This is a genomic window from Dolichospermum sp. DET69 (assembly GCA_017355425.1).
Classification (GTDB): domain Bacteria; phylum Cyanobacteriota; class Cyanobacteriia; order Cyanobacteriales; family Nostocaceae; genus Dolichospermum.
Genome location: CP070233.1, coordinates 5,765,825 through 5,823,495 on the forward strand (window position 1 = coordinate 5,765,825; position 57,671 = coordinate 5,823,495).

43 protein-coding genes and 2 pseudogenes (2 of these 45 running past the window's edge) are annotated in these 57,671 nt (G+C 39.1%); 21 read left to right on the plus strand and 24 right to left on the minus strand.

Annotated elements, in window-relative coordinates; genetic code table 11:
• Both tnpA (EZY12_26435) and rsmH read right to left on the minus strand, forming a co-directional pair.
• A protein-coding gene (tnpA, locus tag EZY12_26435) for an IS200/IS605 family transposase (GenBank protein QSX68105.1) crosses the window boundary here: on the minus strand, positions 1 to 299 show its 5' portion. It extends 163 nt beyond the left edge of the window; 299 of the gene's 462 nt are visible here — the first part of the coding sequence; the start codon lies at positions 297 to 299; its stop codon lies off the left edge, out of view.
• Positions 300 to 589: 290 nt separating this feature from the next.
• Positions 590 to 1,525, minus strand: a complete 936-nt coding sequence (gene rsmH, locus EZY12_26440; GenBank protein QSX68106.1) for a 16S rRNA (cytosine(1402)-N(4))-methyltransferase RsmH — start codon at positions 1,523 to 1,525, stop codon at positions 590 to 592.
• 343 nt (positions 1,526 to 1,868) lie between these two features.
• On the opposite strand from rsmH, the gene EZY12_26445 reads away from it, so the two are divergent.
• Entirely contained in the window at positions 1,869 to 3,146 is a 1,278-nt protein-coding gene (locus EZY12_26445; GenBank protein QSX68107.1) for an insulinase family protein, read from the plus strand.
• A gap of 102 nt (positions 3,147 to 3,248) precedes the next feature.
• On the plus strand, positions 3,249 to 4,124 hold the full coding sequence (locus tag EZY12_26450) for a fructosamine kinase family protein (protein QSX68108.1): 876 nt from the start codon (positions 3,249 to 3,251) through the stop codon (positions 4,122 to 4,124).
• A 416-nt stretch (positions 4,125 to 4,540) separates the two neighbouring features.
• On the opposite strand, the gene EZY12_26455 is transcribed toward EZY12_26450, so the two are convergent.
• The 8 genes and pseudogenes from EZY12_26455 to metH form a co-directional block, all read right to left on the minus strand.
• On the minus strand, positions 4,541 to 8,659 hold the full coding sequence (locus EZY12_26455) for a DNA-directed RNA polymerase subunit beta'' (protein ID QSX70846.1): 4,119 nt from the start codon (positions 8,657 to 8,659) through the stop codon (positions 4,541 to 4,543).
• A gap of 121 nt (positions 8,660 to 8,780) precedes the next feature.
• On the minus strand, positions 8,781 to 10,673 hold the full coding sequence (locus EZY12_26460; GenBank protein ID QSX68109.1) for a DNA-directed RNA polymerase subunit gamma: 1,893 nt from the start codon (positions 10,671 to 10,673) through the stop codon (positions 8,781 to 8,783).
• Positions 10,674 to 10,926: 253 nt separating this feature from the next.
• On the minus strand, positions 10,927 to 14,265 hold the full coding sequence (rpoB, locus tag EZY12_26465; protein QSX68110.1) for a DNA-directed RNA polymerase subunit beta: 3,339 nt from the start codon (positions 14,263 to 14,265) through the stop codon (positions 10,927 to 10,929).
• A gap of 1,033 nt (positions 14,266 to 15,298) precedes the next feature.
• Positions 15,299 to 16,084, minus strand: a complete 786-nt coding sequence (locus tag EZY12_26470) for a TatD family hydrolase (GenBank protein ID QSX68111.1) — start codon at positions 16,082 to 16,084, stop codon at positions 15,299 to 15,301.
• Positions 16,085 to 16,140: 56 nt separating this feature from the next.
• Positions 16,141 to 16,428 (minus strand): 30S ribosomal protein S20, encoded by a 288-nt coding sequence (locus EZY12_26475; GenBank protein ID QSX68112.1) that lies wholly within the window; start codon positions 16,426 to 16,428, stop codon positions 16,141 to 16,143.
• Between the two features lie 1,249 nt (positions 16,429 to 17,677).
• Positions 17,678 to 17,845, minus strand: a pseudogene (locus tag EZY12_26480) (DUF4351 domain-containing protein).
• Positions 17,846 to 17,961: 116 nt separating this feature from the next.
• On the minus strand, positions 17,962 to 19,692 hold the full coding sequence (locus EZY12_26485; GenBank protein ID QSX68113.1) for a WG repeat-containing protein: 1,731 nt from the start codon (positions 19,690 to 19,692) through the stop codon (positions 17,962 to 17,964).
• A 127-nt stretch (positions 19,693 to 19,819) separates the two neighbouring features.
• Positions 19,820 to 23,341, minus strand: a complete 3,522-nt coding sequence (gene metH / locus EZY12_26490) for a methionine synthase (protein QSX68114.1) — start codon at positions 23,339 to 23,341, stop codon at positions 19,820 to 19,822.
• 316 nt (positions 23,342 to 23,657) lie between these two features.
• On the opposite strand from metH, the gene EZY12_26495 reads away from it, so the two are divergent.
• From EZY12_26495 to fabZ, 4 genes are all read left to right on the plus strand, one after another.
• The gene (locus tag EZY12_26495; GenBank protein ID QSX68115.1) at positions 23,658 to 24,401 is read left to right on the plus strand and encodes a phosphoribosylaminoimidazolesuccinocarboxamide synthase; all 744 of its coding nucleotides are present in this window, start codon (positions 23,658 to 23,660) and stop codon (positions 24,399 to 24,401) included.
• Positions 24,402 to 24,451: 50 nt separating this feature from the next.
• A complete protein-coding gene (locus EZY12_26500) occupies positions 24,452 to 26,866 on the plus strand; it encodes a BamA/TamA family outer membrane protein (protein ID QSX68116.1) in 2,415 nt (804 codons plus the stop codon).
• A 189-nt stretch (positions 26,867 to 27,055) separates the two neighbouring features.
• Positions 27,056 to 27,904, plus strand: coding sequence for a UDP-3-O-acyl-N-acetylglucosamine deacetylase (locus tag EZY12_26505; protein QSX68117.1), 849 nt, complete (start codon positions 27,056 to 27,058; stop codon positions 27,902 to 27,904).
• A 49-nt stretch (positions 27,905 to 27,953) separates the two neighbouring features.
• Entirely contained in the window at positions 27,954 to 28,463 is a 510-nt protein-coding gene (gene fabZ, locus EZY12_26510; GenBank protein ID QSX70847.1) for a 3-hydroxyacyl-ACP dehydratase FabZ, read from the plus strand.
• Here fabZ and EZY12_26515 read toward each other — a convergent pair.
• Positions 28,452 to 29,207 (minus strand): hypothetical protein, encoded by a 756-nt coding sequence (locus EZY12_26515; protein ID QSX68118.1) that lies wholly within the window; start codon positions 29,205 to 29,207, stop codon positions 28,452 to 28,454. The two genes, fabZ and EZY12_26515, sit on opposite strands and share 12 nt — an antisense overlap.
• A 129-nt stretch (positions 29,208 to 29,336) precedes the next feature.
• On the opposite strand from EZY12_26515, the gene lpxA reads away from it, so the two are divergent.
• Positions 29,337 to 30,152, plus strand: coding sequence for an acyl-ACP--UDP-N-acetylglucosamine O-acyltransferase (gene lpxA, locus EZY12_26520; protein QSX70848.1), 816 nt, complete (start codon positions 29,337 to 29,339; stop codon positions 30,150 to 30,152).
• Between the two features lie 150 nt (positions 30,153 to 30,302).
• On the opposite strand, the gene EZY12_26525 is transcribed toward lpxA, so the two are convergent.
• Positions 30,303 to 30,467 (minus strand): hypothetical protein, encoded by a 165-nt coding sequence (locus EZY12_26525; protein QSX68119.1) that lies wholly within the window; start codon positions 30,465 to 30,467, stop codon positions 30,303 to 30,305.
• A 379-nt stretch (positions 30,468 to 30,846) separates the two neighbouring features.
• Between EZY12_26525 and lpxB the strand changes: the two genes are divergently transcribed.
• The 3 genes from lpxB to EZY12_26540 all read left to right on the plus strand — a co-directional run bounded on the left by lpxB (position 30,847) and on the right by EZY12_26540 (position 33,830).
• Positions 30,847 to 32,004 (plus strand): lipid-A-disaccharide synthase, encoded by a 1,158-nt coding sequence (lpxB, locus tag EZY12_26530; protein ID QSX68120.1) that lies wholly within the window; start codon positions 30,847 to 30,849, stop codon positions 32,002 to 32,004.
• A 12-nt stretch (positions 32,005 to 32,016) separates the two neighbouring features.
• Positions 32,017 to 33,264 carry a DNA cytosine methyltransferase gene (locus EZY12_26535; GenBank protein ID QSX68121.1) on the plus strand — a complete coding sequence of 416 codons (1,248 nt, stop codon included), beginning with the start codon at positions 32,017 to 32,019 and terminating at the stop codon, positions 33,262 to 33,264.
• Between the two features lie 284 nt (positions 33,265 to 33,548).
• Positions 33,549 to 33,830: a hypothetical protein gene (locus tag EZY12_26540; protein ID QSX68122.1), complete on the plus strand. Its 282-nt coding sequence runs from the start codon at positions 33,549 to 33,551 to the stop codon at positions 33,828 to 33,830.
• Between the two features lie 474 nt (positions 33,831 to 34,304).
• Here EZY12_26540 and EZY12_26545 read toward each other — a convergent pair whose 3' ends face one another.
• Positions 34,305 to 34,646, minus strand: a complete 342-nt coding sequence (locus EZY12_26545; protein ID QSX68123.1) for a hypothetical protein — start codon at positions 34,644 to 34,646, stop codon at positions 34,305 to 34,307.
• 326 nt (positions 34,647 to 34,972) lie between these two features.
• On the opposite strand from EZY12_26545, the gene EZY12_26550 reads away from it, so the two are divergent.
• From EZY12_26550 to EZY12_26560, 3 genes and pseudogenes are all read left to right on the plus strand, one after another.
• Entirely contained in the window at positions 34,973 to 37,768 is a 2,796-nt protein-coding gene (locus EZY12_26550; GenBank protein ID QSX68124.1) for a cation-transporting P-type ATPase, read from the plus strand.
• A gap of 173 nt (positions 37,769 to 37,941) precedes the next feature.
• Positions 37,942 to 38,340, plus strand: a pseudogene (locus tag EZY12_26555) (transcriptional regulator).
• Positions 38,341 to 38,989: 649 nt separating this feature from the next.
• Positions 38,990 to 39,781, plus strand: coding sequence for an SDR family NAD(P)-dependent oxidoreductase (locus EZY12_26560; GenBank protein ID QSX68125.1), 792 nt, complete (start codon positions 38,990 to 38,992; stop codon positions 39,779 to 39,781).
• 670 nt (positions 39,782 to 40,451) lie between these two features.
• Here the strand turns inward: EZY12_26560 and EZY12_26565 are convergent.
• The 4 genes from EZY12_26565 to EZY12_26580 all read right to left on the minus strand — a co-directional run bounded on the left by EZY12_26565 (position 40,452) and on the right by EZY12_26580 (position 45,029).
• Positions 40,452 to 42,080, minus strand: a complete 1,629-nt coding sequence (locus EZY12_26565) for a tetratricopeptide repeat protein (GenBank protein ID QSX68126.1) — start codon at positions 42,078 to 42,080, stop codon at positions 40,452 to 40,454.
• Positions 42,081 to 42,603: 523 nt separating this feature from the next.
• On the minus strand, positions 42,604 to 44,013 hold the full coding sequence (locus EZY12_26570; protein ID QSX68127.1) for a Rieske 2Fe-2S domain-containing protein: 1,410 nt from the start codon (positions 44,011 to 44,013) through the stop codon (positions 42,604 to 42,606).
• A 42-nt stretch (positions 44,014 to 44,055) separates the two neighbouring features.
• Entirely contained in the window at positions 44,056 to 44,454 is a 399-nt protein-coding gene (gene crcB / locus EZY12_26575; protein ID QSX68128.1) for a fluoride efflux transporter CrcB, read from the minus strand.
• Between the two features lie 2 nt (positions 44,455 to 44,456).
• Positions 44,457 to 45,029: a Uma2 family endonuclease gene (locus EZY12_26580; GenBank protein QSX70849.1), complete on the minus strand. Its 573-nt coding sequence runs from the start codon at positions 45,027 to 45,029 to the stop codon at positions 44,457 to 44,459.
• Positions 45,030 to 45,666: 637 nt separating this feature from the next.
• On the opposite strand from EZY12_26580, the gene EZY12_26585 reads away from it, so the two are divergent.
• Entirely contained in the window at positions 45,667 to 46,047 is a 381-nt protein-coding gene (locus EZY12_26585) for a hypothetical protein (protein QSX68129.1), read from the plus strand.
• Between the two features lie 168 nt (positions 46,048 to 46,215).
• On the opposite strand, the gene EZY12_26590 is transcribed toward EZY12_26585, so the two are convergent.
• A complete protein-coding gene (locus EZY12_26590; protein QSX68130.1) occupies positions 46,216 to 47,124 on the minus strand; it encodes a carotenoid biosynthesis protein in 909 nt (302 codons plus the stop codon).
• 278 nt (positions 47,125 to 47,402) lie between these two features.
• On the opposite strand from EZY12_26590, the gene EZY12_26595 reads away from it, so the two are divergent.
• Positions 47,403 to 47,828 carry a hypothetical protein gene (locus EZY12_26595; GenBank protein ID QSX68131.1) on the plus strand — a complete coding sequence of 142 codons (426 nt, stop codon included), beginning with the start codon at positions 47,403 to 47,405 and terminating at the stop codon, positions 47,826 to 47,828.
• Between the two features lie 284 nt (positions 47,829 to 48,112).
• Here EZY12_26595 and rpmA read toward each other — a convergent pair whose 3' ends face one another.
• The 3 genes from rpmA to tnpA (EZY12_26610) form a co-directional block, all read right to left on the minus strand.
• Positions 48,113 to 48,397 carry a 50S ribosomal protein L27 gene (gene rpmA / locus EZY12_26600; GenBank protein ID QSX68132.1) on the minus strand — a complete coding sequence of 95 codons (285 nt, stop codon included), beginning with the start codon at positions 48,395 to 48,397 and terminating at the stop codon, positions 48,113 to 48,115.
• A 123-nt stretch (positions 48,398 to 48,520) separates the two neighbouring features.
• Positions 48,521 to 48,949, minus strand: coding sequence for a 50S ribosomal protein L21 (gene rplU, locus EZY12_26605; protein QSX68133.1), 429 nt, complete (start codon positions 48,947 to 48,949; stop codon positions 48,521 to 48,523).
• Positions 48,950 to 49,220: 271 nt separating this feature from the next.
• Positions 49,221 to 49,622 (minus strand): IS200/IS605 family transposase, encoded by a 402-nt coding sequence (gene tnpA / locus EZY12_26610; GenBank protein ID QSX68134.1) that lies wholly within the window; start codon positions 49,620 to 49,622, stop codon positions 49,221 to 49,223.
• A 109-nt stretch (positions 49,623 to 49,731) separates the two neighbouring features.
• On the opposite strand from tnpA (EZY12_26610), the gene EZY12_26615 reads away from it, so the two are divergent.
• The 4 genes from EZY12_26615 (at position 49,732) to EZY12_26630 (ending at position 53,122) form a co-directional block, all read left to right on the plus strand.
• Positions 49,732 to 50,991 (plus strand): transposase, encoded by a 1,260-nt coding sequence (locus tag EZY12_26615; protein ID QSX70850.1) that lies wholly within the window; start codon positions 49,732 to 49,734, stop codon positions 50,989 to 50,991.
• A 214-nt stretch (positions 50,992 to 51,205) separates the two neighbouring features.
• Entirely contained in the window at positions 51,206 to 52,294 is a 1,089-nt protein-coding gene (locus EZY12_26620; GenBank protein QSX70851.1) for a nucleotidyltransferase domain-containing protein, read from the plus strand.
• A gap of 206 nt (positions 52,295 to 52,500) precedes the next feature.
• Complete coding sequence (locus EZY12_26625) at positions 52,501 to 52,770, plus strand: hypothetical protein (GenBank protein ID QSX68135.1); 270 nt, start codon at positions 52,501 to 52,503, stop codon at positions 52,768 to 52,770.
• Positions 52,771 to 52,834: 64 nt separating this feature from the next.
• Positions 52,835 to 53,122 carry a hypothetical protein gene (locus EZY12_26630; GenBank protein QSX68136.1) on the plus strand — a complete coding sequence of 96 codons (288 nt, stop codon included), beginning with the start codon at positions 52,835 to 52,837 and terminating at the stop codon, positions 53,120 to 53,122.
• Positions 53,123 to 53,294: 172 nt separating this feature from the next.
• Here the strand turns inward: EZY12_26630 and EZY12_26635 are convergent, their stop codons facing one another.
• Both EZY12_26635 and EZY12_26640 read right to left on the minus strand, forming a co-directional pair.
• Positions 53,295 to 53,771 carry a zf-HC2 domain-containing protein gene (locus EZY12_26635; protein ID QSX68137.1) on the minus strand — a complete coding sequence of 159 codons (477 nt, stop codon included), beginning with the start codon at positions 53,769 to 53,771 and terminating at the stop codon, positions 53,295 to 53,297.
• 193 nt (positions 53,772 to 53,964) lie between these two features.
• A complete protein-coding gene (locus tag EZY12_26640; protein QSX68138.1) occupies positions 53,965 to 54,621 on the minus strand; it encodes a sigma-70 family RNA polymerase sigma factor in 657 nt (218 codons plus the stop codon).
• 257 nt (positions 54,622 to 54,878) lie between these two features.
• Here EZY12_26640 and EZY12_26645 point away from each other — a divergent pair, with 257 nt between their 5' ends.
• Positions 54,879 to 55,562 carry a L,D-transpeptidase family protein gene (locus tag EZY12_26645; protein ID QSX70852.1) on the plus strand — a complete coding sequence of 228 codons (684 nt, stop codon included), beginning with the start codon at positions 54,879 to 54,881 and terminating at the stop codon, positions 55,560 to 55,562.
• A gap of 207 nt (positions 55,563 to 55,769) precedes the next feature.
• On the opposite strand, the gene EZY12_26650 is transcribed toward EZY12_26645, so the two are convergent.
• Positions 55,770 to 56,306 (minus strand): late competence development ComFB family protein, encoded by a 537-nt coding sequence (locus EZY12_26650; GenBank protein ID QSX68139.1) that lies wholly within the window; start codon positions 56,304 to 56,306, stop codon positions 55,770 to 55,772.
• Between the two features lie 1,057 nt (positions 56,307 to 57,363).
• Between EZY12_26650 and EZY12_26655 the strand changes: the two genes are divergently transcribed.
• Positions 57,364 to 57,671: the start of an SBBP repeat-containing protein gene (locus EZY12_26655; GenBank protein ID QSX68140.1), read on the plus strand. It continues 2,950 nt past the right edge of the window; only the first 308 of its 3,258 coding nucleotides appear in the window; the start codon lies at positions 57,364 to 57,366; its stop codon lies off the right edge, out of view.

Here is a 57,671-nt window from a genome sequence, read left to right on the forward strand (position 1 = left end):
ATACCATATCCTTCTTGCCAAGCAAATTGTTGTTTTACATTATCTAAAGAATGATTATAATGATAGGCACTACTACCTTTTAAAGTTTTGACAAATTCAGCAATAGACAATTTAGGAGGGATAGATACCACAAAATGAATATGATCTTCAATTCCACCGATAGCATGAATTATACAATCTAAATTATCCGCTTTCCCAATTAAATAACCATATAACTTATCTTCTATATCATTAGTAATTAAAGGCTCGCGTTTTTTCGTAGCCCAAACAATATGATAATACAATCGCCATAAAGCCATAATTGATGAAAAAAACTAATAAATGTTTGATATTAAGCCAGTCTAGCCAGGGAATAAATTCCCTGTCTTAAAGCTAAAGTCCGTTAAAACGGACTAAAATTAAATTGTCAGACCTAATGACTATTATTACCTAAAAATTCATCAAAACAGTATAACATAAAAACCTCATTTAGTCGGTTTTAACCGACTTCAGCTATTAGACAGGGAATTTATTCCCTGGCATTCTGGCTGGCATTCTGGCTAACCTCAGCTTTTGTAAGAACATACATTCCATTACCTCTTGAAAGAAGTTAAAAATAATCAAATTCAAAAAATCCAGAGTCTTCTACATTTTTCTTTTCTGCTATTCTCAATTTAGCAGAACGAGAACGAGGGTTTTCTTTAATTTCATCTTCTTTAGCAATAATTGGTTTTTTTGTCAACACTCGCAAGGAGGGTAAATTTCTTAACCCATGTTTTATTAATCTGTCTTCTAAACTATGAAAACTAATTAGGGCTATTCTTCCTTCAATAATAAGCGCGTTTGGGGCTTTTTCTATTAAGGTTTCTAAGACTTTTAACTCGTCATTAACTGCTATTCGTAAGGCTTGAAAAACACGGGTCGCAGGGTGAATTCTTCCATGACGATATTTAGGAGGTACGGAATAGGCGATCGCATTTGCTAATTCTGTAGTAGTGTTAAATGGGCGGTTTTCCACAATTCTTCGGGCTATTTTGCGAGAAAGTCTCTCTTCACCATATTTAAAGAAAATATCTGCTAATTCTTTTTCATCCCATTCATTAATTATATCTCCAGCATTCAGGGATTGTTGTTGGTTCATTCGCATATCTAAATTTGCAGTATTGCGAAAACTAAAACCCCGTTCGGGATTATCTAAATGATAGGAACTTACTCCCAAATCTGCTAAAATACCATGATAATGATTTTCGATAAATTGGTAATTTGCAAAGTTGCTATGAATAAATTTAACTCTATCCCCAAATTCTGCTAAATTTTGTCTTGCTGCGTTTAAAGCATCTTCATCTTGATCAACAGCAGTTACGTTTACATCTTCCGCAGCTTCTAATATTAAGCGACTGTGACCACCACCACCAACTGTTAAATCTAAATAATTTCCACCAGGTTGGATATTTAAACCCGTAATCACTTCTTGTCCGAGAACAGGAGTATGGGAGAATGTAATTTCTTCTAACTCAATTGATGTTTGTAAATCTGATTTGCTCATTAATTTATTAATTTATTTAATTTGTCAGGTTGTCTCATACTATTTCCCAAAAAACCCGTTGTCACCCCTAATTATTTGGACAGAAGTGAAAACCAGTTTTAAAGAAAGAAAAAATATCCCAAATACCCAAAAACCTCATCTGCTATTTGTTTAGAATGTGAAAGTAGTTCTAATGATACCAACTACCACACAATTTTTCAATTGTTGCTAAATCTTCCTTTGTTGCCTTGCATTAACATTAACGTTCTACTGAATACTAACAGTTTAGAGATGACAAGGGTTACACCACCTCTGAAAGTTGTAAGATAGAACAAGTAACATAGCTCTTCACTCACCACAAGCGATGACATCAACTCTGCTGAAATTTCCCCGCCTTAATGCACCCATGCTTCACCACTTACCCAATGGTTTAACTATTATCGCCGAACAAATGCCAATAGATGCGGTTAATCTTAACTTATGGGTAAAAACTGGTTCAGCAATGGAGTCAGATGCTATTAATGGCATGGCTCACTTTTTAGAACACATGATTTTTAAGGGGACAGAGAAACTAATTAGTGGTGAATTTGAACGCCGTATTGAAGAGCGCGGGGCTGTAACTAATGCTGCCACTAGCCAAGATTATACTCATTACTATACCACAACCGCCCCTAAAGATTTTGCAGAATTAGCACCTTTGCAAATAGATGTTGTCTGCAATCCTAGTATTCCTGATGATGCTTTTGAGAGAGAACGTTTAGTAGTTTTAGAAGAAATTAGACGCTCTGAAGATAATCCCAGACGACGGATTTATCGTCATGTTATGGAAACTGCTTTTGATTTTTTACCCTATCGTCGTCCCGTACTCGGACCTGAAGCAGTTGTTTCTCAAGTGAAACCGCAACAAATGCGAGATTTTCATGCTCATTGGTATCAACCCCAGTCCATTACAGCAGTCGCTGTGGGGAATTTACCAGTAGAAGAATTAGTAGAAATTATCGCTGAGGAATTTAATCAAAATTATCAACAAACAACCAACAAACTGACACAAACAGCAGTAATTCCTGAACCTGCATTTACAGAAATAGTCCGCAGGGAAGTTGTTGATGAAACTCTCCAACAAGCAAGATTAGTAATGATTTGGCGAGTACCTGGATTAATGGAATTAGATAAAACTTATGCACTTGATATTTTAGCAGGAATTTTAGGGCATGGGAGAACATCTAGATTAGTACAGGATTTACGGGAAGAACGGGGATTGGTATCTTCAATTTCTGCGAGTAATATGAATAATTTATTGCAAGGTGTGTTTTCAATTTCTGCTAAATGTGATGTAGATAATTTAGCGGTTGTGGAAGCAGGGATAATTCAACATCTTCGCAGATTACAAACAGAATTTGTCAAAGAATCAGAAATTGCTCGGATCCAACAAGGTGTCTCCAATCGGTTTATTTTTGGGAATGAAACACCAAGCGATCGCGCTGGGTTGTATGGTTATTATCAGTCATTAATTGGTGACTTAGAACCAGCTTTTAATTACCCCCAATATATTCAATCACAGACAGCAACTGATTTAATGCAAGCTGCAAAAGATTATATTTCCCCAGATGCTTATGGTGTCGTTGTCATCAAACCTATTTAGTCAGTGGTCAGTGGTCATTGGTCAGTGGTCAGTGGCAAAAACAGGAACTATTGACAACTAACAACTGACAACTAACAACTGACAACTGACAACTAACAAACTATGATTTGGACTGAAATTGATACGCATATTAGCCAAGTTACTGGCAAAAAATTTGTAAGTCAGCAGCATTTATCTATCAGTGGTGGATGTATTAATCAAGGTTTTGCTGTCAGTGATAGTAAATTGACTTACTTTATTAAACAAAATCTTGCTTCTCAAGTGTCAATGTTTGCAGCCGAGATGCTTGGTTTACAGCAAATGTGTAGCACGGGAACTATCCGCGTTCCCAAACCACTCTGTTGGGGAATTACAGGCAATTCTAGCTATATTGTCATGGAATGGCTAGAAATGACAACTGGTAACAATAAATCTTGGCAAGAAATGGGACGCAAATTAGCAGCAATGCACAAAACTACTAGTAATCAAGGTTTTGGCTGGGATATTAATAATACCATCGGTTCTACACCCCAAATCAATAACTTCTCTAATTCTTGGATTGAATTTTATACTCAAAACCGCTTAGGTTGTCAATTTAAGTTAGCAAAAAAACGCGGTGGGAGTTTTCCATTAGCAGATAAGTTATTAGCAGCTATTCCCGAATTATTAGCCAATCATCTAGTTCAACCCTCTTTAGTACATGGAGATTTATGGGGAGGAAATGCAGGTTTTACTATTGAAGATGAACCAGTAATATTTGATCCTGCAACTTATTTTGGAGATAGAGAAGTTGATATTGCTATGACAGAACTATTTGGAGGTTTCCCACTAGCTTTTTATCAAGGTTATGAAGAAGTATATCCTTTAGAGAAAGGATATGAACAAAGGAAAACATTATATAATCTGTATCATGTTTTAAATCATTTTAATTTATTTGGTGGTGGTTATTGTTCTCAAGCTAATCGGATGATTGAGAAAATTTTAAAGTCGGAACTATGATTTATGTGATTTATTTGATGAAGATGATTAATGAATCACACAAATCACACAAATCATAAAAATCATAGTTCAGATGGTAATTGATGTGATTTATTTGATGAAGATGATGAATTCATCACACAAATCACACAAATCATAAAAATCATAGTTCAGATGGTAATTGATGTGATTTATTTGATGAAGATGATGAATTCATCAAATAAATCACACAAATCATAAAAATCATAAAAATCATAGTTCAGATGGTAATTGATGTGATTTATTTGATGAAGATGATGAATTCATCATCCAAATCATACAAATCACACAAATCATAAAAATCATAGTTCAGATGGTGATTCATTAATCACACATGATTTTTGATAATTGACAATTGATAAGGAATAATTATCAATTGTCAATTGTTTGACTAGATTTTATTCATCATCAAAATCATCATCATCATTATCATCGTCTTCTTCTTCTTCCTCAAAATCATCATCTTCTTCGATCACAAGGTCGCTAATTTCATCAGCAATCAGATCATCATCATCATCTAAAATCAGTCGTTCTCCTATTTTGCTACCAAAACCACCTTCTACTATTCCCGGTGCATCCAGATTATAGAGTTTTGCTGTGCGGTCATCTAACACCATATCTAATGGGTCATCAACTTCATCCAGCACACCAATACCCATATCTGTCACGTAGTCATCAATCACCCCTACTTCCTCGTAGGTATTGTAACCAGTACCAGCGGGAATCAAGCGACCAATGATCACGTTTTCCTTCAAGCCTCGCAGCCAATCAGATTTACCCTCAATAGCAGCTTCAGTTAAGACCCTGGTGGTTTCTTGGAACGATGCCGCAGAGATAAAGCTGTCGGTGTTCAAAGATGCCTTAGTAATACCCAACAGCATGGGCGTGTATTCCGCTCTAGCTCCACCTGTGATGGACATAGCTTCATTCACCTGCTCCACCTGCCGTAGTTCCACCAACTCACCCGGTAACATCGTCGTATCTCCACCGTCATCAATCCGCACCTTGTTTGTCATCTGCCGGACGATAACTTCGATGTGTTTATCAGAAATCTCAATTCCCTGGGACTGGTACACCATCTGTACTTCGTTCACCAAAAAGGTTTGTACCTTCTGCAAAGCGTGACTTGCACAGGCATAGATCCCATCCTCCGAGCCTAAACTGAAGAATATTTCTAAGATTTCGTGGGGATTAGAGGGTCCATCAGTTAGTGGTTGCCCAGCTACTATGTGCGCTCCGTCAGGAACAATCAGGTTTTGCCCAGGTCCAAGAGGATAGTCTGTTACCGTACCATTAGCTTCGACTATTTTGATAGAGTAAGCCTCACGGGTAATGGATGTTATCTCATCGCCATCACCATAAACTACCTTCACCTCTCCCGGACGACGGGCCAAAATACAAGCTTCCTTGGGTTTACGAGCTTCTAGCAACTCCTCAATCCGAGGCAAACCTTGGATAATGTCTCCAGTCTTGGCTCGTTCAAACACCAACAACACTAAGTTATCACCCCGTTGCACTAAGTCGCCATCTTCCACTTGCAGCACCGCTCCAGGGCTGACTCGGTAAGGACGACCAATCCGGAGAGTGATAGTGTGTGATAATTTATCCGTTGTCAATTGTCCATTGTCCATTGTTTTGGTACTGGCTGCGGATAACTGACCACTGACCACTGACACCACTTGCCCGGACTCTGCTGCAACAATACCAGTAGCGATTGTGCTACCTTCTACTACTAAATCCCCTGTTTTCAGATTGGGAAGGACATTGGTATTGACGGTAATTAAATCGTTGGGTCGCAATACCAAACAACGGCGTACGGTTTCTGAACCCTGTTGTACACCGCGGACAATTCCCCCTTCCTTACACAAAATCTTTGTGCGGGCAACTACAGATCCTGGATCAATGGTGTCACCATCAACAACTTCCAAGTTGGTTTGGGTGCTACCTTGGGTCGCATCTGCTGTAATATCGCGCCGGACTACCAAAGATTCCAAAATCACCAACTGTAACCGCTGAATTTCTGCATTTTCGGAGTCAGTAATTAGTTCTATATCCGCTGCCAAAGGTGAAGCCCCGTGTTCTCCCTCCGTTTCCTGTTCGATCTCCAATACTATCTGTGTCCGCAGCAGTTCGACTCCCTCCACAGACTTAACTCGTTCTGAATCTTTGTAGGGGATTCTTTGCACTGCCCGCAGTTGAATCGAGCGCCCTGTGTGCTGACTCACTGAAGTGGTAGCAGGGACATCTGGGTGAGTTGGCACAGCAAATTCCACCACCGGACGACTCAGCAGCCCTGGACCTTCTGGAGTTTCTACGTACTGGATATACCGTAATTCCGTAGCCACCATGCCTTGTAGTTCTTCTCCCGGTTGTAGGAAGGTATTGTCATGAGCGATCGCTGTCTCTGGATCATCTACCATTAACAGTTCACCGGGTTTAATCACCACCTCGCGCAAAATGTCGTTCTTCTGGGTAACTTCTACTACCCCACCAGTGTGACAAAAAATGTCTTTGACTACTTCTGTCCCCGCTTCCACAAGCTGACCATCTTCTACCAACAGCAAAGAAATATCCTTGTTAACTTCGTGGGTTTCTTCTGGTATCCAGAGCAGCGTCCCTCCCTGCACTACTTCATATCCTAACTTGGCTTTGCCCTTCTTCTGTACCTCCACTTCAGCAAACTTCAACAAGCCTCCAGAGGTAGTCCGGTACTGGTCATCTATCAGTTCTGCCACTACTTGACCATTCTGTACCTTAGTCCCTGGTGTCGCCCGCAGGTTGAATTCTGACACAGAGCCGTTGGTAGGATTGGTGGTGGTAATTAGGTAGTTATTGCGCCCTTGGGAACTATGCACGCTAATTTCTGCCTGGTCTAGCACCACAGAAGCGGTAATAATCTCAATTTCTCTAGTAGCTTTACCGGGAATCGCCTCTGGCAACCGCACTACCCCACCATGAACAGTGGTCAGTTTGGTTTCTGCCAATACTCCATTGGTATCAATGGCATCGCCATTTTTGACCATCAATTCTGCACCGGGGAGTAAATTATAAACGTCTCCCGACAGAATCCAAATCAGTCCCCCTCTCGATGCTGTCACCGTCGTGTTGCCCTGCCGGTCGGTTTTTTGTTCGGCGACGACATCGGCAAACTTCACCTCTCCAGCCAAGCCTGTGAGTACGTCTTTAACGGCTTTTTCTGTATTAGTTCTGGTAGTTCTACCCCCCAGTGCTACCTCTGCCACTAAGTGATCTGCCAATACCTGCTGACCATTGTGAATATACAGGGTTGAACCTTGGGTAACGGCAATTTCTTGACTTTCCCCTGTCCCCTGCTTTTTATCACCCTCAACCATCAATGTGCCGTTGGCTTCCACATACAGCGCGTCTTCACCATGGCGTGTTCGATAGGGACGGGTTTGTAGTTTGCGGGGAATCTTCACTGTTCCTGACACCTTAGAACGCACCTGTTGCGCTACTTCCCCCGTAAATACGCCCCCGGTGTGGAATGTCCGCATGGTCAACTGGGTTCCTGGTTCACCAATACTCTGAGCGGCAATAATCCCCACAGCTTCTCCCAAGTCCACCATCTTCGCGTGGGCCAAACTCCAGCCATAGCAATGTTGACACACGGAACGGGCAGCTTCACAGGTCAAGGGACTGCGGACTGTAACGGTTTGAACACCAGATTTTTGAATTGCGATCGCCAAATCATCATCAATCGGGGTATTCCGGGGGGCAATCATTTCTCCTGTGACTGGATGCACCACATCCTCACCCACGACTCTGCCCATTAACCGGGTTGCCAGTTTAATTAAGATCTTGCTCCCTTCCACCATCGCCCCGATAGTTAGCCCTTTGTTAGTGCCACAGTCAAACTCCCGCACAATCACATCTTGGGAAACATCCACCAACCGTCGGGTTAAATACCCAGAGTCCGCTGTCCGCAGTGCTGTATCTACCAGCCCTTTCCGCGCTCCATAACTAGAAATAATATATTCTGTAACCGTCAACCCTTCTCGGAAATTAGTTTTAATCGGTAAATCAATAATTTCCCCCTGGGGATCTGCCATTAGTCCCCGCATTCCTACCAACTGCCGCACCTGGGAAATATTTCCCCGCGCTCCTGAGAACGCCATCATATAGACGGAGTTGAGGGGATCTGTTTTTTGGAAGTGAACTACTACCTCATCCTTCAACGCCTCGGAGGTACTGTTCCAAGTATCAATTACTTTTTGGAAACGTTCCACTTCAGTAATTTCCCCCCGTTGATATTTTTCTTCTGTGACGAGAATTTCTGTCTCTGCCGCTTCTAGAAGTTCTTTTTTGGAAGGGGGAATCATCAAGTCATCTACGCTGATAGATACCCCGGCTTTGGTAGCATAGCGGAAACCCAATTCTTTGAGTTTATCTGCCATTACCGCTGTCCGCGCTGTTCCATAATGGGTAAATGACCAAGAAATTAAATCTCTCAATTTACTCTTATTTACCACAAGATTGCGAAAAACTGCTTTAGTCATAATAGTCATTAGTCATTAGTTATTAGTTATTAGTTATTAGTTATTAGTTATTAGTTATTAGTTATTAGTCATTAGTTGCTTTTCCTTTACTAATGACCAATGACTAATGACTAATGACTAATTAGGCATCTATGGCTTCCTGAATAGCTTGGTTATAAATCGCTCGTCCAGGGGTCGTATAAATGTACTGAGAAAGCAAATTTCCCTGGCCATCTTCTCGGACACGCCGGAATTTATAAATCAGTGTCCGACTGTTGAGTTTGCCTTTACTATCTTTGTCTTCAATGATTTCTAAGGGTTCTGTATCCGGTTCCCCAGAATCAATTTCCCCATCAAAGCGGACGTAAATATAGGCATGAAGCTCCACTTGCTTGGCTTCATAAGCCATAATCACATCATCCAAAGATGAAAAATACTTCCCTGCGCCCTTCGTCGCTTTGGGATTTTCCGCAGTCAGGTAATATGCTCCCAAAACCATATCTTGGCTAGGAGTCACAATTGGTTTACCGGTCGCTGGGGAGAGAATATTATTAGAAGCCAACATCAATAGCCGGGCTTCTGCTTGACTCTCCAAAGATAGGGGGACGTGAACCGCCATTTGGTCACCGTCAAAGTCAGCGTTAAAAGCTGGACAGACCAAAGGATGTAGTTGAATAGCTCTTCCTTCTACCAAAATGGGTTCAAAGGCTTGAATCCCCAAACGGTGCAGAGTCGGCGCTCGGTTTAACATCACCGGATGCCCTTCTATCACTTCTTGCAACACATCCCAAACACTGGGGTCATTGCGAGAAATCAGTTTTTTGGCAGCTTTGATATTATTTACCATGCCCGAACGAATCAACCGATTGATGACAAAAGGCTGAAACAGTTCTATGGCCATTTCTCTAGGTAGTCCGCATTGGTGGATTTTCAGATTTGGACCGACGACAATGACGGAACGTCCTGAATAGTCAACCCGTTTCCCCAATAGGTTTTGCCGGAAGCGTCCTTGTTTACCCTCGATAATATCCGACAGAGATTTGAGGGGGCGGTTATTTGCCCCGACTACTGTCCGTCCGCGACGACCATTATCTATCAAGGCATCTACCGCTTCTTGCAGCATCCGTTTTTCGTTACGGACAATGATTTCTGGGGCGAGAATTTCCTGAAGTCTGCCTAAACGGTTGTTACGGTTAATTACCCGGCGATACAAATCGTTTAAATCGCTTGTAGCAAATCTCCCCCCATCTAACTGCACCATAGGGCGCAAGTCGGGAGGAATGACGGGGATAATTTCCATTACCATCCATTCTGGTTTAGAACCGGTGGCGATGAAGTTATCAATTACCCGCAGGCGTTTAATTAATTTGGCGCGTTTTTGTCCCTTAGCTTTTTCGATTTCTTCTCGCAGGGTTTCCGCTTCTTGCTCTAATTTAATATCTGCCAACAGCCGCAACAAAGCTTCTGCACCAATACCAACTTCCACACCCTCCAGCAAAGAATCTTCACTATAGATAGCGTCTTCGATTTCTAGCCACTGATCTTCGCTCAGGAGTTGTTTATAACTCAAGGTATCGGCGTTACCAGGTGCTAAAACACAGTAGGAATTGAAATAGACAATTTGCTCTACATCTCGCAGAGGCATATCGAGGAGAATGGCAATATAGCTAGGAATCCCTTTGAGATACCAGACGTGGGCCACTGGGGCAGCTAGTTTAATAAAGCCCATGCGGTGACGACGGACACGGGATTCCGTAACTTCAACTCCACAGCGCTCGCAAACTATACCTCTATGGCGAACTCGTTTGTATTTACCGCAATGACATTCCCAATCTTTAGCTGGTCCAAAGATGCGCTCGCAGAACAAACCATCCATTTCTGGCTTCAGCGTCCGATAATTGATAGTTTCCGGCTTGGTAACTTCACCTACAAGTTGTCCATTAGGCAAGGTACGTTCACCCCATTGGCGGATGCGTTCTGGGGAAGCTATACCAATTTTTACGTAGTCAAATTGATTATTTTGGGGAGATCTCATGAGAATTAAAAATTAAATAAGTAGTAGGGGCAATCCCCCTGTGGTTGCCCCTCTTGTGGAGTCACCGTAGGGGCAATCCCCCTGTGGTTGCCCCTCTTGTGGAGTCACCGTAGGGGCAATCCCCCTGTGGTTGCCCCTCTTGTGGAGTCACCGTAGGGGCAATCCCCCTGTGGTTGCCCCTCTTGTGGAGTCACCGTAGGGGCAATCCCCCTGTGGTTGCCCCTCTTGTGGAGTGGTTGCCCCTCTTGTGGAGTCACTCTTCCCCTTCCAAGGACTCACGGGAGAGTGACTCGTAGGTTGGTCTAGACGGAGTGCGACGAGCGGCTTGGTCTGCCATTAGGTCTACTTCCACATCCAAAGAACTACCATCTGCTTGGGTTTCCACCTTGTGGACGGCAATATCTAAGCCCAAGGATTGCAATTCTCGCATCAACACCTTGAAGGATTCGGGTGTACCAGGGCGAGGAATAGCTTTACCCTTAACGATGGCGTTGAGAGCTTCATTCCGCCCTTGCATATCATCGGATTTGACTGTTAACAGTTCCTGCAAGGTATAGGCTGCTCCAAAAGCCTCCAATGCCCAAACTTCCATTTCTCCAAATCTTTGTCCACCTTGTTGAGCCTTACCACCCAAAGGTTGTTGAGTTACCAGGGAGTATGGTCCTGTGGAACGGGCGTGAATTTTGTCATCAACTAAATGCACCAGCTTGAGCATATAGGCGACACCGACGGTAATGGCCCGGTCAAATGGTTCGCCTGTGCGACCATCATAGACCATGATTTTGCCAGCATTGTCGGGGTTATATATCCAATCTTTGCTGGTTTCGTCTCTAGCTTCTTGGAGTTTGCCGTGAACTAGGCGACGGGAAGTTTCTTCCCCATACATTTCATCGAAGGGAGTAATTTTAAACCTGACTCCTAGGTTATGACCTGCCCAACCCAGTAAACATTCAAATACCTGACCGACGTTCATCCGGCTGGGTACACCCAAGGGATTGAGAACTATATCTACTGGTGAACCATCCGCCAAATAGGGCATATCTTCCGCTGGCAGGATGCGGGAAATAATCCCTTTGTTGCCGTGTCTTCCTGCCATTTTGTCGCCAACTTGGATTTTGCGTTTTTGGGCGACATAAACCCGGACGACCATATTTGCCCCTGGTGGCAGTTCATCACCTTGTTCGCGGGTAAATAGTCTGACATCAACTACCCGGCCTTTTTCACCATTGGGGACGCGGAGGGAGTTGTCACGGACATCGCGGGCTTTTTCACCAAAGATGGCTCTGAGCAGTTTTTCTTCTGGGGGTTGGTCTGATTCACCTTTGGGGGTGACTTTACCAACGAGAATATCCCCAGCATCTACCCAAGCCCCAATGCGGATAATGCCTTGCTCGTCCAGTTGTCTGAGGGCATCTTCCCCGACGTTGGGAATTTCTCTGGTGATTTCTTCCGGTCCGAGTTTGGTTTGTCTGGCTTCGATTTCGTATTTTTCGATGTGGATAGAGGTATAGACATCTTCCTGTACCAGGCGCTCGGAGATGAGAATTGCGTCCTCGTAGTTGTAACCCTCCCAAGGCATATAGGCGACAACTATATTTTGTCCTAATGCCAGTTCTCCGCCTTCTGTGGAAGAACCATCTGCTAATACTTGACCAGCGACGACTTTTTCGCCAATTCTCACCAATGGTTTTTGGTTTAAGCAGGTATCTTGGTTAGAACGCTGGTATTTGGAAAGTTTATATTTAAGTTCTTGTCCTTTCTCAATGGGTTGGCTACCACTGGCGGCAGACAACTGACCACTGGCGCGGACACGAATTTCTGTGGCATCAACATATATTACGTCGCCATCAGTCCGGGAAACTATCACCATCCCGGAGTCTCTCGCGGCTTGGGCTTCTAAACCTGTTCCCACTAAGGGGCGTTCTGGTTTTAACAGTGGTACGGCTTGGCGTTGCATATTAGAACCCATGAGCGCTCGGTTAGCGTCATCATGTTCCAAGAAAGGAATCATGCTGGTGGCAACTGAGATAATTTGCACTGGGGAAACTGCCACATAATCCACCTGTTCGGGGTTGGTGGTTGTCCAGTCTTGGCGATAGCGAACTGGAACTGATGGTCCTTTGATGTAACCGTTTTCATCTAGGGGAACGTCACCGGTTGCTGTTCGCAGGTCGTCTTCTTCGTCTGCTGTCATGTAGACGGGAGCAACATTGAATAAGACTTTGCCGTTTTCTACTGCTCTAAAGGGTGTTTCTAGAAAACCGTAGAGGTTAACGCGGGCATGGGTAGCTAATGAACCAATTAGTCCGGCGTTTGGTCCTTCTGGTGTTTCAATGGGACATATCCGTCCGTAGTGGCTGGGGTGAATATCTCTAACTGCAAAACCGGCTCTTTCTCTGGTTAAACCGCCTGGTCCCAAGGCACTGAGGCGACGTTTATGGGTCAATTCCGCTAAGGGGTTGGTTTGATCCATGAACTGACTTAGTTGGCTAGAACCAAAGAATTCTTTGATAGCTGCTACTAAGGGTTTGGGGTTGACTAGGGATGCGGGGGTAAGAGATTCAGCATCGGATACTGTCATCCGTTCTCGAATAATTCTTTCTAACCGATTTAAACCTACTCTGACTTGGTTTTGCAGTAATTCCCCAACGCTTCTGACTCGGCGATTTCCGAGGTGGTCAATGTCATCTATACTGCCGATGTCGTATTCTAGATTAATCAGGTAATCAACGGCGGCTAGAATGTCCCCAGGGGTAAGGACACGCATGGTGTCGGGGGCTGATAGGCGAAGTTTTTTGTTGAGTTTATAACGACCAACTTTTCCGAGGTCATAGCGTTTAGGATCGAAGAAGCGAGAGTCTAAAAGCTGTTGTCCACCTAAGACTGTAGGCGGTTCACCTGGACGAAGTTTCCGATATAATTCCATCAGGGCTTCTTCTTCGGAAAATTGCCCTTCTTTTTCTATGGTTTTTTGGAAGTATTCTGGATGGCGCAGGGCATCAAAGATTTCGTTATCTGATAAACCCAGGGCTTTCAGCAGTACCTGTGCTGACAGTTTACGGGTTTTATCTATCCGTACCCAAACTAGGTCATTACGATCTGTTTCAAATTTGAGCCATGCACCCCGGTTGGGAATTAAACTGGCGGAATAGGTCCGTCTGCCGTTTTTATCAATTTCTGATTTATAGTAAACTCCTGGCGATCGCACGATTTGATTAACAATGACGCGCTCGGCTCCATTGATAATAAATGTGCCTCGATCTGTCATCAAGGGCAAATCACCAATAAATACTTCTTGTTCTTTGATGTCTCCTGTTTCTTTGTTCAGCAGACGGGTAGGGACATACATTTGCACTGCATAAGTGCTGTCTCTCCGCTTGGATTCTTCAACGCTGTATTTAGGTTCTTTGAGTTTATAATTATTGCCCAAAAAGTGCAGTTCTAGTTTGCCAGTGTAGTCTGTAATTGGACTAAAGGAGTTCAGTTCTTCTACTAGCCCTTCTTCTAGAAACCAGCGAAAGCTAGAACGCTGAATTTCAATCAAGTCGGGTAATAGAAAGGCGGATTCCATGTATTTATCGTCGTTAGTCATGCCTTTACCTTTATCAACCTGGTTAAACTTTTAAGGAAGCCGAAGCATAAGAGTCTGCCATGAAGGCTTTGTGCTAAAATATAGATTCATAGAGAATGAAGTCTATCTGCTCAATAGTCTATTGCTAGGTTTCTGACTGATAGCTCTTTAGTAGCGTTAGCCATAAAATTTCTTTCTACTTCACACTTCTTCATCCCTCACACCTCACATTTTCTACCTAATACTTGTTCCTGACTGCAAGATCCCAAAACTGGGGATTCCGCCATAAGTCCTAATCCCAGAATAATGTAGTGTTTCGTAGTCAATATTAGGGAATATTTTCCTGCTATTAACGTTTGCGGTCGGTTTGACCAGTCCTTATTTCTAAGTAAAGTTTGCTTCAACCTAGTTATCTAAGCTTGTTAAGGTAAAGACACTTTCCTTTCGGAATGTTTAATCAGTACCGACAGATCATGGAACTAGCGAATCCCAAGGTGTCATGACTTAAATAACGTTTACCCTTTGACGACGCTTGTGGGTGGTCTGGTTCACATCTAATCCGTATTAGTACGTTTTAGAATGATCCCAGAGGAGGAAATAATTGCCACAACGTTGCGTTTGAGCGGCAACTATGGATTGGATATTGCTATGATTGTCTAGATCAGACAATTACTTTTAACGATTTTCTTTATTGTTTGATATACGAAAGGATTGCTGTTTTCTGGCTTTGGTGGTTTTTTCTAGTCAACCGAGGTGGCCACTGCTGGTTATCTATTGAGAGCATCCGTTTGTAGAGATTTAAGAGGATGGGTAGACAATTTTGGATTTTAGATTTGGGTCGCTTCGATTTGTGCAAACCAGCTAAAACCACAAATTCCCAAGCCGGCTAATATCATGTTGATAACAGCACAAATTGAGTTTTAGGAGTTATTATCTTTCCTTTACTATTATGGCTTGACCTAAATGTTTTGGAGTGATTAATTCTAGCACATTTTTATCCTCCAAAAGGATCTTATGAGTTAAATCAGCGCTAATGGTAAAGATTTGATAATCGTTATAATGATAGACTGAATAATCTACAGGCATTTTGGGTGGTTTTCTGGGCAATTTCCTCTATTGTTTCTCCTCGTAGCTGTGCTAGTGCTGCCGCTACATAGCGAACATAAGCAGGCTCATTGCGTTTTTCACCACGTTTAGGAACAGGTGACAGAAATGGACAATCTGTTTCTATAAGTAAGCGATCGCTATCTACCATTAAGGCTGAAGCTTGAATAGTTTGAGCATTTTTAAATGTCACTATGCCGCTAAAGCTAATATAGAAACCTAAATCTAGAAACCATTGGGTTTCTTCTGGTGTCCCTGTCCAGCAGTGCATGACACCCCGTACCCTTTCTCCATGCAAATTCCGCCATTTTTGCAAGACATCTCTCAGATCGGGTGCAGCATCACGACAATGAATAATCACTGGTAAATTCAGTTCACAAGCGATCGCTAATTGTGATGCAAATACCTGATGCTGATGTTCATAATTATCTGCTTTGTAAAAATCCAACCCCATTTCCCCAATAGCTACTACTTGGGAATTGGAACTGGCCAAAGACTTGATTAGACCCGCTGTTTGGTCATCCCACTTATGAGCATCTAATGGATGCAGTCCTACAGCAAAGCTAAGTTCAGGGAACTGCTGTGCTATTTGGCTAATACTCGCAAATTCTTGCGGGTGAACACAGGAATGAACTAATCGCACTACTCCTGCTTCTTGCCAGCGAGAACGCACTGCGGCCAAATCTGGCTGGAAAATGTCAAAGTTAATATGTACGTGGGTATCTATGAGTTGCATGGCTGGTCATTTGTCAGTTGTCAATGGTAAGTAGGAAACAAACCACTGACTATTGACTAAGCTGTAAGGGTTTTCTGTTTATGAGCCAATCTTGACTTTTTTCTCGCCCCATTGTTGGGATGAAGTACGCCAGTTTTTACAGCTTTATCAATTTTGCTGTAAGCTTCAGACATTCTCGTTTCCACTTCTTGTTTGAGTTCGGCTGTCGGATTAGCAGCACAAGCTTCCACAGAACTAAAGTATTTCTTCATCAGCGTTTTTACGGCTGATTTATACGCTTTGTTACGCAGTCGGTTTCGTTCTCCGATTTGAGCGCGTTTAAGAGCAGATTTTGTATTCGCCACAGTAATTCCAAAAAAGACTATTAATTATGTACACACACTACTAGGTTTAATAAATATAGCATGAATTTCGCTAATGTTATAATTTTTAGGAAAAAAATATTTTTAGGCGTTCAGTTAGACATTCGTAGGGTTTTACCAGTGCTAAACCCCTACCCGCATATTTGTGTTAAAACTGCGATACTTTTTAGCGCAATCATCCAAACTGTGTACAAATTGTAGAAATTTCCTATTACCATAAAATATCTCAATTGTCAATAGATAATTTTCTAGCTATCAAAAAACATCATCCAATTTTCCCCAAAATAGTTTGAGTAAGTCATTATTAATTGATTAAGTTTTGTATTATTTTTCCGTTAATATTCCTGAAATAGCTATGAATAAAGACTTCTGCTAATTCTTATTTGAGTAAAATCGCAAAATGCATATAATAATCCAATTATGAATTTTGAGAAAATTATAGCAAATCGCTGAAAGTATTGCAAGATCGTTAGTTAATAAAAATAATTCTCAATTAATTATTAAGAAAATATAAAGAGGAATTTGTAAAAGTTATAAATTTACAAACCATTTTCGATTTATGATAAGTTTTACTTATTTATAGTTTGCTGAAAGAAAGGAAAAGCGTTAATAGATAAAGGTCTACAGAGTTTTATCAGCAAACAGCAGAAATAATACAAGATTATCCTAGTAGTCTGTCAAATAAATTTTGACGGATAAGAAACGAACCACGAAGGCACGAAGGACACGAAGGAAGAAGGAAGAAGGAAGAAGGAAGAAGGAAGAATCAAAATGGCAACGAATGAACCCGTCAATTAGTTCTTGACAGACTACTAGTTATTGAGTCGTCTTGAGACGACTTTTGCTATGAGACTGGGAATTCATTCCCAGTTGGATTTTACGTTAAGTTGACACCAATGAAGCTCTTGCTTTACCCCTACCCACTTAAATCAAATAATTAAGCCGTTTTGAATATACATTGAGATTTATAATAGAGCTAGACTTGGCAGACAAGGAGGGAAAGTGGACAAGAAAGAAAAACAAAGAAGAATTAAAACTGATTAATTATCCAAAACGTTGGCTAATTGGTAATAAGTGATGATTACTCCCACAGGGAACATATCGGGCAGAATTTTCCGGTTCTTTCTCTTCAAACTCCCTTGTCTACTTTCCTTCCTTGTCTTCCAAGTCCAGCATAAAAACCAATTCTAAAAAACCTACACTTGTCAGGCGAGTCCTTAATCATTAATATTTAACCCTCAAAAATAACTTGATTATTCAACCAAGTAACCAAATCAGCTTTACTGGTAAAATCTAACAACGCTAAACCTAAATTCTCCAAATCTTCCACAGATAACTTATTAATTTTTACCTGTAAATCTTGACTAATCCCACCCATACGTCGTTCCAACTGACGCATTACAAGATTTAACTCGGACTCATACCAGACTATGATTAATGGTCAAACTGTATGCTGATGAAAACTTTCCCCTAGAAATTGTTCGACAATTACGGCTGATAAAATATGATTCTTGCCTAATAAATAAATCTTCCCTTTTTGTCTATATAGCGTTCTTGTTCACCAATCTTAACTCGTGCTAGACCTTCAGAAAAATTATCACCATTATCAAATTGAGGTGGTATAATTAATTGTCCATTTTTGCTAATATAGCCATGTTTATTATCTATCCTTACCATTGCTAAACCTTCGGAAAAGTCCCAAGCAATATCAAATTGAGGTGGTATAATTAATTGTCCATTTCTGCCAATATAGCCATATTTATTATCTATCCTTACCATTGCTAAACCTTCAGAAAAGTCCCAAGCGATATCAAATTGAGGTAGAATAATGAACTGTCCACTTTTACCAATATAGCCATATTTATTATCTATTTTTATCCTTGCTAAACCTTCGTAAAAGCTGCAAGCATCATCAAATTGAGGTGGGATAACGAACTGTCCACTTTTACCAATATAGCCATATTTATTATCTATTTTTATCCTTGCTAGACTTTCACAAAAGTCCCAAGCATCATCAAATTGAGGTGGGATAACAAACTGTCCATTTTTGCCAATATAGCCATATTTATTGTCTATCTCTACCATTGTTAAACCTTCGTAAAAGTCTGAAGCATCATCAAATTGAGGTGGTATAATTAATTGTCCATTTTTGCTAATATAGCCATATTTATTATCTATATTTACCATTGCTAAACCTTCGGAAAAGTCCAAAGTAAAATCAAATTGAGGCGGTATTAACAACTCTCCCATTGTATCAACATAACCATACTTTTTACCAATCCTGATTACTGCCATACCTTCAGAAAAATCGTCAGCACTATCAAATTGGGGTTGAATAACTACCCGTCCTGTCTGGTCTATATAGCCATACTTATCACCAATCTTGATAGGATGTAGTGAAGTAATAAGAGATTCTGACGGTAAACCAGCTTGCTTTAAAGCTTGCAATACTTCATGAGCATCTGTATATCTATCCTTGTAATGATATCTGACCATCTTGGTGAGAATATCTGCCAGTGGTTCACTTATTTGAGCTTTTTCTCTCCAAATAATATCTAGTGTGTTGGAATCTCTTCGTAATTCGTGAGGTGATATTCCAGTTATTGCTTGAATTGCTGTCATCCCCAGAGCATAAATATCACTGCATAATTTAGGATGTCCATTAGACTGTTCATTTGGCATATAACCGTTAGTACCAATTGGAATAGTGCTGCTTATTTTTCCTTGAGCATTTACTTCCAAAGTGCTGATTTCTTTAACTATTCCAAAGTCAATTAAAACAATTTTATTATCAGAATAACGGCGCATTAAATTTAATGGCTTGATATCCCGATGAATAACATTTTGTTCATGGACAAAACTTAGCACCTCCAAAATTTCTTCTAAAAGGTGAATTACCTCAGCCTCACTACATTGTTGACCTGAAGTTATTTCATTACTCAAGTCATGTCCATCAATGTATTCTTGAACAAGATAAAATTTTCTATTTTCCTCAAAAAAGTCGTAGAGTTCAGGAATTTGGGAATGGTTTTTTCCCAACTTGAATAAGATTGCTGCTTCCTTTTTAAATCTTTCTTCTGTATTGATTTCTGGTGTCGGAAGTTTGATAAGTTCTTTAATAACACAGTTATATTGCGGAGTAACAGGCAGATCAACCGGGTATTCAGCTAAATAGGTTTTGCCAAAACCCCCTTTTCCTAACTCCTTGGTAATTTTGTAACGCCGTCGTAATGTTTGCCCAATCATAATGATACAGAAGCATTTATGTAAATTTTGGCATAACTACGCTACAAAAAACAATTAATTATTGACACTTTGCAGAATTAAATTAAAATTTATCCCCCTCCATCACAAAACGAAGGGGGATAAAACATTAAGCCGTGAAATACTTAGCCGCAGGGTGATAAGTAATAATCGCCGTTGTAGACTGTTCAGGATACAATTGCTCACTTTCATCCATGTGCATCTTCATCCTATCAACCCCCAACAACTGCAACTGCTTAAACTGATCTTGGATATTCGGACAAGCAGGATAGCCGAAACTATACCGAGAACCTTGATAACGCTGCGCCAACATATCCCGAATATTATCCGGTTCAGAATCACCAAAACCTAACTCCCGGCGGATTCTAGCGTGAGTCCATTCCGCCAAAGCCTCCGCTACCTGTACAGCCATACCATGAAAATACAGATAGTCAGTGTATTTATTATCGGCAAATAGCTTTTGTCCAAACTCTGTGGCAATTTCCCCCACAGTCACTGCTTGCATAGGAAAAACATCAGTAATTCCCGACTGCTTTGGTGAAAAGAAATCTGCAATACATAATCTCTTAAAAGACTTCTGACGGGGAAACTCAAAACTAGCAACCTGTTTTAATTGACTTTCTACATCATATATATGTAGATTATTTCCCTCAGATTGACAAGGGAAATAGCCATAAATTACTTGAGGATGTAATAAATTCTCCTCAATAATGCGCTGTTTCCATTCTTCTAAAACTGGATAAACCTTCTCACCTAAAAACTCCTGATATTCCTCCTTAGATTGTTCCTTTGGTTTGCGGAATTGCCATTGTCCAGCTACCAAGGCTTGCAAATCTAAATACCAGAATAATTCCTCCAAAGAAATATCATCAGGTTGTAAAAACTGCGTTCCCCAAAAAGGTGGATTTGGACGTTCAATATCTACCGCTACCGCTTCAGAACGCCGAGTATCTTTTTCTTTTGGTTCAACAGGTGTTTTATCTTTAACAGTATTATCTACTGTTTCTTGATGTCCATTAGTTGATTCTGCAACTTCATCCAAAAATCCCGTTGAATCTTCCCAATTACCTGCTGTTTTTGCAGGCATTAACTTATCCATAAAATGCAAATCAGAAAACGCATCTTTGCCATAAATAACCTTACCTTTGTAAGCATTTTGGCAATCTTGATTCACAAACTTAGGAGTTAAAGCTGCACCACCTAAAATCACAGGAACAGAAATTCCCTTTTCATTAAAAGTCTGTAAATTCTCCTTCATGAAAGCGGTAGATTTTACTAACAAACCACTCATGGCAATACAATCAGGTTGATACTGTTCGTAAGCTTGAATGATGTTTTCTACAGATTGCTTAATTCCCAGGTTAATCACCTTATAACCATTGTTAGATAAAATGATATCTACCAGGTTTTTCCCAATATCATGAACATCACCTTTTACCGTCGCAATTACAAAAGTTCCTTTCGCATTATTCCCAGATTCCGACTTTTCCATGAACGGTTCTAAATAAGCAACCGCAGCTTTCATGGTTTCGGCAGATTGTAATACAAAAGGTAATTGCATTTGTCCAGAACCAAACAATTCACCCACAACTTTCATCCCATCTAACAAGAAAGTATTGATGATTTGTAAAGGAGGATATTGTTCTAAGGCATTGGTCAATTGGGTTTCCAAACCAATGCGTTCACCGTCAATAATATGCCGTTTCAAACGTTCTTCAATTGGTAAATTTTCATCAATTCCCGTATTTCGTTTAGTTTTGACTCCGGCAAAAATTGTGGTCAGTTCTCCCAAAGGATCATAAATGCAGACATTACCATCAAATTTACGTTCATCATAAATTAATTGCCGACAAACTTCTTGATGTTGCGGTTCAATCTTAGCCAGTGGTAAAATTTTACTCGCGCTGACAATTGCTGCATCCATGCCCGCGTTCATGGCTTCATGCAAAAACATGGAGTTGAGAACCATCCGCGAGGCTGGATTTAAGCCAAAGGAGATATTGGAAACGCCCAACATGACATGAGATCCAGGTAATTCTTGACGAATGCGCCGAATTGATTCAATGGTAGCTTTACCATTTTCTCGATCTTCTTCAATTCCCGTAGAAATAGGTAGAGCTAAAGTATCAAAAAATATTTCTGTGGGAGCAATGCCATATTCCACAGCTTGACGGTAAGCACGTTGGGCAATTTGAAACTTTTTCTCTGCTGTCCGCGCCATACCATCTTCGTCAATTGTCCCAATAATGACACCAGCACCGTATTTTTTAGCTAATTCTAGGACTTTTAAAAATCGGTCTTCGCCATCTTCATAGTTGGTAGAATTGAGTAAACACTTACCACCAGCTACCTTTAAACCCGCTTCCATTTTTTCCCATTCGGTGGAATCGAGCATCAAAGGTAAAGTGATATTATTAACAACGCGGGAAACTAATTCGTGCATATCCCGCACGCCGTCACGTCCCACATAATCAACGTTAATATCAAGGATATGCGCGCCTTCTTTTACCTGACTCCGCGCCATTGAGACTAAACCATCCCAATCTTCGTCGTTGAGTAAATCACGGCATTTTTTAGAACCACTGGCGTTAAGACGTTCACCAATAATTAAGAAAGAATTTTCTTGATCGTAAGGTTGAGTAGTATAAATTGATGCGGCTGACGGTTCTAAACTTGGCTGTCTAACTTTCGGTTTTAAGTCCTTGGCCATTTCCGCCAATTGTTGAATATGTGCTGGTCGTGTCCCACAGCAACCCCCAATCACTTGGACACCTAAATCTTCGATAAAGTGCATTAACGCCATGCGTAATTCTACAGGCGTTAGTTTGTAATGTGCTTGACCGCCAACATTTTCCGGTAAACCCGCATTGGGAATACAGGAAACTACAAATGGGCAATGTTCTGATAAATACTTGATATGTGGTTTCATCAAGTCGGGACCAGTGGCGCAATTTAAGCCGAGAATATCAATGGGGTAAGATTCGAGGATGGTAACTACAGCGTTGATTTCTGTGCCTACCAGCATTGTTCCCATGCTTTCCATAGTTACAGAGACCATTAAGGCTCTTCGTTCCCCTTTTTTGGCAAAAACTTCCTCAATTCCATTTAAAGCAGCTTTAATTTGCAGTACATCTTGGCAAGTTTCCACAAGGAATAGATCCACGCCACCATCAAATAAGGCTTCTGCTTGTTCAGCAAAAGAGGCTTTCATGGTGTCAAAATCAATATGTCCCAAGGTGGGGAGTTTGGTAGTAGGTCCAATGGAACCAGCCACAAATCGGGGTTTTTCCGGGGTGGAAAATTCCGCAGCCACACTTTTGGCAAGTTCGGCGGCTTTCTTCGTGAGATAGTAAGCTTGGTCTGCGAGGTCGTATTCTGCGAGAACTATGGACATAGAGCCAAAGGTATCAGTTTCAATGACATCAGCGCCAGCAGCGAGAAAATCACGGTGAACTTTGGCGACGGCTTCGGGTTTAGTATGGACTAGATACTCGTTACAACCTTCATATTGTGCGCCTCCAAAGTCTTCAGCGGTGAGGTTTTGGGTTTGCAGGTTTGTACCCATTGCCCCATCAAAGACAATTACGGGACGTTCTGGACTATATAGGTGTTTGAGAAAAGGATGGGTCATAATTGTGTAAAAAAATAGAGTTAGTTTGGTAATCCTAGACTTAATTTATGATCCGTTTACAAAAAAAGGTAGTCTAGTCTTGATTGTTGCGTATTATGCAGTGATGTGATCTGACTGAATAACCACAATTGAATAAAATAGTAAGGGACTTCCAATTAAAAAAATACCCAAAAATTTCTTAGTGCGGGCCGAAAAGTCCCCTAATCATCAAGGACGGGCAAGATGCCCATCCCACAAAATTGGGTAATTTATTTTTTGGTGTTCCCTAAAACTTTCAGATTTAACCAGTTCATTCCCGAAAACATTATCTACTACCATGTCTGTTAATTCTAAACTCTACGAAGGCAAAGCTAAAATTCTTTACGCAACAGATGATCCAGAGGTTTTGTTGGCTGATTTTAAAGATGATGCTACAGCCTTTAATGCTCAAAAACGGGGCAGCATTGCCAATAAAGGCATGATTAACTGTAGTATATCTAGTCAACTGTTCCAACAATTGGCAATCCAGGGGATTAAAACTCATTTTATTGATAGTCCAGCCCCCAATCTGATGCGAGTCAAAGCTGTAAAAATTATCCCCTTAGAAGTGGTGGTGAGAAATATTGCTGCTGGTAGCCTATGTCAGCAAACTGGGTTAACATTAGGCACTGTGTTATCACGGCCTTTGGTGGAATTCTATTACAAAAATGATCATTTAGGTGATCCTCTCCTGACAAGCGATCGCTTATTTCTCATGGAATTAGCCACACCGGAACAAGTTGATCAAATTACTCATCTTGCATTGGAAATCAACAAATTTCTCCAGCAGTTTTGGGAAAAATGCCAAATTACCTTAGTGGACTTTAAACTTGAATTTGGCGTGGACTCACAACAACAAGTGCTTTTAGCTGACGAAATTAGTCCCGATACCTGTCGTTTATGGGACATAGCAGAAACTGATACTAACCGTCGAATTATGGATAAAGACCGTTTTCGTCGTGACTTAGGAAACGTAGAAAATGCCTATCAGGAGGTTTTACATCGAGTATTAAAAGTAGTAGAAAGCGACAAAATTGAGTAAGTATTTTTCCAATAACTAACGAATAATGGTGTGTGGTAGTCAAGAGCAATATGATTAAAAAACATTTAACACCTGGATTAGTGGCCATGGTAGCCATGACAGTCCCTTTAGCCATTTCTATCCAAGCAAATGCCCAAACTGCTGATAGTCAACCCCAGACAACAGTAGTTTTGACAGAAGAAACAAACCAGCCAGAAAAACAGAATTTTGTCAAAAGCGATGCTACTGAAAATCTGGCATCTCATTCCCTAGTAGCACCAATAGTGGGAGCAAGAGAATCTAATCAATTTTCTCCTCTTGTTAAAGTTTTAACGCTTAATTCGGCAGCACGAGATCAGGGATCTGTGGTTGTGCCAAACTCCACAATAGTTCCTACTACAGCCCAAATTCCCGCGGCTGAATCTAGCCCAGAAAAACCAAATCCTTCAACAGCAGCGCCAACAACAGTCAATAAGCGTCCTGTTGTCCCCAAAAGAACAATAGTTCCCCAAAAGACACCAGTTCCCCCAGCAGAGACTACTCAACCTCCTGCCGCTGAATCTGGTCAAAAAAACCCAAATCCTTCAACAACAACACCCACACCATCCCCCAATCCAGAAACAACTGAAGCCCGCGTTTTGGTATCCGAGGTAGTTATCAAAACGGAAACAGGACAAGTTTCTCCTGAACTCGAAACCGAAGTTTATAAAGTAATTCGCACCCAAGCCGGACAAACAACAACCCGTTCTCAACTCCAAGAAGATATCAGTGCGATTTTTAAAACTGGGTTTTTCTCCAACGTCCAAGCATTTCCCGAAGATACCCCTCTTGGTGTTCGGGTCAGTTTTGTGGTTGTCCCCAATCCCATTCTCTCTAAAGTAGAATTAGAAGCCAATCCTGGTACGGGTGTAGCTTCTGTACTTCCTGCTGCCACAGCCAACGAAATATTTAGTAGTCAATATGGTAAAATTCTCAACTTGCGGGAATTAAATGAGGGAATCAAGCAATTAACTAAACGTTATCAAGACCAAGGTTATGTGCTGGCAAACTTAATTGGAGCGCCTAAAGTTTCCGAAAATGGCGTTGTCACCCTACAAGTAGCAGAAGGGGTTGTCGAAAACGTTAAAGTCCAATTCCGTAATAAAGATGGTGAGACGGTAGACGAGAAAGGCAACCCGATTCGCGGACGGACAAAGGATTATATTATTACGCGGGAATTGGAATTAAAATCAGGAACAGTATTCAACCGCAATACAGTGCAGAGAGATCTAGCACGAGTATATGGATTGGGGCTTTTTGAACCGCCAGATAACGAACCGATATCCCTTGCGCCTGGTAGTGACCCTAGCAAGGTAAATGTGATAGTCAATATAACTGAGCGGAGTAGTGGTTCTATTGCCGCTGGGGCAGGGATTAGTTCTGCCAGTGGTTTATTTGGAACTATCAGCTATCAGCAGCAAAATCTGGGAGGAAGAAACCAAAAATTGGGGACAGAAGTACAGTTAGGAGAACGAGAACTACTATTTGATCTGCGCTTTACTGATCCTTGGATTGCTGGTGATCCTTACCGGACTTCATATACAACTAACATTTTCCGTCGTCGTTCTGTTTCCTTGATTTTTGAAGGTAAAGACAAGAGTATTGACACCTTTGATCCTAATAATATTACGGACACAAGTCAGCAAGATCGCCCCCGCGTTACCCGGTTAGGTGGTGGTGTGACTTTTACCCGTCCCCTTTCTGCCAATCCTTTCAAAAATTCCGAGTGGGTTGCTTCCGCTGGACTACAGTATCAACGGGTATCCGGTCGTGATGCTGACGGTAATCTGAGAAAGGAGGGGGCAATATTTGATGGCAATGGGAATATTATCAGTAATAAAATTCCTCTCACTCTTTCTCCTTCGGGAGAAGACGATTTATTACTATTGAAGCTGGGCGCACAAAGAGATCTCCGCAATAATTCCCTACAACCCACAAATGGTTCTTACCTCAGCTTTGGAGTTGATCAATCTGTACCTATAGGCACAGGTAGTATTTTTATGACTAGGTTACGGGGGAACTATAGTCGCTATCTACCGATAAAATTGATTAATTTCAGCAAAAAACCCCAAACTTTAGCATTTAACCTGCAAGGAGGGACAATCTTTGGCGATGTACCTCCCTATGAAGCCTTTACTTTGGGTGGTAGCAATTCAGTTCGGGGTTATGATGAAGGTAGGTTGGGTACTGGTAGTAAGTATATCCAAGCTGCTGTTGAATATCGCTTTCCTGTTTTCTCGGTTGTCAGTGGCGCACTATTTTTTGATTATGGTAGTGACTTGGGAAGTAGTACCCAAGCTGCACAATTATTAAATAAAAGTGGTAATGGCTATGGCTATGGTTTAGGTCTGCGGGTACAATCTCCACTTGGACCAATTCGCATAGATTACGGTATCACTGATGAAGGTGATAGTCGGATCAATTTTGGGATTGGGGAAAGATTTTAAGTTGGTCATTAGTCATTGGTCATTGGTCATTGGTCATTAGTCATTGGTCATTGGTCATTGGTCATTGGTCATTGGTCAGTGGCAATCTGACTTCTTTGCTTTAAACTATTTTTCAGACAAGATTCATCAGGGTTTCTACTCAAGACGGGATATGAGCAATATTAACTATAATATTTGGATTGTTAGGCAATGCAACAACATACTTTAGCTGGGGAAATTACTCAGAATGGTGTGGGTTTGCATAGTGGTGTCACGACTCAAGTGCGAATATTACCTGCACTACCAGGAAATGACCGCTTTTTTGTGCGGGTTGATTTACCAAATTCACCGATTATTCCCGCCCAAGTTACGGCTGTGAGTCAAACTGTACTTTCTACTCAACTGGGTAAGGGTGAAGTCTGTGTTCGCACTGTAGAGCATTTATTGGCGGCTTTGGCAGCTATGGGAGTGGATAACGCCAGAATTGAAATTGATGGACCAGAAGTACCGCTTTTAGATGGTTCGGCTCAAATTTGGTGTGAAAGGATTGCTGAAGTCGGTTTAGTCTCCCAAACGTCTAATAATTCAACAGTACCTTTACTTATTACCGAACCTATTTGGATTTATGAAGGTGATGCTTTTGTTTGCGCTCTACCCGCACCGGAAACCCGATTTAGCTATGGTATAGATTTTAATTTAGCAGCAATTGGTAATCAATGGCATAGTTGGTTATTAACGACGAATTTAAATAGTTCTTCTGCTGACTTTGCTTCGGAAATAGCCCCAGCCCGGACTTTTGGTTTACAGCATCAAATCGAATATTTGCAAAAGTCGGGACTAATCAAAGGTGGTAGTTTGGATAATGCTCTAGTTTGTGGAGTCCAAGGTTGGTTAAATCCACCATTACGATTTGCAAATGAACCAGTCCGTCATAAAATCTTGGATCTAGTCGGAGATTTAAGTTTACTGGGAACTTTCCCTGTTGCCCATTTTTTGGCGTACAAAGCTAGTCATAATTTACACATTCAACTAGCAGGAAAAATTTTAGGCTTGATCTAGAATGCCTATTTGTACATCAATGTCTAATAATTTACATCAAGTACCAGCAATGTCTACTATTACTGAAACTAATTCTCCCGAAGTGAATACATCTCTAGAAGATGATGTCAACACACAGACAATTAAAACTACCTTTAGTATTGAGGAAATTCAGGAATTATTACCCCATCGCTATCCATTTTTACTGGTAGATCGGATTATTGATTATGTACCTGGTAAAAAAGCCGTGGGTATTAAAAATGTTACCTTTAATGAACCCCAATTTCAAGGGCATTTTCCAGGGCGATCGCTTATGCCCGGTGTGTTAATTATTGAAGCAATGGCACAAGTCGGGGGTGTTGTCATGACGCAAATGCCGGACTCAAAAGGAGGACTATTTGTATTTGCTGGTATAGATAAAGTCCGTTTCCGTCGTCAAGTTGTTCCCGGTGATCAACTGGTAATGACAGTGGAACTGTTGTGGGTAAAGCAGCGTCGTTTTGGGAAAATGCACGGACGCGCAGAAGTGGACGGACAACTAGCTGCTGAAGGAGAACTCATGTTTTCTTTAATTAGTTAAGTCGGAACTATGATTTATTTGATTCATCTGATTTTGATGATTTAAGTCGGAACTATGATTTATTTGATTCATCTGATTTTCGTGATGATTTAAGTCGGAACTATGATTTATTTGATTTATCTGATTTTGATGATGATTTAAGTCAGAACTATGATTTATTTGATTTATCTGATTTTGATGATGATTTAAGTCGGAACTATGATTTATTTGATTTATCTGATTTTGATGATGATTTAAGTCAGAACTATGATTTATTTGATTTATCTGATTTTGATGATGATTTAAGTCAGAACTATGATTTATTTGATTTATCTGATTTTGATGATGATTTAAGTCAGAACTATGATTTATTTGATTTATCTGATTTTGATGATGATTTAAGTCAGAACTATGATTTATTTGATTTATCTGATTTTGATGATTATTTAAGTCAAAACTATGATTTATTTGATTTATCTGATTTTGATGATTATTTAAGTCAAAACTATGATTTATTTGATTTATCTGATTTTGATGATTATTTAAGTCAGAACTATGATTTATTTGATTTATCTGATTTTGATGATTATTTAAGTCAGAACTATGATTTATTTGATTTATCTGATTTTGATGATGATTTAAGTCAGAACTATGATTTATTTGATTTATCTGATTTTGATGATTATTTAAGTCAGAACTATGATTTATTTGATTTATCTGATTTTGATGATTATTTAAGTCAAAAGAATCATAGTTTAAGATCATGTAAGTTCCATAATTATCTTAATCAAAAAAATCAAAAAAATCAAAAGAATCATAGTTCTGACTTTAATCAAAAAAATCAAAAGAATCATAGTTCTGACTTTAATCAAAAAAATCATAGTTGAAGATATGTTGAAAACACTTATTCATCCAACTGCTGTCATAGATACTAATGCGGAACTCCACCCCACAGTTCAAGTCGGTGCTTATGCTGTGATTGGAGCAAATGTTAGAGTTGGTGCGGACACTGTAATTGGCTCTCACGTCGTCCTAGAGGGACCCTGTGAGATTGGCACGGGAAATCAGATTTTCCCTGGTGCAGCTATCGGTATGCAGCCCCAGGATCTAAAGTATGTGGGAGAACCAACTTGGGTAAAAATTGGCGATAATAATTCCATCCGTGAATACGTGACGATTAACCGCGCTACGGGTAGAGGTGAGGCAACTGTGATCGGTAATGGCAATCTCTTAATGGCTTATGTTCATGTAGGTCATAATTGCCTGATTAAAGATTCAGTCATTATTGCTAACTCTGTAGCACTAGCGGGTCATGTGCATATTGAATCACGAGCTAGACTCAGCGGCGTTCTAGGTGTACATCAATTTGTCCACATTGGGGAAATGTCAATGGTGGGGGGAATGACACGCATTGATAGAGATGTACCCCCTTATATGTTAGTGGAAGGAAATCCGGCCAAAGTGCGATCGCTCAATTTGGTAGGATTAAAACGTTCAGGAATGGAGAAGAGTGATTTCCAATTAATGAAAAAAGCTTTCCGTCTTCTCTATCGTTCTGAGTTCCTATTTAAGGATGCTTTGCAAGAGTTGGAAAGTTTAGGAAATACAGAAGAATTAAAACATCTTCGCCGTTTCTTGCTTCTTTCTCAAATGCCAGGCCGACGGGGTTTAATTCCTGGTAAAGGTAAACAAGCTGTCAGTGATGAATAATGAATAGTGAATCATTTGTAGGAGCGGGGTTTGTCTGTTCTCTTCGTTCCTACTGGCAGAATATGGATTTAATGAACCACGTTCGCGGAGCGTCCCGGAGGGATATAGGCACGAAGAACGCGAAGGAAGGAATGAGGAAGAAAGATATTTTTAATTTGGGAAGGGAGTAGGAAAGGAATTGACACTCTCACTGGCTTTAGCCACTGAGATTCTTGGTTCAACGAGTCCACTTAACTTAAACCCCTTGCGGTATTTAAGCCAGAGGTGGTTCTCTCCCCAAGCGTTAACTTCCCCTCTGCCCGAAGGTAGTTGCATTACTGCAAAATTTGATTGAGTTTAAATTCTGTGTCGTCTAGCTCCCATGAAGATTTTACCTATTCGGAGGGTAGTCGCTAGAACTATGGAATAGAACCCCATATCTTCAATTGTCAAGGTACAGATTACCGTCAGGTAGTTAGGTTTTTAGACAGGTTGATTACCGTTCCTGTTGTGAAAAGTATAACACTATAGAACGCAAAAGATAAATTCTCTTATCTTTTTAACCCACCTTTGCTAAAAAGAAACTCTATGCGGTTAAAACCGTGGTCAGTAAGCTTGTCGAACTGCACGAGTCGCTTATATCTCAGGGAGCCAAGCCACTGAGCTTTACGCTTACCGGATATTCCTGTAAAAATTTCAAATCTAAAATCTAAAAATGCGGATATTTATTAGCACTGGTGAAGTTTCTGGCGATTTACAGGGTTCGTTATTAATTACAGCACTTCAGCGTCAAGCTGTGGCTGCGGGTTTAACGTTAGAAATTATCGCTTTGGGTGGGGATAAAATGGCTCAAGCTGGAGCGACAATTTTGGGTAATACCAGCGGTATTGGTTCTATGGGTTTGATTGAATCTTTGCCTTATGTGATTCCTACATTGAGAGTACAACGACAAGCGATCGCTCATTTAAAGAAAAATCCCCCGGATTTAGTTGTGCTAATTGACTATATGGGGCCAAATCTGGGCATTGGTACGTTCATGAGCGAAAATTTACCTGATGTGCCTGTTGCCTATTATATCGCTCCTCAAGAGTGGGTATGGTCTATGAGTTTTCAGAATACTAATCGCATTGTTGGGTTTACTGATAAATTATTGGCAATTTTTCCCGAAGAAGCCCGATACTATCAAAAAAATGGCGCAAATGTTTCTTGGGTAGGACATCCTTTAATTGATAGAATGGCAAATGCTCCCAGTCGAGAAGTTACCAGAGAGAAGTTAGGAATTAAAGAGGCAGAAATTGCGATCGCACTTTTACCAGCTTCCCGTCATCAAGAATTAAAATATCTCTTACCAGTTATTTTTCAAGCTGCTCAAAATATCCAATCTAAAGTACCAAATATCCATTTTTGGATTCCTCTATCTTTGGAAACATTTAGAGAACCAATTACAGCAGCAATTAAAAAATATGGTTTAAAGGCTACAGTAGTATTAGGTCAAGAACGGGAAATTTTTGCCGCTGCTGATTTTGCAATTACTAAATCGGGAACTGTAAATTTAGAATTAGCATTATTAAATGTACCGCAAGTTGTGGTTTATCGTCTTCATCCCCTAACTGCTTGGATTGCGCGTCGTATTCTTAAAGGTTCAATTCCCTTTGGTTCTCCAGTAAATTTAGTTGTCATGCGGGAAATAGTCCCAGAATTCTTACAGGAAAACGCTACAGCCAAGAATATTACTCAAGCAGTAATGGAATTGTTATTAAATCCTGAAAAGAAACAAAAGACTTTAAGAGATTATCAAGAAATGCGCCATTGTTTGGGAGAATTTGGAGTATGCGATCGCACGGCGAAAGAAATATTAGCAATGAAAAAGTAGATAATAATTAAAATGGCAAAAAACCGACCAATTGCAGTTGATTTATTTGCAGGTGCAGGCGGAATGACTTTAGGCTTTGAACAAGCTGGTTTTGATATCCTTGCATCTGTGGAAATAGACCCAATTCATTGTGCAATTCATAAATTTAACTTTCCCTTTTGGACGATATTATGTAAAAGTGTGGAAGATATCACAGGGAAAGAAATTAGGAATAGTTCTCAAATTCATAATCAAGAAATTGATGTAGTTTTTGGTGGTCCACCCTGTCAAGGTTTTTCATTAATGGGAAAACGTTCTTTTGATGATCCTAGAAACTCTTTGGTTTTCCATTTTATTAGATTAGTTTTAGAATTAAAACCTAAGTTTTTTTTGATGGAAAACGTGAAAGGAATAACAGTAGGTAAACACAAAGAATTTATTGGGGAAATAATTAATAAATTTGAAAATAATGGCTACAAAATCAATCACGATTATCAAGTTTTAAATGCGGCTAATTATGGAGTTCCCCAAAATCGAGAAAGATTATTTTTACTGGGTTGTCGTCAAGATGTAGAATTACCCAATTATCCAGAAAAGATGACATTTCCTAATCAAAAAGCTCCTACGGTTTGGGAAGCATTACAAGATTTACCTGCAATAGAAAGCTATCCAGAACTATCTCAGCAAGATTGGGTATTTGCAGAGTTTGGTGACCCTAGTAATTATGCTAAAAAACTGCGTAATCTGACAACTGAAAAAAATAACTATTCCTATGAACGTCAATACAATCATACTTTACTAACATCAAGTTTAAGAACAAACCATAGTCCCGAATCTATGGAAAGATTTGCTTCTACACCCCATGGTAAGATAGAAAAAATCAGTCGTTTTCATAAACTTGATCCTGATGGTTTATGCAATACATTAAGAGCCGGAACAGCCAGTAATAAAGGTGCATTTACTTCTCCTCGTCCCATACATCCTTTTATTCCTAGATGTATCACTGTAAGGGAAGCTGCGCGGTTACATTCCTATCCTGATTGGTTTAGATTTCATCCCACAAAATGGCATGGTTTTCGACAAATTGGTAATTCTGTACCGCCACTTTTAGCGCAAGCAGTCGCAGAGGAAATAATTAAGAGTTTAGGGATAGAACCTTCTCAAACCAAATGCGTTAAAGAGTTAGGAGATATTAGCTTATTAACACTGGATATGTCAGAAGCAGCTAAATATTTTGGAGTAAGTCGTCATGTTATAGAACCAAGAACTAGAAAAAAATGAATACTACAAATTAAACCAGTAAACGCAAATTCTTTAGTACCAAGGAATAAGCATTTTTCCATCCCACCTGTTATCCTAGAAGCAGCAACTCTTGAACCTGTCTCAGCACTTTCTTTCTAATCAGCAAGTTTTAGCTTTGACATAATTACAAATGGAAGCCGAAGAGGATAGCCGTTTGAGTGAGTTGCTAGACAAACAACAAGCTGGTATGCTCACAGAATCAAAAATATAATTGCAGCAAAAAAGTAATTCTCTTGAAGTCACGAAATAAACGAGGTGAACTCATGACAGCGAAACAAGAACTAATTAAAGAAATTTCTCAAGCACCAGATTTTTTAATTGAAGAAGTATTAAATTTTTTACTGTTCATTAAAAACAGGTTTAAACAAAGAATTCCTGAAAATCAAACTGCCGATTTTACTGATAGTTTACCATCTACATCTTTGTTAAATTTCCTTGATGATATTCATAGCCAAATTCCTCAATCAGAATGGGAAAAGCTACCATCGGATCTGTCAAAAAATGTAGATCACTATTTATATGGTTCACCCAAAATTGAAGAATGAATAAAGTATTTGCTGATACAGGTTATTGGATTGCTCTACTAAATCCTAATGATGAATTGCATCTTAAAGCTAGAGGTGTTACTGCATCTTTATCGTCTAATATACGGTTTTATAGCTTTGCTGAGAAATTAGATTTTTGTATTGTCAGTTCAAAAATTAATCTGGGTGATACTTCAATCCTTTTAACCCGAATCAAAATTTTTATTGTCAGAATCAGGATGTTCAGGATTTAAGGATTTTCAGGATTTTGGTTTAAAATGTGATGTTTTGAATATTGATTTGATGATCTATTTTGAAGGTGCGAGAGTGAAGATAGAATTACCGGAAAATCGTAAATCACAGAATACCTAAAAAATACCAAACTCAAATTAACATCCTGTAAATCCTTAAATCGGTGGATATTATGACAGTAACCACAATAATCTACAAAACGATGACGAATTTGTTTTTGTAATTCAACGGAAATATAAACACTCACGCTACTTTTTGTTTTTCTTGAAATTGGTTTAAAGTATATCTAGCTCTGGTTTTAAGAATATTCAATTGGTCAACTTGTGCCAATAATTTATCTAAAGTTTCAGATTCCTCATTTGACAATTGATTTTCAGAATTTTTCATTAATAACTCATCTAATTGAATCTGGCTTTTAGGAGATAAAGAAGTTTCTACCAAAGCTTGCAATTCATCAAGACTTAAACCAATTAATAATTCTGTATCTGTTGATAAGTGGGTTAGCTGTTGGTAAGTTTCCAAATTTAACAATACACCAACTCTATCTCCCTGAGTGTTAGTTATATACTGTACTGATTCAGACATGGTTTTAGATGTTAGATGTCAGTTCAAAAATTAATCTGGGTGATACTTCAATTATTTTAACCTGAATCAAAATTCTTATTGTCAGAATCAGGATGTCCAGGATTTAAGGATTAACAGGATTTAGATCCCCGACGAAAATAATGATATTAATAATACAAAATCTTACTATATATGCGCGGATAGATTTTGACTCGTAACATAAATATAGCGCAATTTTTACGTCTTGTCAAGTTTTAAAATATTTAATCGCCAAAAACAAACTTCAGACAGATGAAAAGGCATAGACTCACCACTAGACTAAAAAAAGCCGAATTGGTGCTGAGAGTATGCCTTTAAATTCTCATATTTGGACACTGACACCTATAGATGTTTATAAAACTCTAACAACAACCCCCCAAGGTATCAGCGAGGTAGAAGCCAATATCAGATTAAAACAATCCGGTTATAACGAACTTCCCGAACCCAAAACACGGCCTTTAATCCTGCGTTTTACCGACCAATTAACCCATTTTATGGCCTTGCTTTTATGGGTAGCAGGAATATTAGCTTTTATTTCCCAAACACCAGAATTAGGTTGGGCAATTTGGGCTGTTATTTGGATTAATGCTATTTTTAGTTTTTGGCAAGAATATCAAGCCGAAAAGGCCTTATCTGCTTTAAAAAAAATCCTCCCTTCCCAAGCCAAAGTTTATCGAGATGGCAAATTATCGGTAATTGCTACCCGTGAATTAGTTAGCGGGGATGTCATGCAGTTAGAAGAAGGTGATAAAATTTCCGCTGATGCCAGAATTGTGGAATGTCAGTCTTTATATGTAGATGTCTCCATACTCACAGGGGAATCTTTACCCGTTCCCCGAATCTGCGAACCTGTTACCGCAGACAATATCCACGCTTCCGAATCCAATAACTTAGTATTTGCCGGTTCTACCGTAGCCGCAGGTCGGGGACTCGCGGTAGTCTATGCCACAGGCACACATACAGAATTTGGTCAAGTTGCCCATCTTACTGCCAATGTGAAGCGAGAAGCCAGCACTTTAGAAGTGGAGATTTCTAGGGTAGTTCACATCATTACCATCATTGCCTTGAGTATGGGTGTGGTGATATTTTTACTCACTAAGTTGCTGGTAGGAATGCAACTCAAGGAAAGTTTCATTTTTGCCATTGGCATTATTGTGGCATTTGTTCCCGAAGGTTTACTACCTACCGTGAGTTTATCATTGGCAATTGGTGTTAAACGCATGGCTAAACAAAATGCTTTGGTGCGGCGTTTATCTGCGGTAGAAACTTTGAGCGCAACTACGGTTATTTGCACTGATAAAACCGGGACTTTGACTAAAAATGAAATGACTGTGCGCCAATTGTGGATTCCTAATATTAATATTAATGTGACTGGGGTAGGTTATGAACCCAAGGGAGAAGTAGAAATCAAATCTCCTGAAAATGAATCTCAGGTGCGGTTAATGTTAGCTGGGGCTGCACTTTGTTCTAATGCGCGGTTAAATCATCCCCCCAATTCTAATCAATGGCAAGTATTAGGTGATCCTACAGAAGCAGCGTTATTAGTGGCAGCAATTAAGGCAGATTTGCAGTTGGAGGAGTTACAAAAACAAGCCCCAAGAGTTAAGGAAATTCCTTTTGATTCTCACCGCAGAATGATGACGGTTTTATTATCAGGTAATTTAGAATTAGATAATACTGGAAATTCTCAATATCTGATTTTTACGAAAGGTGCAACTTTAGATGTATTAGAACATTCGCGGTATTTATGGCATCCAGGAAAAAAACTGGAACTGACGGAAAACCAGCGCGAGGAAATCATTACCGCTAATGATCAACTAGCTAGTCAGGGTTATCGTGTTTTAGCTGTGGCTACAAGTCAAGGTGGCACGGAATTAAACCAACTAGATAATAATTTATTAGAACAGGATTTGACTTTTTTAGGATTGGTGGCGATGATTGATCCACCACGTGCAGAAGTTGCTGATGCGATCGCTCTTTGTCATCGTGCAGGTATTCAAGTTACCATGATTACAGGTGATTATGGCTTAACAGCAGCGGCAATTGCCCAACGGATTGGTTTAGTTAACGGTAAAGCTAGAATTATCACTGGGGAACAATTAGGACATCTTTCTGATACTCAATTACGGCAAATTCTCCACAAGCACAAAACAGGATTGGTATTTGCCAGAGTTATCCCAGAACAGAAACTTAGATTAGTTGAAGCATATAAACACCTTGGTCATATCGTTGCTGTGACTGGTGATGGTGTCAACGATGCCCCCGCTTTACGGGCTGCAAATATTGGTATTGCGATGGGAATTAGCGGTACAGATGTTGCTCGTGAAGCTGCGGATATTGTGCTGATAGATGATAATTTTGCCACCATCGTTTCTGCTATTGAACAGGGGAGAGCGGTATATCAAAACATCCGTAAATTCATGACTTATATCCTCGCTTCTAATATGGCGGAATTTTTGCCCTTCTTAGCAATGGTGTTTCTGAAAATACCCCCAGCTTTGGTAATTTTACAAATATTAGCCATTGACTTAGGTACAGATATGTTACCTGCATTGGCATTAGGGGCAGAAAAACCGGAAACTGGTTCGATGGAATTACCACCCCGGAAAAAATCAAAACCACTATTAGATTTATCTTTACTACTGCGTGCTTACTGCTTTTTAGGACTGTTGGAAGGTTTAGCAGGTATGGCGGGATTTTTCTTTGTTTGGTGGAGTAATGGCTATAATCTTACTCAATTACAGGCACTTAGTCCGAGTATTCTATCTCATTCAGCAGATGCTACGATTATGGCTATTTATTACCAAGCCACAACGATGACTTTAGCGGTAATTGTCGCTTGTCAAGATGGTAACGTTTTTGCCTGTCGTTCGGAACGAATTTCAATTTTGCGTTTGGGCTTTTTTAGTAACCCTTTTATTTGGGCAGGAATTGCAGTGGAATGGGTATTAATATTTTCAATTATTTATTCTCCTACTTTACAAAAAATCTTTTCTACTGCATCTTTACCACTATCTTATTTATTAATATTATTGTTTTGTCCACCGTTCATTTTAATAGCTGATGAACTGAGAAAACGCATGATTATGAACGACTCACACTGAATACAATAAGAGACTTCCAATTAAAGAAATATCCAAAATTTCTTGTGGTGCGGGCCGAAAAGTCCCCTAATAATACAGGGACGGGCAAGATGCCCATCCCACAAAATTGGATAGCGAAGCGCTGCTGCAAGCAGTTCATCTTTTTTGTGGAGTTCTCTAAAGAGAAATGGAAAATGACTATTATTTTTAATAATAAAACTTATGGTCAATTACTAGCAGATATTGCTCCTCAAGTAATTGAAACTGAAGCTGAGTATGAACGTCTTTTGAAAATTTCAGAATATCTAACTTTAAAAAAAATCTTACTCCAGAGGAGCGAGCTTTAGATAAATTGCTTGTCAGACTAATTGAAGATTATGAGGAAGAAAAATTATCCAATGGATAAATCTACACCTCATGAAATATTGCAACACATCATGGAATCTAGTGGTATTCTTCAAGCTGACTTGGTAGGTATTATTGGTTCTAGCGGTGTGATGTCAGAAGTTGTAAACGGTAAACGTTCCATTAGTAAAACACAAGCTAAAGCCTTGGGAGAACATTTTAAAGTTTCTCCAAGTTTATTTATTTGAACACTGTTAAACAATTTTATATTTGGCGTTGCACAATTGAAGGAGGAATTACAGCATAATTCACCGAGTTAGGAGTAAAACTGGCTTAGTATCTGGCTTTGAATTTAGATTCTGTACATCATTGATCTGCAATCTGCTGTATTGTCTTGAATTTGTTAAAAATGTATCTGTTGTCACAAAAAATAATGAATTGTGAGGGGATCAACACATATATTGCTCAGTATTAATAAAAACTTATATAAACTAAGATTGCCATATATATACTTTAGGAAAACGACTGTTCAGGAATCCTGATTAAAAAATATTGCAAGAACTTGATTTAGTTGCTAATGTGTGTAGGTACGACAGCACAGGTGAACGCTCGGATTATTAGCGAGGTAAAATCAATGAGCCTTATCCATCCTGCCAAAAATCTTTTATGTTGATGATTCCCATCGTGACAACGAGAAATTTCTGCTGGCAACAAGCAATAAAGGGGTATTGCAGATGAGCAGAAATAGTAGCTCCTATAGCGCACCGTGGCGTTAGCTATTTTTGTCACTGAATTGAAATTTGATTTTTGTTTACAGTTCATTAATCGTCTTAGCTGTTGATTGCAAAGAAGGCAATGCATGAAGACGAAAAATGAATAATTTGGAGGTGAAAACCGATGAAGATTCAAGGAAAAGTTGCACTTATTACCGGGGCTTCCCGTGGGATCGGTAAAGCGATCGCTTTAGAATTAGCCAAACAAGGCATGAAAAGGTTAATATTGATAGCCCGCGATCGCCAAAAGTTAGCCGAAGTAGCCGCAGAAATCGAAGCTTTAGGCGTAGAGACCACAATCATGGCCTTAGACTTAACTCAATCAATCAACGTCAACATCGCTGTAGCCCAACTTTGGCGCAGTTATGGACCAATTCACCTACTGGTAAACTGTGCCGGAGTCGCACACCAAAACTCATTTCTGCAATCAAAACTTCCCCAACTCCAAGAAGAACTCTCCGTCAATTTGATGGGAATGTATACCCTCACCAGTTTGATAGCCAAACGCATGGTTAGTCAAAAAAGGGGGATCATTGTCAATGTCTCCAGTTTAATGGGGAAAGTTGCCGCCCCGACAATGGCCACATATTCTGCCACTAAGTTTGCCATTGTCGGATTTACCCAGGCACTACGTCAAGAACTTGCCCAACACAATGTCCGTGTTATCGCCTTACTTCCTTCCCTCACCGAAACAGACATGGTGCGTGACTTGCAATCATTCCGGGGAGTGATTCCCATGACACCCGAACAAGTCGCCCAAGCCCTCGTTATCGGCATAGAAAACGATACCGCAGAAATCCTAGTAGGATGGCAATCTCACCTAGCCGTATTATGCCAACGTTTCGCCCCTTGGTTACTAGAGATTATCTTGCAACTAGCAACACCCAAGAAACCATTACCTGATGCTGTGGGATAAAGTTCAATCTAGTTAAGTTTTGTTTCGCGCAGAGGCGCAAAGTGTTTTTTGTGTCTTTGCGTAAAGTAAACTTAAAAAATGGTAGGTTGGGTTAAGCAAAAGCGCAACCCAACTAAAAATTTGATCATGATAAGGAAGAAATGACACCATCACTAACCCTGTAATAATAGTGCAGAATTATAATTGCTCTTACTGTAGCGATCGCTTAATAATCAAAATATTTGCTAGGAAATAAATATATTATTGTCTGAATCAGGATATCCAGGATTTAAAGATTTACAGGATTTTGATTTTATTTGTGGTGTACTAATATTTTAATTTGTCTGAATCAGGATGTCCAGGATTTTAGGATTTACAGGATGTTGTTTAAAGGTATCATGTTTTGATTTTTGATTGTCCATCTTTATCTATGTTTATCTGCGTTCATCTGCGTTCAATTATTCTTGATATTACTGTTAGATTAATAATTTTTTTAAACGAACCACAGAGGACACAGAGGACACGGAGAAAAGATATCAGTTATATTTGTGTGGGAAGGGAGTAATTTTCTCGTTCATCTAATTAATTATCTCAGAATTGGGGAAGCTTTCATCAGAAAATAAAATCCTGTAAATCCTTTAATCCTGGTTATCCTGATTCAGACTTAATAATTTTCTGAAAGCTTTAGATGTTACAGTTTACAATTGTCGATGCGAGAGAAGACATCCAACATACCAAGACCCCACCCATTGTATCTTACCCACAATTTATCAATCGTATTGAGGTCTTCACATGGGAAATTATTAATGCTGTTAAAATCTAGCGAGCCTAGCTGCTCCCTTTTTGCAACTGCTAACATAACTCGCGTTGTTTCTTCATCAGCCTCTTTCCATTTCCCTGCTGCGAGTAAGTCACGAAGACGGGTATAATTCATACCTACTGCTGATTTTAGCTCAACATCATTATCATCAAAATTATATTCAACATATTTTGATTCAACATATTCGATATAGTCAATAGTACGTTTATAACTAAATTCATTATTTATTTTTTTATATAGATTAGCTGCCAAATTCAAATTTTCAAGTCCGTTTTTTTTATTTCCTATTTCGCTATAGTAATTTCCCCGATAGTAGTATACTTCTGCAAGATATGTATAAATATTTAAGGCATAGTCAGGATCAAATTTTAATACAATATTAAAATCCTCAAATGCACCTGCTACATCTCCTATTTGAAAACGAAATTTTCCTCTAACATGGTATGCTTTATATAAGTTAGGATTAATATTTAACGCTTGATTCAAATAATTGATGATTAGTTCATCTCTATTTATAATATTATTGTAATAATTGCAATCTACATCTAGGTTATAGTAAGTAATTGCTAAATTCAAATAGACTACAGCTTCTTTAGGATTAATTTTTAGTGCTTTCTCATAATCATTAATAGCATAGTCTATATAACCAAATTTTTCGTAAATAATTCCTCTGTTATTATAAGAGTAAGCGTCTTTAGGATTAATGTATATTGCTTGACTATAATCATTTATAGCATCCTGAAAGTTTCCCAGTTGATGATGAGTTTCTGCTCGTTTGAAATATATTTCAGCATTTTTGGGATTTAGTTGTAACGCTTGACTATAATTGGTAATAGCACCTTGATAATCTTCTTTTACAATACACTCATCACCTAAGTTGATATATTTGTCAGCATCATAAAATGATAAATTCTCTAAATAGCCACGCAACCCACCAGGATAAAGTAATTCATCTATTCCAACTAAAGTTTTATCACCAATTGATTTAATCATATTCATTGGTAAAAACCCAGCTACAATAAGACCATATTCTTTTTCTGTTTCACTAAATTCTTCTTGACATAAAATACAAACTAAAACAGCATTTTTTTCAATTTCTTCTCTATCAATTGTCCATTGAACCTTATCAAAATATCCATAACGGGTTTTAACCTGAATACCAATTGATGAATCAGAAGTTAAAGTAAAATCAATTTTTCCATCTCCACCAATGCGTTTTTCATAATCAATTTCAGTTACAAAATCACCTAAACGGATTTTAACAACTTCCTCACCCAGCTTTCCCTTCATATTATTGAAGAAGATGTTCTTAACATCGTATTGTTGCTTAAATTTATTAGCCATCTCCCAGCAAAAATTCCGTAATTGCTTTAACCTCTCTCCAGAGATAACCGTCAACTCACTATGCTGGCCTTCCTTCTCACAATGGAGTAAGTCACCAGATTTCAGTCTTTGAATAAAATCAGTCTGCTGTGCCTTGAGTATTGTTGTCCAGTCCATTTGTTAAAACTCACCTTTATCTGACAAGGAGTATTTATTCTAGCCCACATTCCGCACCCCCCGGTGTCACAATCGGTAATTTCGGATTTTTGAATACATTAAAGGATAATTTTTATACAAAAATGTCGAAATTTTAGGTAGCGAACTGCTTGCAGCAGCGCTTCGCTATCGCTAATCCCAAATCCCCAAACGACCATTTTTTGTTGTGTGACAGTTTAGGGTGCGGAAGATGGGTTCTAGTATTCCCTATCAAGCAGCAAAACGCACTAATCTAGATCACATTGCAGTTTTTTGAGTCTAACCAAAAAGTATAGAATCCTCAAACCCTAAAAACGCAACTTAAACAAACATCCTGTAAATCCTTAAATCCTGGATATCCTGATTCAGACAATACCTCAGACAGATGAACAGCTATAAACTCAGCATCTGAAATATCAAAGCCTGATTGATACCAAAAGTATGAATTCAAACTTTCATATTTGGACGCTGACAATAGTATTAAGTGAAATTTGAAACCGCCAATTTATCTTGTTTTCTCCGGTAAATTGCGCGGGGGGATCTTTCTTCCTTGATAAAACTGTTTTTCTAACCCACTTAATTTCCACCATGCTGCACTTAACAACAAAGGAACAAATGTTTCTGTTATCACAACTAAAGGCGATTTTGTTTCTACCAAAAATGCTAATAAAGGACTACTAGCTAAAGCGAGAATAGTAAAAACACCACACCAAAATTTTAACTGTTGAATTCTCTCTAAAGCCTGACGACAACTAGCACATTTTTCTGTATGGGAATGATATCTTTCTAGCATCACTTCTTTATTTAATAAAAGTGGTGGCAAAGATTCTCCAGGAAATGTTTCCCCATGATATTGATTTACCCATTGACGCAACGCGGAAACAAAAGTATCTGCTTTTGTTGCTAGGTAAAAGGCTTTATTAAAATTAGCACTACCACCTTTAGCGGCTAAATAACGTTCTTGATAATGGAGAAAAATTTGATCATCTTCCAAAACACCATTTTGACCAATATGGACATACCAACGAGGGCGAATTTTAATAAAAAATCCTGGTAGTTTAGACTTGAACTTAAAAGGAAAACGAGCAATTATGCGACATTCACCTTTGCGAATGGGGACAGCATAAACAACAGTTAAAATTCTGCCTTTTTCAGCATTAATATCATGCCACATTAAACCAGGAGCAATAAATGTTGTGGAAAGTTTTCCCGATTGTCCCGCTTTTAATCCTTGTTTCCAAATCCCTTCAAAACCATATTTTCCTGATTCAACTATTTCTAATTCTAAAGGTGCAGCATTGGCACGATTTCCCACTGTCAGATGATGGGTAAAGGCAATATGACTAGGATCAAGGATATTTTCTAATAATGTTAAAGCATCATAAGGAACATCTCTAAAAGTGTTAATAATTACCCATCCTTCCGGTGCTGCTTCTATGGGTTCAACAACAGGAACTTTAGTATTTGTGGCATTTTCTGGATTACCAGCATAGACAAATAATAATCCTTGTTTTTCTGTGGTTGGGAAAGATGATACACAAGCCCTGGGAGAAGTTTCTGCTTTTCCTCCTGCAACCTGTTGGGGAATTTTTTGACAACTTCCATCTCCTGCAAATGTCCAGCCGTGATAAGGACATTCTAACAATCCATCTTCATTAATTCTCCCTTCCGAAAGAGGTGCAAGACGGTGGGGACATTGATCTATAAATACTTGCCAAGTCTCAACTTTTTGATCCCACCAAATTACAATATCTTTGCCCAAAAGAGTGAAAGGAGTAGGTTTTGATTTATCTAAATCTTGAAGATAGTGAACTGGATACCAGGATTGGGCTAATTCAAAAGTATCTGGATTACTACCTCCAGGTAATATTTCTGTGATGAAAGTTTGGTTAATAATAGATTGTGTTTGCACCATTTTCTGTATTGGTTTAATTTTCAAATTTCAAAATCGGAACTTTTAATTAAAAAGTCTAGCAATAATCATCCCTAATTGAACACTGATAATTCCTAAAATCGTACTACCAATAAAATAACCAGTCCCAGCTAACCAATGACCACGTTGTAATAAACCTACTGTATCTAAACCAAAAGTAGAAAAAGTAGTATACGCACCTAAAAATCCTGTAGCAATAATTAACTTAATTTCTGGAGCAATCATAGCTGTTTTTTCCATAGCCAAAGTTGTGAAAAAACCCATTGCTAAACAACCGCTAATATTAATAAAAAAAGTTCCATAGGGAAAAGCAAAACCAAGGCGGTTCGTAAACCACAAAGTTAAATAATAACGACTTAAAGCCCCAGCTATTGCCCCCAGACTAATAGCAATGGGAATACGAATTTCTGCCTGTTGTAACATTATTAAATACTGATGACATCTTCATATATATCAGCCATTTTTAGAGTCATATCAACTGAATCTAAATATAAGCTATCTTCGATATTAATCAAATTTTGTATTGTCCAATTTCCTTTTTGATCTTGACGATAAATTTCTACTTTGACTTCATCTTGAGAAATTAATACATATTCTCGTAAACTTGGTAAAGTTCGGTAATTGACAAGTTTTTCCCGTCTATCTATTGTTTCTGTGCTTGGTGATAAAACTTCTATAATTAAACAAGGATAATTTAAAGCATAACGGTCTTGATCCTGAGAATCGCAACTGACGATAACATCAGGATAGTAAAATATAGTTTTATTTTCATTGGCTAAATTTATCTTCACTTTCATATCTGACATGAAGACATTACAGGAACTACCCCGCAAATGAGAACGTAAACTACTAGCAATATTTAGGGTAATTATATTGTGTTCTTTACTACCTCCAGCCATAGCAAAGACTTCACCACTAAAATACTCATGACGAATATCACTAGATTGTTCTAATTCCAGATATTCTTCTACAGTAAAGAGGTAGAGAGGGGACTGCATAATTTTTCCCTTTTTAGTTATTATTAAATTATTATAACTTGCACTGGGTAGGGAGTAAGAGGAATTAGTCATTAATAATCTATCTTTAGTCATAAGTATATTGGCAAATCCCCAATTAACTGACAACTAAATTATGATCATTATAGGTGCAATATTCATCCATAAGTAAACTTTACCAACAGGATGTCGCAACTGTCAGTAACCCAGCCCTAAAGGGACTGAGCTTGCAAGAGAAATCAAACAAGCTGTACTGACCAGACCACCCTAAACGTAAGTCGAAGGGTAGCCGTTATTTGAGTCACGACACCCCGGAATGCGAAGCTAGTTCCTTGCTCTGTCATTTGCAATTAAACAGTTTTAAGGTCACTGAAACAGTGTTGCAAGTCTAAAAAGCTCTTATAACTGGTCGAAGCTAACATTACCCCAGAAATGGGAGGCTCTTTCGAGCAAAACATTATGCGTACAGAGTTGGGAAATTTGAATCGGTAATTGTCCCGTTGAAAGTACATTACAAAAGTACACCGAATTTACCAACTCCAAGGCGGTAATGAAAAAAAATTCAAAGCGGTTAAAACCGCCTGTGTCGTTTCCCTCTCAGGGCTAAAGCCGCTGAGTTTCCCACTTACCGGGTATTCTTATGACTACTAACAATATTGAATCTATAGAAATCGTAGAAATTAGTCTACAAACCAGAGAAATTGGAGAAACAGATGCAGTTAAACAAGAAACTACAGCATTATTAGAAGCAATTAAAAAACGCGCTCAAGCAGAAGCTGAAACTGCTGGTACTATTACCCGTGAAACCTATTTAAATGCTGTGCGTCAGGTACGGGAAGCTATTGAAAGAAACAAACTTATTGAACGCGATAGCTTAGAATATTCTTGGACGGTAATTCAAGAAGAATTAGAAAGAAATTGGTACTTACTTTCTAAAGATGTCACAGATTTAGGAGAGAGATTCCAAAATGCTGCCAAAGCTGCATGGGAAGCCTTTAACTCTCCTCGTAATCAAGATTAGTGTCAGTGATTGGGAAAGAGGCAATTGAAAGAATTTCTTCTTACAGCACTTTCTGCTGTTATCAGGGATATCATAGCCCCCTCCTCGCTTGCGGGGAGGGGGTTGGGGGTGGGGTTCATGTACATCACTCAATGAAGAACCGCTGTATATTCCCTCTTCCCTATTTCCTTATTTAAAAGCAACTTTCACATTAGCAACAGCAACTTCTTTTGTAGCCGCTTCAATATTCACTGTTGCAGATGCACTAGAACCTTTATACCACAGCAGCACAGCCGGAGCTACACCCAGCAACACACCTAGCAATACCGGGATAGGAAACCCAGCAGCCAAACTCATCACTGTTGCAAAACCAAAGTTACCTAAATAAACTAATAAAGGCACATTCAATTGATAATGCTCTAGCTTGATCGGGTTTTTACTCCATAACAAAGCCGCTACAGTCATAAATAACGAACCAGTACCCATCCAACCAGCAAAGTTCTGATAAGGCATTCCAAAGAAAGCCCCAGGTTGTTGCCAATACCAGAAGGGAAGGGATGTTTGACTCATTGCGGGGTCAAGCACAAAATCCCAAGAAGTGAGCAGTAAAGCCCCTAAAACAACTGCTCCAACATGACGGAATAGGCTAGGTTTTTTATCTACTTCTAAACCCGCCCGCGCCAACACATAAGAAACACATCCCACATAAAACCATGAAAGGGGTATTGTAAAAGGTACTAACCCAGAAATTTTGTATCCCAATCCACTTAAATAGCTGTAGTGACCAAAAGGAAAGCCTGTGCTAGTTCCTAGTAATTCACTGGTTAGGGAAATTGATAAAGATGGGATTAAAAATCCTAAAGCGCGTCCCAAACCCAAAGTTCGGTAAGCATAGAGGAACACTCCCACCGCTCCAAAAATCATATATGCCACACCGCCACCCGCCATACTCCACTGCATGACGCTCTGTCCGACCTCTGATAAGCTGACAATTAATTCAGCATTGGGAATAACAATTAATATCCCCACCAGTCCAAATACCATGGAAACGATATGACCAATTAGGCATACGCGCTCGACGATAACAAGTTGTCTCATGATCAATCCTTAATGATATGCCAAACGTCTACTCAACTGCTAACAGTTTACAAATATTTATGAACATATTTAACTAAATATTGATCTTTATTCTTGCAAAATGGGAATTAGGGATGCAATTCAACATTTAGAAACTTTATGGGTTCAGTAAATCTGTGAAATAATAAATGCAACCGATACTACAAATACCAGTATATAACGATTTGTAACTGAGTAAGGTACAGAACTTTTACATTTATCAACGGCCTCAAGCCAGTTTTATTCCTGACTCCTGCTATATGTCAATTTTGAAAAAGATTCCTTGGTTTTCTCTAATACTTGTATTACTGAGTTACAGTACATTGGGCTGGTTAATATTTGAAGAAAAAGCCCCTTGGTATGTAAGGCTGATAACTGTGGTGACAATCCTGCTGTCTCTAATTTGTATCACCAATCCTTGGTTAAAACTAGATGATTATTCGCATATTTTCTTCAAGTCAAACGCTAGGACTTTTGGTATGGCTATCTTAGCAGCGTTCCTATTTTTTCTAATGATTGCTTGGTTTCGGGTATTTCTTGATACTCTACTCATTATATGCGCGACCATTTTAGCTAAACTAGACTTTCAAGCAGTTAGTTTAAAACCAGCACTAGCTTTTGGCTGTATATTTTCTTGCTCACTGATAGGTCTAGGATTGGGCGCACTTATCAATCACTACATTTAGTCATTAGTCATTAGTTATTAGTCATTAGTTATTAGTCATTAGTTATTAGTCATTAGTCATTAGTCATTAGTCATTAGTCATTAGTCATTAGTCATTAGTCATTAGTTATTAGTTATTAGTCATTAGTCATTAGTCATTAGTCATTAGTTATTAGTCATTAATTTACAGTGCTTCCTGCTGTTATGATGGGCATTATAGCCCCCTCCTCGCTTGCGGGGAGGGGGTTGGGGGTGGGGTTCATGTACCTCTCTCAATCAAGAACTGCTGTAGTTAATAACCAATAACTAGCTGGCTACAGCTTCTACAACTTCTACAGCTACTGCATAAACGCTAACTTTCTTCTGGCTTTTACCTCTTCTTTCAAAGGTTACTACACCATCAATCAAAGCAAACAATGTATCATCACTACCAATACCAACGTTGTTGCCAGGGTGAACCTTAGTACCACGTTGACGGACTAGAATATTACCTGCGCGTACAGTTTGCCCACCATAACGCTTTACACCAAGACGTTGAGCATTAGAATCGCGTCCGTTACGCGTACTACCAGTTCCCTTCTTATGAGCCATAATTCCCTCTTTTCTATTTACTTTATTTATCCCAGGTTGCTAGTTATCTAGTTTAGGCTGGGAAAAAGGTAATTGGTAATTACTCTATTATCACCTTTTGCCTAACTAGCAACTTAACCTTATTTACGATTCTTCAGATAATTCTGCTGCGGTTTCTGCCACGAAGTCGCTATCACCACTATCAATAACTGGAAGTTCAGGACTAGTTGGCGCTTCTTCGTAAGCTAAAACTTCGCCGTTAAGATTGATAGAATTAATCAAAAATCTGGTGATTTCCTGGCGATGTCCCCGTTTTTTGCGGGTTTTCTTTTTAGGTTTCATCTTATACACCAGGACTTTGCGACCTCTGAAATGTCGCATGATTGTCCCTTCCACTGTTGCGCCTTCTACTAAAGGTTGGCCAATGGAAAGTGCGCCTTCGTGGTGTACAAGTAATACTGCGTTGATAGTAACTTTTTCATCTGGTTCAGCGGTTAGTAGTTCAATGTCGTAAAAGCGACCTGCTTCTACTTTCATTTGTTTACCGCCGGTTTCAATAATCGCGTAAGTCATTAAATCGTCCTTGAGGTTGCCGTACAGGTAGCTGGCTATAATCTCCTGTAGAGACGCTATTTATAGCTTTTGCCAGCTTTTGCAGTATGTCTACCTGATCCGAGCTTGGAATTAGACAGACAATCTATTATAATACCCGATAGATAGCTAATCAGTCAACCTTTTAAAAAATATAATTTTATAAGACCTCGCGGTAAGCGTAAAACTCAGCGGCTTTAGCCCTGAGATATAAGCGACACGAGCGGTTTTAACCGCTTTGGTATTTTCTATATTAACCGTGATGCGGGTCTTCAATATATCTCCTCACGGATTCGCTACTAACATTCCCTGCGGTGCTTATAAAATAACTACTTGTCCAAAGAGACGGTAGTTTTTTTAATTGGGGAAATTCTTTTCTCAAGTAGAAGCTAGAACGACCTTTAAATGCCTTGATAACTAAATGTGGGGTATCTGTGGGCTTAACGCTAATAAATAAGTGGATATGGTCTGGAGCTACTTCTAAAGCTAAAATATCCCAACCTTTTTCTATAGCCAGTTCAGCAAAAATCTGTCTCGCTCTTGTTGCTATTTCTCCTACTAAAACTTTTTTCCGTCGTTTAGGTATCCAAACAAAATGGTAATTAACCAGGAATTTAACGTGGTTGTGGGTTTTATAGTCTTCTTGCGTTAACATATTCTCTTGTTGTTTTCTTAATAGCTATTGACAATACTAGCTTAATCAATTATTCTTGAGAAGTCAACTTCTCATCAATCGTAACTTGGTGGCAAAAAATAAAAAAGCAATGGGAGTACAACAGGTTTTGTTGTCTCCCGATAATGAAACAAAGGCAGTATTAGAATATCTCTGTCAGCAGTCAGGGAAGCTGTATAACAGTGGTGTTTATTTCGCTAGACAAACATTTTTTAAAACTGGAAAGTTGTTAACGGGTAAGTTCGACTTGATTTACGAGCCTTCAGTGTCTAAAACTATGGTTGCTCAATCGATGCCATCTATCCCCGCACAACAAACTTTATTATCTGTAACAGAAGCCTTCAAATCTTTTAAAGAATTACGTTCTTTGTTTATCAAAGGACAATTACACTTTAAGCCTAAAGTACCCGGCTATCTAACAGGTTCTAAACTTTTCAAGGTTGCTTATCCTCATAGTGGAGGACAGAAACCAACTCTAGTTAATGGACAACTTAGATTTTCGTTGGGACTAACGGTTAAAAGATGGTTTGGAATTTCTGAATTTTTTCTACCGCTGCCGTCAAATTTAGATATAGCTCATGTTAAGGAGTTTACTATCCTACCTAAAAACGGTGCTTTTTATCTAGAGATGTCTTACGAAGTTGAGAAACAACAGCATGATTTAGACATTAATCAAGCTCTATCTATTGACTTGGGAACGGCTGATAATTTAGCGGCTTGTGTTGATACATTGGGTAATTCCCTATTGATTGATGCCCGGTCAATGAAAGCCATGAATCAGCTTTGGAACAAGAAAATATCAACAAAAAAAGAGGGGAAATCAGAAGCTTATTGGGATGCTTGGTTAGACCGTGTAACCCGTAAACGTAACCATCAAATGCGTGATGGTATTAATAAAGCAGCGAAACTAATTATTGACCATTGCTTAAAATATGGTATTGGTACATTAGTTATCGGCTGGAACGAGGGGTTTAAATCCAACGCTAATATGGGGAGAATTAACAATCAAAAGTTTGTCCAAATGCCATTGGGTAAACTTAAAGATAGATTAAGACAACTCTGTGAATTGCACGGTATTAGATTTCAAGAAACTGAAGAAGCATATACGTCAAAAGCTAGTTTTCTAGATGGAGACTCCCTACCTAAGTATGGCGAAAAGCCAGAAGGGTGGAAAGCATCAGGAAAGCGTGTTAAGCGTGGATTGTATGAGTCGGGCGATGGTTCATTCGTAAATGCAGATTTGAACGGAGCAGCTAATATTTTAAGAAAAGTATCGGGAAGGTTGAGTCTATCACTTGATCAACTCAGTAGACGATCTTTGGCAATCGTAGCGAGAATTAAATTAAATTAATTCTGTCCGCAGAATCTCAGCGGCTTTAGCCCTGAGAGTGTCAATTCCCACTAATTTCCGAAAAGGTAATTTTTGAGTTTGTAGTTAACCGGGACACAGTGTTTTACAGTAATATTGTTGACTGCTGGAAGTTCACCAAGCCCACCTAACAAGAATGTTATACTTATTGTGGGGTGGGCTTCTAGCCTGCCCATATTATATTTAATTGTGCATGATGAAAAGAATAGAAGTTGAACAAAGAACTATTTTTGTGGGTTTAGCTGGTAGTCATGGTTATGGTTTAAACCGTCCAGAATCAGATTATGATTATCGAGGTGTATTCATTGCTCCTAAACGCTATTATTTAGGATTTGATAGTATTGAACAAAAGGATTCTGGTTGGGACGAACCAGGAATATTTCCATTTATAGATGGTAATGAAGATACGGTTATTTATGAATTAAGGAAAGTTATCCACTTATTGGCTGGTGCAAATCCCAATGTTTTAGAATTGCTCTGGTTAAAAAATTATCCTTTCTTAACAAATATCGGACAACATTTAATTAATCACCGCCATTTATTTTTGAGTAAAAAGGTAAAACATACTTATTCTGGTTATGCTTTTGCTCAACTTAAAAAAATCGAAACTCACCGTAAATGGTTGTTAAATCCACCTACTAAAAAACCTCTTCCTGCGGATTTTGATATTATAGATGAAATTCCTTTAAGTAAAGATGAATTAAATGCTTTTCTAGAATATCTTTATCTTTTGATTAGGGGGAAAATTGAGTTTTTAGAAGAGTCAGAGCAGTTATATAAGTTATTGACAGCGGATATTGATTTTAAAGGTCTTTTAAAACAATACACTTTAGCAGATGAAACTTTAGAATATACGCAAAATTTAACTCATGGACGTAAAGACTTTATTCGTCTGTTGCAAAAAAGTCAAAGTTATCAAATTGCTTTAAGAGAATGGAAGGCTTATATATCTTGGCAGGAAAATAGAAATCCCGCTAGAGCAGAAATGGAAAAAAAATCAGGTTATGATTTAAAACATGGAATGCACTGTATTAGATTGCTGCGGAGTGGCTTGGAAATTTTGCAACGGGGAGAAGTAACTGTAGATAGAAATTTAGCTGGTGATATTGATGATTTGAAAGCTATTCTCCGGGGTGATTATGCTTATGAAGAGTTGATGAAAATGGCGGAAGATTTAGTAGCTCAAATGGATATTTTTTATAATCAATCTAGTTTACCACATCGTCCAGACTTGGAACAAATTAATGATTTGTGTATGGAGTTGGTAGAAATGCAAGGTTGGTAGGAAATCTGGAAATTGGAAAGATGTCTCCGGTAGGTTTCGTAATCAAGAAATTGTCTTTGGTAAAAAGTGGACTGAAGAACAAACGATTAAACTACTCATAGACATTCTAGAAATTCTAGCAGTTGTTCATCAACAAAATATTATTCATCGTAATTATAATTAAAATGTATCAACTAAACAAATATTAAAAAACAAGTTCAATTAAGATGCCAAAATTAAATATTGGAAGAAAAATAAAACAACAAATGAGTAAAAGGGGTTGGACAGAAGAAATGCTGGAATTAGTTTACTTAAATCCTGGTAAAACGGAAAAAACAAGAGATAAAAGGTATAATATGGATGGTACAAGAAAAGATGATCCTGCTACTGTATATTACATGAGTGATGGTGCATACATCGTTTGTAATGACATCACAGGTGATGTAGTTCAGGTAAGTGACATTAATGATCCTAATTGGATTGAAAAACAATACTAAATTAAATTTTTATTAATAAATACCAGTCATATTTTCACTAATAAGTAATTCAGGAGTAAAAAACATGAAATTAATTGATAAATATCAAAAAACAGGATTTATTAAAGCTGGAGAATTGCTATTAACTCCTGCTAATGCACTGGAATTTATTAACGAAATTGCAGAAAGAAATATTTCCGTTTTAGGTGTAGATTTATGGTATTATATCAATGATCAAATATCCGAAGATCCTGGATCATTAGATTTAAGTGAAATTGATGATTCTCAACAAAGTGTATCTATAGCTAAACAATTTATTACCCATAACTTACCAGAAGGAACAGCTTTTGTTTCTTTGGTTTTGAATGATTAAAATTAAAAGAATGCATTAGATAATTTAGAAGATTACTAGCAAAGAAATTAACCCACATCAAAAAACCTCTATAATTGCCAGTACATAGAGGTTTACGAGCTAAATTGCTCATCGTTAGATTGGGCTTGGGGTGTGCTGCTTAATGACTGGTGAAGTATTTGCAGTTTACCTGTTAATTGAAGTTATTAACTGGCTTTGCGTTGGGAGCTACTGCTGTTTTCGGAATTTCAATAACTGGGTTATTTAAAGCCACCATTAAAGGTGAATCTGTAACTGCTGGCTGTGTCGCTGTTGGTGTTAATTCTGTTGGTTGTGTTGTAGCAATTTCTAGCATTCTGGAATTACCTGAGAATAAACCAGATATTGCCCCCAGAATACAAGCGGCTACGACTGCACCACCTAATGTCCAATTCAAGCGGTAACGGCGATTAACACGGGCTAAAACTTGATTAATTGTTGTTTCTGATGACTGAGAAGTTGTTGGAACAGGTATACCCTGCAAACCTTGTCTAAGATTTAATAGTCTTTTATACAAGCATTTGATGGAGACATCAGTTGACAGCCACTCCTCGACTTGCCTGCGTTCAGTAGCTGTGACTTCGCCATCCAGGTAAGCACTTAATAACTCGAAACAATCGCGCTTCTCCATATTTATAGTACCAGTTGATTCATTGTTGCTTCTCAATGGCAGAAAATATATATTTTCGTTGACAGTCCTTAATATTTCTTAAAATCTGCCATAGAATTGAGGAAACATGATGTAGATTATAGAAGTTCTCTGTAAGCGCAAAACTCAGTTCTTTGACAAGCTCAAAAAACCCAGGCTTGGTTCCCTGATAGTGTTAATTATCTAGATAGCTTTGCAACTGAGTTTGTAATCTAGATCTGGCTCTAGCTATTCTAGATTTCACCGTTCCCAGAGAAACTCCGGTAATTTCGGCAATTTCCTCATAAGCCATGCCTTCAATTTCTCTCAAAACAATTGTAGTCCGAAAAACCTCCGGTAAATCAGCGATCGCTTCTCGCAACTGCTCATAAAATTCTCTGGTGGTCATTTCCTCATCTGGACTTGGGGTATCACCGGCAATTTCCCAGTCCATTTCCCCGTCATCTAATAAGCGCGGAGCGTCCAGTGACAGGGGACTAGCTACTCGTTTGCGTTTACGTAATTCATCATAAAACAAGTTGGTGGCAATACGACTTAACCAACCCCGGAACTTAGCAGGTTCTTGTAGTCGGTTAATATTTCTATAGACACGAATCCAAACTTCCTGGGCTAAATCGGCTCTGTCAGACCAATCAGGGGCTAAATGATATAAAACTCGATCAACTTGAGTCTGATAGCGACGCAACAGTTCTGAAAAGGCAGTTCGGTCTGGACGCGATCCGACTTGACAGCGCAAAATGAGATCGTGGTTTGAGAGTTTGTCAACTGGCACGGATGCTGCTGGGTAGGTGGCATCAACTGTTGACCAAGATACACTAATGGATTGACTCATGGATCAGGCTGGCGTTAAATCACTCCTATCTATTAGACTTGATCATAAGTCAAAAGTTCCTCAGTAAGGTGACGGATTTATAATCGGAACACGGAAATATATAGAGAAAGGAGTTTTTAGCTTTTTATTCATCGTAGAGTAGGTATGGAAAAGTAATGCAAAAGAAGACACGGATCAACTCTTTGTTAAATTAGGAATAGTGATCAGATTGAAAACTGTCCACTAAATACTTGACTGGTAATGAATAGGCAATGGCAATGGCAATGGCAAGAAATGAATCTGTAGCGAGTATGGTCATGTTTCTCTGTTTTGGTACGGCAATTTTATCTCTGGCTGTCCATTGGCACACTATGAGAACAACAGCGCAACTAGATCCGTCTGCATCCACACAGGTTTATCCCCAGGGTTCACAGGTGGAAATTGGGAATAGTGCAATTGCTGCTTCCGTACCTACCTCTCCCCAAAAATCTGCTGAATGGACAACACAGAAATCAAGTCTGGATAGTTTTGCAGATCCAGTCAATCAGAGAAAGCGGTCAATCCCAGTATTAAATAAAACTCAAGTGGTGGTGGATTTAAGCGATCGCCGTGTCTATGTTTTTCAATATAATGAAGTAATAGCTAGTTACCCAATCGCTATCGGCAAAAAAGGCTGGGAAACACCAATTGGCAATTTTAAAATTATCCACAAAGAACACGATCCCATTTGGCGACATCCTATTACAGGTGCTGTCTTTGCGGGGGGTACTGATAGTCCTTTAGGAGATAGATGGATTGGTTTTTGGTCTGATGGTCGGAACGAACTTGGCTTTCATGGTACACCGAATGTTGATTTGGTGGGAGCGGCTGTTTCTCACGGCTGTCTCAGAATGCGTAATTCTGATGTCAGAATGTTGTATAGTCAAGTCAGTATAGGTACACAAGTATCAGTTCGTGAATAAGAATATGGTAGCAATTACCAAGTCAGGCTTCGCAGTGAGTGTCATTCGATGCCACAGCGTCGCATTTGACTCGGTGACTCCTAGGCTTCACGAAAAGACTTATTTAGCAAACCCTAGTACAGTCCGGCGTAAGTTAATGAACCATTCCAAATCTGTGAAAAGCTTATGCTGTATTCATTCTAAATTCTAAATTCTAAATTCTAATAGTTATTTTCCCTCAAAATTAGATGCGTGAGTCTGGAGTAATGTAGTAACTTGAGTTAAAACTTCTGGACCAATGTTTTTGTTCAATGCTTGACGTTCTGGGAAGAAATTAGGTCTATCTAAATACTTAGATATGGCTTCGCTGACTTGTTGGCATATTAAACCATCAAGTTCTGTTTTAGCTTTTTCTCGTTGATATTTCGCACCTTCTTCTGTCGTTGCATAGAGAGGAGGTAGTCTATTGAGGGCATAGGCAGTTATATCTCCCACATCTAGAGAACTTTCGCTGGTTACTTCAATTTCTGCTACTTTGGCAATTACTTTGGTTAGTACCAACTCTTCCATGACGTTGATAAATTGTTTGCGAGGTACTGCTACTACCTCACCAGTCAACAATGCACCCATGAGGCGATCTAAGGCCATGTACTCTTCGATTGACAATTCTGAAGCGTTATCGCAAATATGCCCAACTTCTGCTTCCATTGTCGCAGTTAAGTGACCATCTTCAAGAGCTTGTTGTACTATTTTTTCAATACTCATAAAACATTGTGGGTAGTGTGTAACAATTATAGGATGAAAAAATGTATTTCTGGATGGAAACATCAAATTTCCCATAGCTACTACCGCAGAGCGGAATTTAGAATGAATATAGCATAGGCTTTTCACAGATTCGGAATGGTTCATTAACTTGCGCTTACGCATTGATAAAAATACTGAATATATATGGCTCTAGAAATCACATTTATTGTAGGGGCGTATTGCAATACGCCTCTACTTATCTTTTAGCTTCTAAACTCGCCAGCCAGGGAATCAATTCCCTGTCTAATAGCTCAAGTCCACTAAAGTGGACTAAAGATTTTCGGGATATTTAGTCATCTTTTGATGACTTTTGTTATTAGACTGGGAATTTATTCCCAGGTGGGACATCGGTTTTACGTTAAGTTGACACTAATGAAGCTCTTGCTTTACCCCTAGGATAAATGTGGTTTTTATAGCAAAATATATTTGATATTTTTTGTCAATGCGTAAGTCCTATCTATTTAAAAAATACACACTTGAATTTTTAAATCATGCTACACTACACAGCATGATGTATATGCCTAATGGTAGTATACTAAACACGGGTTAGAAATGGATTTTTTCAGGATTAGGACAAAAATAGACGTGTAGGGGTTTAGCAGCCCGACTGGGAATGAATTCCCAGTCTCATAGCTCAAGTCATCTGAAGATGACTAAATATTCCAAAAATCTTTAGTCTACTTTAGTAGACTTTGGTTAAAAGCCTGTGAAATTCAGTTCTGGGCGGGTGTAGAAGCTAACAGATAGGTAGGGGCGTATTGCAATACTTAACGTAAAACCTAAATCCCGACTGGGAATGAATTCCCAGTCTCATAGCTCAAGTCATCTAAAGATGACTAAATATTCCAAAAATCTTTAGTCTACTTTAGTAGACTTTGGTTAAAAGCCTGTGAAATTCATTTCTGGGCGGGTGTAGAAGCTAACAGATAAGTAGGGGCGTATTGCAATACACCCCTACTATAAATGTGGTTTTTATAGCAAAGCTCCAATTTTACCAATCATACATTTAACCAAATCTATGAATCTCTTTCTTAATTCCGCCCTGACACTAACATACAATCAACTGAAAACTGTTTCTGGTGCAAACAACTTTTGGCAAGTTTTTGATACTTCCTTTAGTAACCAATACAACCGCAGTGCAGCAGAAATTCTGCGGTTACAGTGGAAAAAAGGTGATTTCACTCAACTTCCCCAAATAGAGATTCTGAGTAGTAGCATTCTGGGCAATGCGAATGGTGCTTATGCTACTAGCACAAATAGGATTTACTTGTCAGATACCTTCGTTGCCAATGCCACAACTACAGCCCTGAGTGCAGTATTGTTAGA

Coding starts and splice junctions, on each gene's coding strand:
- rplU (QSX68133.1), bottom strand. CDS start 48,949: ATGACTTACGCGATTATTGAAACCGGCGGTAAACAAATGAAAGTAGAA.
- EZY12_26525 (QSX68119.1), bottom strand. CDS start 30,467: ATGCAACTACCTTCGGGCAGAGGGGAAGTTAACGCTTGGGGAGAGAAC.
- metH (QSX68114.1), bottom strand. CDS start 23,341: ATGACCCATCCTTTTCTCAAACACCTATATAGTCCAGAACGTCCCGTA.
- EZY12_26460 (QSX68109.1), bottom strand. CDS start 10,673: ATGAGATCTCCCCAAAATAATCAATTTGACTACGTAAAAATTGGTATA.
- EZY12_26585 (QSX68129.1), top strand. CDS start 45,667: ATGACTACTAACAATATTGAATCTATAGAAATCGTAGAAATTAGTCTA.
- EZY12_26485 (QSX68113.1), bottom strand. CDS start 19,692: ATGATTGGGCAAACATTACGACGGCGTTACAAAATTACCAAGGAGTTA.
- EZY12_26565 (QSX68126.1), bottom strand. CDS start 42,080: ATGGACTGGACAACAATACTCAAGGCACAGCAGACTGATTTTATTCAA.
- EZY12_26625 (QSX68135.1), top strand. CDS start 52,501: ATGCCAAAATTAAATATTGGAAGAAAAATAAAACAACAAATGAGTAAA.
- EZY12_26455 (QSX70846.1), bottom strand. CDS start 8,659: ATGACTAAAGCAGTTTTTCGCAATCTTGTGGTAAATAAGAGTAAATTG.
- EZY12_26620 (QSX70851.1), top strand. CDS start 51,206: ATGAAAAGAATAGAAGTTGAACAAAGAACTATTTTTGTGGGTTTAGCT.
- rpmA (QSX68132.1), bottom strand. CDS start 48,397: ATGGCTCATAAGAAGGGAACTGGTAGTACGCGTAACGGACGCGATTCT.
- EZY12_26515 (QSX68118.1), bottom strand. CDS start 29,207: ATGATCTTAAACTATGATTCTTTTGACTTAAATAATCATCAAAATCAG.
- EZY12_26645 (QSX70852.1), top strand. CDS start 54,879: ATGGCAATGGCAAGAAATGAATCTGTAGCGAGTATGGTCATGTTTCTC.
- lpxB (QSX68120.1), top strand. CDS start 30,847: ATGCGGATATTTATTAGCACTGGTGAAGTTTCTGGCGATTTACAGGGT.
- EZY12_26445 (QSX68107.1), top strand. CDS start 1,869: ATGACATCAACTCTGCTGAAATTTCCCCGCCTTAATGCACCCATGCTT.
- EZY12_26550 (QSX68124.1), top strand. CDS start 34,973: ATGCCTTTAAATTCTCATATTTGGACACTGACACCTATAGATGTTTAT.
- EZY12_26580 (QSX70849.1), bottom strand. CDS start 45,029: ATGCAGTCCCCTCTCTACCTCTTTACTGTAGAAGAATATCTGGAATTA.
- EZY12_26615 (QSX70850.1), top strand. CDS start 49,732: ATGGGAGTACAACAGGTTTTGTTGTCTCCCGATAATGAAACAAAGGCA.
- fabZ (QSX70847.1), top strand. CDS start 27,954: ATGTCTACTATTACTGAAACTAATTCTCCCGAAGTGAATACATCTCTA.
- EZY12_26450 (QSX68108.1), top strand. CDS start 3,249: ATGATTTGGACTGAAATTGATACGCATATTAGCCAAGTTACTGGCAAA.
- EZY12_26640 (QSX68138.1), bottom strand. CDS start 54,621: ATGAGTCAATCCATTAGTGTATCTTGGTCAACAGTTGATGCCACCTAC.
- EZY12_26470 (QSX68111.1), bottom strand. CDS start 16,084: ATGCAACTCATAGATACCCACGTACATATTAACTTTGACATTTTCCAG.
- EZY12_26495 (QSX68115.1), top strand. CDS start 23,658: ATGTCTGTTAATTCTAAACTCTACGAAGGCAAAGCTAAAATTCTTTAC.
- rpoB (QSX68110.1), bottom strand. CDS start 14,265: ATGACTAACGACGATAAATACATGGAATCCGCCTTTCTATTACCCGAC.
- tnpA (QSX68134.1), bottom strand. CDS start 49,622: ATGTTAACGCAAGAAGACTATAAAACCCACAACCACGTTAAATTCCTG.
- EZY12_26595 (QSX68131.1), top strand. CDS start 47,403: ATGTCAATTTTGAAAAAGATTCCTTGGTTTTCTCTAATACTTGTATTA.
- EZY12_26540 (QSX68122.1), top strand. CDS start 33,549: ATGACAGCGAAACAAGAACTAATTAAAGAAATTTCTCAAGCACCAGAT.
- EZY12_26570 (QSX68127.1), bottom strand. CDS start 44,013: ATGGTGCAAACACAATCTATTATTAACCAAACTTTCATCACAGAAATA.
- EZY12_26635 (QSX68137.1), bottom strand. CDS start 53,771: ATGGAGAAGCGCGATTGTTTCGAGTTATTAAGTGCTTACCTGGATGGC.
- EZY12_26560 (QSX68125.1), top strand. CDS start 38,990: ATGAAGATTCAAGGAAAAGTTGCACTTATTACCGGGGCTTCCCGTGGG.
- EZY12_26500 (QSX68116.1), top strand. CDS start 24,452: ATGATTAAAAAACATTTAACACCTGGATTAGTGGCCATGGTAGCCATG.
- EZY12_26535 (QSX68121.1), top strand. CDS start 32,017: ATGGCAAAAAACCGACCAATTGCAGTTGATTTATTTGCAGGTGCAGGC.
- crcB (QSX68128.1), bottom strand. CDS start 44,454: ATGTTACAACAGGCAGAAATTCGTATTCCCATTGCTATTAGTCTGGGG.
- EZY12_26630 (QSX68136.1), top strand. CDS start 52,835: ATGAAATTAATTGATAAATATCAAAAAACAGGATTTATTAAAGCTGGA.
- rsmH (QSX68106.1), bottom strand. CDS start 1,525: ATGAGCAAATCAGATTTACAAACATCAATTGAGTTAGAAGAAATTACA.
- EZY12_26505 (QSX68117.1), top strand. CDS start 27,056: ATGCAACAACATACTTTAGCTGGGGAAATTACTCAGAATGGTGTGGGT.
- EZY12_26590 (QSX68130.1), bottom strand. CDS start 47,124: ATGAGACAACTTGTTATCGTCGAGCGCGTATGCCTAATTGGTCATATC.
- EZY12_26650 (QSX68139.1), bottom strand. CDS start 56,306: ATGAGTATTGAAAAAATAGTACAACAAGCTCTTGAAGATGGTCACTTA.
- EZY12_26545 (QSX68123.1), bottom strand. CDS start 34,646: ATGTCTGAATCAGTACAGTATATAACTAACACTCAGGGAGATAGAGTT.